This is a genomic window from Paraburkholderia sp. JHI2823, from assembly GCF_038900695.1.
Lineage (GTDB): Bacteria > Pseudomonadota > Gammaproteobacteria > Burkholderiales > Burkholderiaceae > Paraburkholderia > Paraburkholderia mimosarum.
In genome coordinates this window covers 57,672-115,342 of record NZ_JAYMRY010000011.1, presented here as the reverse complement: position 1 = coordinate 115,342, position 57,671 = coordinate 57,672, and the positions used below count along the sequence as shown (strand labels likewise).

47 protein-coding genes and 4 pseudogenes (1 of these 51 only partly in view) are annotated in these 57,671 nt (G+C 63.1%); 31 read left to right on the top strand and 20 right to left on the bottom strand.

Annotation, left to right across the window (positions count from 1 at the left end; genetic code table 11):
• Positions 1-261: 261 nt before the first annotated feature.
• From VSR34_RS15010 to VSR34_RS14990, 5 genes are all read right to left on the bottom strand, one after another.
• Positions 262-537, bottom strand: a complete 276-nt coding sequence (locus VSR34_RS15010) for a hypothetical protein (RefSeq protein WP_342962792.1) — start codon at positions 535-537, stop codon at positions 262-264.
• A gap of 1,044 nt (positions 538-1,581) precedes the next feature.
• Entirely contained in the window at positions 1,582-1,719 is a 138-nt protein-coding gene (locus tag VSR34_RS15005; protein WP_342962791.1) for a hypothetical protein, read from the bottom strand.
• A 448-nt stretch (positions 1,720-2,167) separates the two neighbouring features.
• Entirely contained in the window at positions 2,168-2,584 is a 417-nt protein-coding gene (locus VSR34_RS15000) for a hypothetical protein (protein WP_154671247.1), read from the bottom strand.
• A gap of 191 nt (positions 2,585-2,775) precedes the next feature.
• Complete coding sequence (locus VSR34_RS14995) at positions 2,776-3,777, bottom strand: chemotaxis protein CheB (protein WP_028230984.1); 1,002 nt, start codon at positions 3,775-3,777, stop codon at positions 2,776-2,778.
• Positions 3,778-3,897: 120 nt separating this feature from the next.
• On the bottom strand, positions 3,898-8,049 hold the full coding sequence (locus VSR34_RS14990) for a CheR family methyltransferase (RefSeq protein ID WP_342962790.1): 4,152 nt from the start codon (positions 8,047-8,049) through the stop codon (positions 3,898-3,900).
• Here VSR34_RS14990 and VSR34_RS14985 point away from each other — a divergent pair.
• The 3 genes and pseudogenes from VSR34_RS14985 (at position 8,048) to VSR34_RS14975 (ending at position 11,585) form a co-directional block, all read left to right on the top strand.
• Positions 8,048-8,296 (top strand): hypothetical protein, encoded by a 249-nt coding sequence (locus tag VSR34_RS14985; RefSeq protein WP_154671246.1) that lies wholly within the window; start codon positions 8,048-8,050, stop codon positions 8,294-8,296. The two genes, VSR34_RS14990 and VSR34_RS14985, sit on opposite strands and share 2 nt — an antisense overlap.
• 918 nt (positions 8,297-9,214) lie before the next feature.
• Positions 9,215-10,354 (top strand): annotated as a pseudogene (locus tag VSR34_RS14980) (2-isopropylmalate synthase); the annotation flags it as partial.
• A gap of 136 nt (positions 10,355-10,490) precedes the next feature.
• The gene (locus tag VSR34_RS14975; protein WP_028213742.1) at positions 10,491-11,585 is read left to right on the top strand and encodes a branched-chain amino acid aminotransferase; all 1,095 of its coding nucleotides are present in this window, start codon (positions 10,491-10,493) and stop codon (positions 11,583-11,585) included.
• A 124-nt stretch (positions 11,586-11,709) separates the two neighbouring features.
• Here VSR34_RS14975 and VSR34_RS14970 read toward each other — a convergent pair whose 3' ends face one another.
• Genes VSR34_RS14970 through VSR34_RS14960 form a run of 3 tightly spaced genes read right to left on the bottom strand, consistent with a single transcriptional unit; the run spans position 11,710 to position 15,128 of the window.
• Entirely contained in the window at positions 11,710-12,750 is a 1,041-nt protein-coding gene (locus VSR34_RS14970; protein ID WP_342962789.1) for an XdhC family protein, read from the bottom strand.
• A complete protein-coding gene (locus VSR34_RS14965; RefSeq protein WP_028213740.1) occupies positions 12,751-14,190 on the bottom strand; it encodes an aldehyde dehydrogenase family protein in 1,440 nt (479 codons plus the stop codon).
• The gene (locus VSR34_RS14960) at positions 14,187-15,128 is read right to left on the bottom strand and encodes a LysR family transcriptional regulator (RefSeq protein ID WP_028213739.1); all 942 of its coding nucleotides are present in this window, start codon (positions 15,126-15,128) and stop codon (positions 14,187-14,189) included. Before VSR34_RS14960 ends, VSR34_RS14965 begins: the two co-directional genes overlap by 4 nt.
• A gap of 279 nt (positions 15,129-15,407) precedes the next feature.
• Between VSR34_RS14960 and VSR34_RS14955 the strand changes: the two genes are divergently transcribed.
• The 10 genes from VSR34_RS14955 to VSR34_RS14910 all read left to right on the top strand — a co-directional run bounded on the left by VSR34_RS14955 (position 15,408) and on the right by VSR34_RS14910 (position 28,261).
• A complete protein-coding gene (locus tag VSR34_RS14955; RefSeq protein WP_342962788.1) occupies positions 15,408-16,901 on the top strand; it encodes a UbiD family decarboxylase in 1,494 nt (497 codons plus the stop codon).
• Positions 16,894-17,514 (top strand): UbiX family flavin prenyltransferase, encoded by a 621-nt coding sequence (locus VSR34_RS14950; RefSeq protein WP_028213737.1) that lies wholly within the window; start codon positions 16,894-16,896, stop codon positions 17,512-17,514. Before VSR34_RS14955 ends, VSR34_RS14950 begins: the two co-directional genes overlap by 8 nt.
• Complete coding sequence (locus tag VSR34_RS14945; RefSeq protein ID WP_342962787.1) at positions 17,511-20,552, top strand: molybdopterin cofactor-binding domain-containing protein; 3,042 nt, start codon at positions 17,511-17,513, stop codon at positions 20,550-20,552. Before VSR34_RS14950 ends, VSR34_RS14945 begins: the two co-directional genes overlap by 4 nt.
• The gene (locus VSR34_RS14940) at positions 20,549-21,370 is read left to right on the top strand and encodes an FAD binding domain-containing protein (RefSeq protein WP_028213735.1); all 822 of its coding nucleotides are present in this window, start codon (positions 20,549-20,551) and stop codon (positions 21,368-21,370) included. Before VSR34_RS14945 ends, VSR34_RS14940 begins: the two co-directional genes overlap by 4 nt.
• On the top strand, positions 21,367-21,903 hold the full coding sequence (locus VSR34_RS14935) for a (2Fe-2S)-binding protein (protein WP_028213734.1): 537 nt from the start codon (positions 21,367-21,369) through the stop codon (positions 21,901-21,903). Before VSR34_RS14940 ends, VSR34_RS14935 begins: the two co-directional genes overlap by 4 nt.
• Positions 21,896-23,470, top strand: coding sequence for an AMP-binding protein (locus VSR34_RS14930; RefSeq protein WP_028230978.1), 1,575 nt, complete (start codon positions 21,896-21,898; stop codon positions 23,468-23,470). The genes VSR34_RS14935 and VSR34_RS14930 overlap by 8 nt, the downstream gene beginning before the upstream one ends.
• Before the next feature lie 6 nt (positions 23,471-23,476).
• The gene (locus tag VSR34_RS14925) at positions 23,477-24,283 is read left to right on the top strand and encodes an enoyl-CoA hydratase-related protein (RefSeq protein ID WP_028230977.1); all 807 of its coding nucleotides are present in this window, start codon (positions 23,477-23,479) and stop codon (positions 24,281-24,283) included.
• Positions 24,284-24,330: 47 nt separating this feature from the next.
• Positions 24,331-26,052, top strand: coding sequence for a GMC family oxidoreductase N-terminal domain-containing protein (locus VSR34_RS14920; protein WP_028213731.1), 1,722 nt, complete (start codon positions 24,331-24,333; stop codon positions 26,050-26,052).
• 68 nt (positions 26,053-26,120) lie between these two features.
• Positions 26,121-27,497, top strand: a complete 1,377-nt coding sequence (locus VSR34_RS14915; protein ID WP_342962786.1) for an MFS transporter — start codon at positions 26,121-26,123, stop codon at positions 27,495-27,497.
• Positions 27,498-27,559: 62 nt separating this feature from the next.
• Positions 27,560-28,261: a sterol desaturase family protein gene (locus VSR34_RS14910; RefSeq protein WP_028213729.1), complete on the top strand. Its 702-nt coding sequence runs from the start codon at positions 27,560-27,562 to the stop codon at positions 28,259-28,261.
• On the opposite strand, the gene VSR34_RS14905 is transcribed toward VSR34_RS14910, so the two are convergent.
• Together VSR34_RS14905 and VSR34_RS14900 are read right to left on the bottom strand one after the other, a co-directional pair.
• Positions 28,258-29,178 (bottom strand): LysR family transcriptional regulator, encoded by a 921-nt coding sequence (locus tag VSR34_RS14905; protein ID WP_028213728.1) that lies wholly within the window; start codon positions 29,176-29,178, stop codon positions 28,258-28,260. The genes VSR34_RS14910 and VSR34_RS14905 overlap by 4 nt on opposite strands.
• Before the next feature lie 63 nt (positions 29,179-29,241).
• The gene (locus tag VSR34_RS14900) at positions 29,242-29,682 is read right to left on the bottom strand and encodes a DUF488 domain-containing protein (RefSeq protein WP_028213727.1); all 441 of its coding nucleotides are present in this window, start codon (positions 29,680-29,682) and stop codon (positions 29,242-29,244) included.
• 489 nt (positions 29,683-30,171) lie between these two features.
• Here VSR34_RS14900 and VSR34_RS14895 point away from each other — a divergent pair, with 489 nt between their 5' ends.
• Positions 30,172-30,759, top strand: a complete 588-nt coding sequence (locus VSR34_RS14895) for a winged helix DNA-binding protein (RefSeq protein WP_028213726.1) — start codon at positions 30,172-30,174, stop codon at positions 30,757-30,759.
• A gap of 49 nt (positions 30,760-30,808) precedes the next feature.
• Here VSR34_RS14895 and VSR34_RS14890 read toward each other — a convergent pair whose 3' ends face one another.
• From VSR34_RS14890 to VSR34_RS14875, 4 genes are read right to left on the bottom strand one after another with little or no spacing between them, the layout of a single operon-like run.
• Complete coding sequence (locus VSR34_RS14890; protein ID WP_342962785.1) at positions 30,809-32,206, bottom strand: amidase; 1,398 nt, start codon at positions 32,204-32,206, stop codon at positions 30,809-30,811.
• A 21-nt stretch (positions 32,207-32,227) separates the two neighbouring features.
• A complete protein-coding gene (locus tag VSR34_RS14885) occupies positions 32,228-33,553 on the bottom strand; it encodes a hypothetical protein (RefSeq protein WP_028230974.1) in 1,326 nt (441 codons plus the stop codon).
• Positions 33,554-33,580: 27 nt separating this feature from the next.
• Entirely contained in the window at positions 33,581-34,603 is a 1,023-nt protein-coding gene (locus tag VSR34_RS14880; protein WP_342962784.1) for a ring-hydroxylating dioxygenase ferredoxin reductase family protein, read from the bottom strand.
• 30 nt (positions 34,604-34,633) lie between these two features.
• Positions 34,634-35,983, bottom strand: a complete 1,350-nt coding sequence (locus VSR34_RS14875; RefSeq protein ID WP_342962783.1) for a Rieske 2Fe-2S domain-containing protein — start codon at positions 35,981-35,983, stop codon at positions 34,634-34,636.
• A 373-nt stretch (positions 35,984-36,356) separates the two neighbouring features.
• On the opposite strand from VSR34_RS14875, the gene VSR34_RS14870 reads away from it, so the two are divergent.
• The 4 genes from VSR34_RS14870 to VSR34_RS14855 all read left to right on the top strand — a co-directional run bounded on the left by VSR34_RS14870 (position 36,357) and on the right by VSR34_RS14855 (position 39,802).
• A complete protein-coding gene (locus VSR34_RS14870) occupies positions 36,357-37,472 on the top strand; it encodes a zinc-binding dehydrogenase (protein ID WP_342962782.1) in 1,116 nt (371 codons plus the stop codon).
• A gap of 29 nt (positions 37,473-37,501) precedes the next feature.
• Positions 37,502-38,038 (top strand): cupin domain-containing protein, encoded by a 537-nt coding sequence (locus VSR34_RS14865; protein ID WP_342962781.1) that lies wholly within the window; start codon positions 37,502-37,504, stop codon positions 38,036-38,038.
• 34 nt (positions 38,039-38,072) lie between these two features.
• Positions 38,073-38,582: a hemerythrin domain-containing protein gene (locus VSR34_RS14860; RefSeq protein WP_342962780.1), complete on the top strand. Its 510-nt coding sequence runs from the start codon at positions 38,073-38,075 to the stop codon at positions 38,580-38,582.
• Positions 38,583-38,713: 131 nt separating this feature from the next.
• Positions 38,714-39,802, top strand: a complete 1,089-nt coding sequence (locus VSR34_RS14855) for a porin (protein ID WP_341809839.1) — start codon at positions 38,714-38,716, stop codon at positions 39,800-39,802.
• Between the two features lie 426 nt (positions 39,803-40,228).
• Here VSR34_RS14855 and VSR34_RS14850 read toward each other — a convergent pair whose 3' ends face one another.
• A complete protein-coding gene (locus tag VSR34_RS14850) occupies positions 40,229-40,471 on the bottom strand; it encodes a hypothetical protein (protein ID WP_028213717.1) in 243 nt (80 codons plus the stop codon).
• Between the two features lie 265 nt (positions 40,472-40,736).
• Here VSR34_RS14850 and VSR34_RS14845 point away from each other — a divergent pair, with 265 nt between their 5' ends.
• The 4 genes and pseudogenes from VSR34_RS14845 (at position 40,737) to VSR34_RS14830 (ending at position 43,919) form a co-directional block, all read left to right on the top strand.
• The gene (locus VSR34_RS14845) at positions 40,737-41,375 is read left to right on the top strand and encodes a diguanylate cyclase (protein WP_342962779.1); all 639 of its coding nucleotides are present in this window, start codon (positions 40,737-40,739) and stop codon (positions 41,373-41,375) included.
• 169 nt (positions 41,376-41,544) lie between these two features.
• On the top strand, positions 41,545-41,862 hold the full coding sequence (locus tag VSR34_RS14840; RefSeq protein WP_342962840.1) for a co-chaperone GroES: 318 nt from the start codon (positions 41,545-41,547) through the stop codon (positions 41,860-41,862).
• Positions 41,863-41,939: 77 nt separating this feature from the next.
• Positions 41,940-43,562: a chaperonin GroEL gene (gene groL / locus VSR34_RS14835; RefSeq protein ID WP_342962778.1), complete on the top strand. Its 1,623-nt coding sequence runs from the start codon at positions 41,940-41,942 to the stop codon at positions 43,560-43,562.
• A 107-nt stretch (positions 43,563-43,669) separates the two neighbouring features.
• Positions 43,670-43,919, top strand: a pseudogene (locus tag VSR34_RS14830) (hypothetical protein).
• 428 nt (positions 43,920-44,347) lie between these two features.
• Here the strand turns inward: VSR34_RS14830 and VSR34_RS14825 are convergent.
• Complete coding sequence (locus tag VSR34_RS14825) at positions 44,348-44,929, bottom strand: Hsp20/alpha crystallin family protein (protein ID WP_028213713.1); 582 nt, start codon at positions 44,927-44,929, stop codon at positions 44,348-44,350.
• A gap of 181 nt (positions 44,930-45,110) precedes the next feature.
• A pseudogene (locus VSR34_RS14820) lies at positions 45,111-45,483 on the bottom strand (Hsp20/alpha crystallin family protein).
• A gap of 253 nt (positions 45,484-45,736) precedes the next feature.
• Here VSR34_RS14820 and VSR34_RS14815 point away from each other — a divergent pair.
• The 3 genes and pseudogenes from VSR34_RS14815 to VSR34_RS14805 all read left to right on the top strand — a co-directional run bounded on the left by VSR34_RS14815 (position 45,737) and on the right by VSR34_RS14805 (position 48,581).
• A complete protein-coding gene (locus VSR34_RS14815) occupies positions 45,737-46,084 on the top strand; it encodes a hypothetical protein (RefSeq protein ID WP_155836922.1) in 348 nt (115 codons plus the stop codon).
• Between the two features lie 273 nt (positions 46,085-46,357).
• Positions 46,358-46,759, top strand: a pseudogene (locus VSR34_RS14810) (Hsp70 family protein); the annotation flags it as partial.
• Between the two features lie 778 nt (positions 46,760-47,537).
• Positions 47,538-48,581: a methyltransferase gene (locus VSR34_RS14805; protein WP_342962839.1), complete on the top strand. Its 1,044-nt coding sequence runs from the start codon at positions 47,538-47,540 to the stop codon at positions 48,579-48,581.
• A gap of 152 nt (positions 48,582-48,733) precedes the next feature.
• Here VSR34_RS14805 and VSR34_RS14800 read toward each other — a convergent pair whose 3' ends face one another.
• On the bottom strand, positions 48,734-49,159 hold the full coding sequence (locus VSR34_RS14800) for a heme-binding protein (protein WP_028232621.1): 426 nt from the start codon (positions 49,157-49,159) through the stop codon (positions 48,734-48,736).
• A 24-nt stretch (positions 49,160-49,183) separates the two neighbouring features.
• Positions 49,184-50,197 (bottom strand): zinc-binding alcohol dehydrogenase family protein, encoded by a 1,014-nt coding sequence (locus VSR34_RS14795; RefSeq protein ID WP_028232622.1) that lies wholly within the window; start codon positions 50,195-50,197, stop codon positions 49,184-49,186.
• 96 nt (positions 50,198-50,293) lie between these two features.
• Here VSR34_RS14795 and VSR34_RS14790 point away from each other — a divergent pair, with 96 nt between their 5' ends.
• The 6 genes from VSR34_RS14790 to VSR34_RS14765 all read left to right on the top strand — a co-directional run bounded on the left by VSR34_RS14790 (position 50,294) and on the right by VSR34_RS14765 (position 56,443).
• The gene (locus VSR34_RS14790; RefSeq protein WP_028232623.1) at positions 50,294-51,232 is read left to right on the top strand and encodes a LysR family transcriptional regulator; all 939 of its coding nucleotides are present in this window, start codon (positions 50,294-50,296) and stop codon (positions 51,230-51,232) included.
• Positions 51,233-51,368: 136 nt separating this feature from the next.
• Positions 51,369-52,382, top strand: coding sequence for a hypothetical protein (locus VSR34_RS14785; protein WP_342962777.1), 1,014 nt, complete (start codon positions 51,369-51,371; stop codon positions 52,380-52,382).
• Between the two features lie 162 nt (positions 52,383-52,544).
• Positions 52,545-54,305 carry an MASE1 domain-containing protein gene (locus tag VSR34_RS14780; protein ID WP_342962776.1) on the top strand — a complete coding sequence of 587 codons (1,761 nt, stop codon included), beginning with the start codon at positions 52,545-52,547 and terminating at the stop codon, positions 54,303-54,305.
• Positions 54,306-54,333: 28 nt separating this feature from the next.
• Positions 54,334-54,951 carry a response regulator transcription factor gene (locus VSR34_RS14775; RefSeq protein WP_238328002.1) on the top strand — a complete coding sequence of 206 codons (618 nt, stop codon included), beginning with the start codon at positions 54,334-54,336 and terminating at the stop codon, positions 54,949-54,951.
• Positions 54,952-55,141: 190 nt separating this feature from the next.
• Positions 55,142-55,837, top strand: a complete 696-nt coding sequence (locus VSR34_RS14770; RefSeq protein WP_028213700.1) for a CBS domain-containing protein — start codon at positions 55,142-55,144, stop codon at positions 55,835-55,837.
• Between the two features lie 300 nt (positions 55,838-56,137).
• Positions 56,138-56,443 carry a DUF4148 domain-containing protein gene (locus VSR34_RS14765; RefSeq protein WP_342962775.1) on the top strand — a complete coding sequence of 102 codons (306 nt, stop codon included), beginning with the start codon at positions 56,138-56,140 and terminating at the stop codon, positions 56,441-56,443.
• A gap of 321 nt (positions 56,444-56,764) precedes the next feature.
• Here the strand turns inward: VSR34_RS14765 and VSR34_RS14760 are convergent, their stop codons facing one another.
• A protein-coding gene (locus tag VSR34_RS14760; protein WP_342962774.1) for an ABC transporter substrate-binding protein crosses the window boundary here: on the bottom strand, positions 56,765-57,671 show its 3' portion. Its footprint extends 728 nt past the window's final position; 907 of the gene's 1,635 nt are visible here — the last part of the coding sequence; its start codon lies beyond the right edge, outside the window — the gene reads right to left on this strand; the stop codon is at positions 56,765-56,767.

The window sequence follows — 57,671 nt, the reverse complement described above, 5'->3', positions numbered from 1 at the left end:
AAATACTGGCTCCCCGCTGCCGAAACACAGGGGCACATCAGCAGCAAACCGCCCGGCAACGGCGCAACCGTTGCGAACCGGAGCGCATTACGCGTACCCAGGTCGCGCAGTCGCGGGCGCCCCAGGGCAGCATGGCAATGGGATCACTTACTCAGCCGGTGCGCTGGAAGCCGAACGCGAAGGCCATCTCGCCCGAGGTATTCCTAAGCGTTGGGGACGCTGGATCTTTGCGCTTCCCGCTTTCCTGAACCTTCTCGCCTCTCACACAAATGCGGCCCGCAGAGGCGACGGGAGCGCCGCTTCGTGAACGCCGATGCCACTCCCGGCGTCGTTGCGGCTTTCCGGGCGGCAGGGCATCCGTTGTACATCGACGATTTTGGCAGCGGTTACTCGCGTCTCGCTTAACAGCGCACGCTTGAGATCGACCTGCCGAAAATCGTCAAGTCCATCGTCGATACAATTGCGCAGGAGCACACGACGGCGGCGCTCGGCTGTTGTCCTCAATGCGCGACTTTCGTACAGGCCGCTCTCCGCCATGGATGGCTATACTTCCTTCGTTCCGGTGGCCACCCGCTCCGGGACAGCTTCAAAAGGCGACTCGCGGCGTCGTTCCGGTTCGGAGGACGCCGTTTTTTTAAGCAATGACGCGGCACGGACAGCGACGCAACCGACCTGAAGATGCTCGTCGGACAAGAAACTGGTCGTATCGATAAATTCGAAATCCTAACGTATAGTGCTGCAGTTCTGGCGGCGCGCGATGTCGGCGGCAGCAAGCACGTTGATGCCGAGGCTGCGCAGCCGTCCGGCTGCCAGGCACGGCAGGCGCGATGATGCCGAAGCCATCTGTCGTTGCGCGATGGGTGCCCGCATTCGCTGCCGAATGACCGCATCGCCGCCGATCGTCGCGAGGGATCGAGTGTCCTCTAGTGGGCCCGACCATCGAGCCTGATGATCGCCTCGGGTGCTGCCTCTCACGCAGAAGGCGTAAATTGACCGAAGTCACCACCGGCAATGCAGCGCGATGAGTTCGAGAGTCCGAACCGCGATATTAAAAGCGCAACGAAGCGCTGCTTCAACGCTATCGCGAACGCAGCGTCCGATGCGTCTGGCGCCGTCTTTTGTCTTCCCGACTGAAAGGCGGACCTCGTATTCCGCGTTTGCCGGCGAGGTGCCATGGCGCTCAATCGATAACCAGAGATCCGGGACATACGGGGCGTATATTTGCAGGCGCAAGAGCTGCAACGCAGCCTCGCTCTCCAATGATGCCGCTCGGGGTAACCCGACATAGGTTATCTGCATACCAATGCCCATAACGGCCCCACTTGCCAATGCGGAAACAGAACCAGCGCGAGTCCGGCGTCATAAGTGCAATGGTCGCGCCTCGCCGTACAAATCCGTTGATGTTGATCAGTTTTATTGTTATCGGCGACGGGCTATGGCGCAGGGCGGGTGCGCGTTTCCGGCCAGGCTCGAGGCAATCTCGCGTGATAGTCAAGGACAACGACTTCAAGGTACACGGGCAGTCACGCGAGCAGCGGCTGGAGATATCGAGCCGCCGCGTTCGTCACTCAGCAATCAACGTCAGTCGACGCCGACAGTGCCTTCCACGCTACCGTTTTCTGCACCACGCAAGCGTTTTTCGCGGCGATGGCAGCCGGGGTGTTCGGTGCCAGGCGGAACGCCCAACGGTGTTTTCGGCGCGTCGACGAGCTTGATCATTGCGGCCGCAAGCTTCGTTGGGTTGGCTGTTTGTGGTCTGCTGCTGTCCTCAATGCGCGAGTTTCGTACAAGCCGCTCCGCGGCAAGGATGGCGGAGGTCCACCCCCCCGGATGGCTGCAAGTAGCGACTCGCCGCGTCGTTCCGGTTCGGAGGACGCCGTTTTTTTGACGGAATACATACCGGGTGACCCGTTGGGCGACGCATACGGAAGCTAAACCACGCGCAGGATTCTGTGCGCCGGGCCCAACGACGGCCCAACCTGTCCGGTCGAAAACGACTCCCTCCGCAAAGCGCTTTGTACCTGACGCCTGTGGCGGCATGGCCCGCAGCGTATTCCGTCCTTCGCTCTAGAGGCGAGCAGGCCGGATCTCGGTTGCACCCGAAGCCATCGATGCGTTCGAGGCGCATCGAAGAGGACTTGCGACCGGCGAGGAAAGGGTAGCGAGGTCAGCGCGGACGGCTTGGGCTCCCGACGCCTTTTTCCAGCGCGGCATGAGACCGTACACGGACCCCGCCGTAGCGCGGCGCGAGAACGTGTCCCTCGAATGCAACTGGTGAAGCGTCAAGTGTTGGCGGATCCGACCTGGGATATGAACCGGTGCTCGTACCTGTTCGTTCGGGAAGCGGATCCGCGCGTGGCGGTGACCCGGAAGATGGTTCGCGCCGCACGCCGTTCAGCTTGAGAAAACATTCTTCACGGCGTGCCTGCAGCAGGGCCAGCTCCCCGAGCAGATCGGCGCGGGCTTCCTGCCGCCACGGCGTCACCGGCTCATCTGTTTGGCAATCGAGTTGCGTCAGCCGCGCCAGGCGGTACTTGATCTCTGCGTCGAGGTTAAGCAGTGCGACGAGCAGGTCATGAGCCATTCGTATTAGTCTCCATCGCGCTCCAGTTGATTGTGCGTTGCACAATATCAGGGCGGCACGCTGAAAGTCCCTTGGGGAATGCCCCAAGTTACTCGACACTGCCCGGGACGCCCGCGTTGCAGGCAGATACCGGGGCGGCGCCCAGCGTTCGACCGGTCCACGCCCTCAATACCGCCCCGAACGGCGAACCGTCATTGGGCCAGCGCCTCATCGCTCCCGCTTCGGAACGCGCTTCTTAGCGCCTCGAGAAGCCTCGCGCTTTCGTCGATTCGCGCCTGCTCGATTTCGACTTCTTTTCGATCGCCGACACGTTCGGCCCATTTCTGCCGCTCGCGCGCAAATATGATCCGCTCGTTGACTGCGCGGATCGCTGACCATATGGCTTCTTCCTCGACCTTCTCCCGGCCATCCTGGAGGGAGAGTGCATTAAAGGCGTGGCCCGTGTGGCAGCGATAGCGCAGGACCCGGTCGTCACGCATGCGCCAGAGGGTGCCACCGCATTCAGGACAGGTGATCGGTGAACGTTCCCCGACCCTGTCGAGGTCCTCCGGTTCGACGACGTCCATCCCGTCCAGGCTGGCCTCCGGATCCGGTTTTTCGGTGGGCATGAGGTTCACCTCCCTGCGCGGTGCACCGTGCACGGCTGCCAGGATGTGGTCCGCGAGCCGTTCGCCACTCGCGATCGCGTCAGCACCTGCAGCCGCGAGCGCTGAGCAGGGCATGGACGGGGCCTCGCAGTCGGCCGGGTCCTGGACGATACAGTAGCCGCCATGCGCGCGTACGATTGCGAGTCCTGCGGCGCCGTCGTCGAGATCTCCACTGAGTACGGCGGCGACGACGTGTTCGCCGTAACTGGCCGCGGCGGACCTGAACAGGGGATCGGCGGCGGGGCGTGCGAAGTTTTCGGCGGCTCCGTCATCCAGATGAAGCCGATGCCGCGATAGCCGCAGGTGACGATCCGGCGGTGCGACGTAAATCCTGCCGCTCGCGACGCGCTCCCCGTCAACAGGGTGGCTTGCCGGCAGGGGGCCCCACCTTGATATCAGCTCGGGCAGGGCGCTCTCGTGCCGGCCGACGTGCAATACGATGCACACGGCCGCCGGCAGGTCAGGCGGTAGTCGGGCAGCGAGTGTGCGCAGTACGCCGAAAGCGCCGCGCGAACCGCCGATGACGACAATGTGGCGTGATTCCATGGTTCTCCGCGTTCATGGCGCTTGCGCAAACACTGTTCCCGCTTCTCCGCAGTCTGGATGAGTGCGGCGAATCTGCTGCTGCGACGAGATGCTTCGTCGCAGCAGCAGGCTCAGACCGCACTACCGGCTGTTCAGCGTCGGCAGGAAGTTTCTCAGGATCTGCGTCAGTGCCTGAAAGTCGATCGGCTTGCTGATCTGCGCGTCGAATCCGGCCTCGAGAATACGGCGTCGCCCGGCTTCCTGGTCACTGGCCGTCACCGCCACGGTGCGGGCGCTCTCGAGTAACGGCCTGGCCTTCACGCGAGCGATGAATTCCTGTGCGTTGGCAGCCGAGTCCTGGACCTCACAGATCACGACATCGACCGGTTGGCTCTCCATCGCCCTGATCGCGTGGTCCATGTCGTTGGCGGTGATGATGGTCGCGCCCTCCAGTTCGAGCAGCTTGCCAAGGGATGCAGTGGTCTCCGGGTCGTCGAGCGCAAGCATGGCCCGCACGCCTGCAAGCGATCCCGAAAGCGGCGTGTCCTGTCCAGCTTCTGGCGTGCTGTCCAGCGCCGGAAGCCATACGGTCAGCGTGGTTCCGCGGCCTGGCCCGTCGGACTGAGCGGCGACGCGACCACCGTGCATGTCGACGAGCTGCCTCACGACGGCGAGGCCGATTCCAAGGCCGCTCCTGGTCCGGCTGCGCGCTCCCTGACGATACATCTCGAAGATGTGGGGCAGTTCCGACGCCGCGATGCCTTCGCCGTTGTCAATCACATCGACGCGCACCATGTTCGCCTCGTGAGTCAGGCGCACTTCGATTGCGCCACCGTCGCGGGTGAACTTGATTGCATTCGACACGAGGTTCCACAGGATCTGTTCGCAACGGGCGCGGTCGGCGCTCACCATGGCGGGCTGCTCCGTGCCGGTGACGGACAGACTGATGTGGCGTGCGGCGGTATCGGGCTCGCAGGCCTGGGTGATGTCGCGCACCGTCGCGGCGAAATCGACCGGCTCCAGTTCGAGCGCGAGCTTGCCGGTGCGAACGCGCGACAGGTCAAGGAGATCGTCGATGATCTGCGCCTGGCTGCGAACCGCGCGCTTGATCGCGTCGGCAGTCACGCGCACTACCGCGATATCGCGCGTCTGGGGCAGTCGCGGCAGTGTTTCGGCCTTCATGCCGATGAGGTTCAGCGGGTTTTTGAGCTCGTGAGAGAGCACCGCGATGAACTCGTCTTTCAACTGGCTCGTGTCCGACACGCGCTGCCGCTCCTCCTGTTCGTGCATCAGCGCATCGTCCTTGGCGTCCTCGCGCTGCTTGCGCTGCGTGAGGTCACGCAGGATCTTGGCAAAGCCCGTGAACGACGCATCGGAGATCGGCGTGACGACACCGCTGCACCACACGCGGCGGTGGTCCCGGGTTACGTACCAGCGCTCGTCGTCGGCGCGCCCTTCGGTCGCGGCTGTCTCCCGTTCGCGCACGGGCGCCTGTGTCTCACGGTCCTGCGGTTCGTAGATGAGCGAGATGTCCTTGCCCCTGACCTCGGCTTCGGCATAGCCGAAGATCCGCTCGGCGCCCGTGTTCCAACTGACGATGCGGCCGGCGGGATCGTGAACGATGATGGCGTAATCGTTGGTCGACTGGGCCACAAGCCTCAGCCGCTGTTCGCCGATTCTGGCCTGCTCTTCCGCCTCGTGGCGCGCAGTGATGTCGATCAACGTGAGGACTGCGCCATCGATGCGGTCGTCGGCCGTGCGGTAAGGCAACAGCCGCATCAGATACCACCGTCCGTCCTGGCTTTGCACTTCCCGCTCGATGAGCTTGAGCGTTTCGAATGCTTCCTTGACGTCCTCCGCAAGCGACGGGTGCTTCAGGGAATGCGTGATGTCGAACAGCGAGCGCCCGATGTCCGAGTCGATCAGCTTGAAGATGCGCGTCGCGCTCGGGGTGAACCGCTTGACCTGGATTTTCTTGTCGACGAAGACGGTTGCGATCTCGGTCGAGACGATGATGTTCTGGAGGTCGTCGTTCGCTTTCGCGGTTTCCTCGACACGCGAGTGCAACTCCGAGTTCAGCGTCGTCAGCTCCTCGTTGACCGACTGCAATTCTTCCTTGCTGCTCTCCAGCTCTTCCGTGGCCGACCGAAGTTCCTCGTTGATTGCCTGCAATTCCTCGTTCGAGGCCTTCAGCTCTTCGACGGACGTCTCGTACTGCTCGATCGTGGTGGCCAGCTGTTCGCGGCTGTGTTGCAACTCCTGTTCGAGCTGCACCAGCACCGGGTCCTGGCCCTTGTGCTCGGCTTCGCCTTCCTCGGACATGCGCTCCTGCACCTCGTCGAACAGCACGAGGAAGAAGTCGGCGTTGACGCCCGGGTCGTGAAAGGGGCGCACAGTCATGTTGATCCACGACGTGCGGCCGTCGCGGACCATCTTCACGCGCCGGGCCTCGACGCTCGCGCCGGTTTGCAGTGCGCGAAACAGCGTCGTGCGAAGATCCAGCCGCAATTCGGGTACGACGACGGCCATGATATTGGTCGAAGGCTCGCCCCCGGCATGATGCAGGAATCTGCCTGCGTTATCGGACAGATGCACGATCGCCGAGTCACGGTCCACGATGACGCTCGGCGGCGCGTATTCTTCGAGGACGCGCTGGTGCAGCGCCGAAAATGAGAAGTTGCGCCGGTCGGGCGGCAGCGGCGGTCTCGCGCTTGCGACCACCGACTGCGCGTCCTCGGTGGCCACACCCGGCTGCGCCAGCGAAGGGAAGGAAACTGCCTGCCTCGCGCGGTTGAGGATCTTTCTCGCCCTGTAGATGCGATGCTTTTTGTCGACGACCGTGAAGAGGTCGTCGGCTGCATCGGCAGACTCGGCCGATCCGAGGAAGAGATATCCGCCAGGGCGCAGCGCAAAGTGGAACAGCTCCAGAACCTGCCGTTGAACGGCGCGATCCAGATAGATGAGGACGTTCCTGCAGGAGATGAAATCGAGATGCGAAAACGGCGGGTCTTTCAGCAGGCTGTGTGCCGCAAAGAGAATGCGCTCACGTACCGGCTTGACGATCACATAGCGGCCTGCCTCGTGAATGAAGTAGCGGCGCAGCAGATCGGCGGGCACGTCCGCGGCAATGGACTCCGGGTAGGACCCGGTGCGCGCACGCGCGATTGCCGTCTCATCGATATCTGTGGCAAAGACCTGCAGCGCGGATGCCGAGCCAGCTGCCTCACGCGCCTGGGCCATGAGCACGGCAATGGAGTAGGCTTCCTCGCCCGTCGAACAGCCGGCAATCCATACGCGAATCTGCGCATCGCTGGGGGCGGCGCGGAACAGCTCGGGAGTGACCGTCTCGCGCAGGAAGTCAAACGCCTCGCGGTCGCGGAAGAACTGCGTAACGCCGATCAGCATGTCCGCAAGCAGCGCGGTCGTTTCTTCGGGGTTGCTGCGCAGATAGTTGCGGTAGCGCTCGAGATCGGGAAGACCGTTCACCTGCAGACGCCGCTCGATGCGGCGCAGCACCGTGGCGCGTTTGTAGTGACGGAAATCATGGCCTGTGCGTACGCGCAGATGCATCAGGATGTCCTGGAGTACGCGCTCGGCATCGCCTCGCGGCATGCCTTCGTCTTCCTCCGGCTCGGCCGTTTCCAGTTCGGGCACGTGGATTCGCCGGGCATTGTCCCGCAGCTCCAGCAGCTTCTGGGGCATTTCGGCAGCCGGCAGGATGATATCGATCTGTCCCGTGGTAATGGCATGCTTCGGCATCTCGGGATATTCGGCATCGTTCGGCTCCTGCGCCATCGTTACGCCGCCTTTCTCCTTGATATGGCTGAGGCCCGCCGCCCCATCCGAGCCCGTCCCGGACAGCACGATACCCATGGCGTTCACGCCCTGGGCGTCGGCGAGGGTACGGAAGAACTCGTCGATGGTCAGAATCCTGCGGTCCGGCTCATCGCGATCGGTCACGTGCAGGTAGCCGTCGGACAGGCGAAGCTGCTTGCCCGGCGCGATGACATACACGTGATTGCTTTCGATCCGCGTAGCGCTCGTGACCTGAGCGACCGGCATGGCGGTGGCCCGCTGCAGGATCGCGTCGGCGTGGCTTTCGTGTTCCGGCGACAGATGGATGATGACGACGAACGCCATCCCCATGGAGGCCGGCGCATGACTGAAAAAATTGATCAGCGCAGGAATGCCACCGGCCGATGTCCCGATGCCCACGACCGTGAGCAGGGGATGACCCGCCGCGGCGCGGACGTCATCGGCCCGGCCGATATCGCCTGGATTGGTGGTGGTCATGTCGAAGGTCCTCTATCTGGCCGTCATTGCCGGCCGGCATTGTTGTGTTGGGCGAAATCCGGTCGGGCAGATGACAGGTGTGTACGGGCACTCCTGCGCGTCGTCGCAGGATGCGATCCGCACCTTACTGCCGCTTGAACCTGCGGTCAACGTGCCGCCCACAACTCGCTGCCGTCAAGACGTGTTGGCCGCCTGGCCGGCGGGTCGGCGCGCCGACGCTCGCCTGCCAGGGCTCGCCGAAGTCTGACGCTGCACGATGGTCAGGGCGGCCGGCTATCGTCGCTAACGCTGCTTCGCCCTCGAATGCCGGGACGGCATGATCCGCTGATGGATGGCGGGGCCGGACCTCGCGGCGTCCAGGGGCCAGGCAAAATCGGCTCGGCTCATAACCGTCGCAGGCGCCGTGAACCTCGATCGTGTTGAATTCACTTGCGCGTGCAATACGTCAAGTTGACATGGCGAACGTCAGAGGCCAACGGTGGTGCTTCACGACTTGTTGTGGAGAAAGATGGGGGCCGCGTTTCGGCAGAGGCCGGGCTGGCGCTTTCCAGTTGCCTGTCAGGCAGGCAATGACGGGTCAGTTTGGCCATGCTGAATATTGATGCCGAGATCGGGGCACGCCTCGCCCGCCTTGCGCAGATGGAGCGCGGCGCAGAAGCTTGCCTTGCGCCTTGGCTTGACGAGGCGCGAAGCGCCCTGCGAACTGATCTGGCCATGTTGAGGGCACGCTGCGGCGTGCAATTTCTCAGGCTGAATGGCCTGGCACCCTGCGACCAGCCTGGTTAGGCACAGGCCCGGTTGCCCAGACGCAGTGCTCTTCTACCCAGCCCATCGCACGCGCACGAGCAAATGTCGGCGCTTCGTTTTCGTCGATGAGATTGTCATCGAGACACAGAGGGTGAATATCGTCTTCGAATGAGGAGGGGCACAATTTTGCTTCGTCCCGTCATCGGCGGGCTCGTACTGCAGGTCCCCGTCCGGCCCGCCCGTTGGCGCGCCAGCGGGCTTTCGAAGTCGCGGGTTGACCCCAGGTTCAGCTGAAATATCGTTGGCTATAATCGCGGACGGCCGGGTGCTGTGATCCAGCGTACCGGCAAGCGCAAGCGGGAAAGGCTACCCCCATTCCCCTGATCAATGCAGTTGCCGATCCCTACAGGAGACTGGCATGGCAGAACAACTCATCATTTTCGATACCACCTTGCGGGATGGAGAGCAGTCGCCGGGTGCGTCGATGACGAAAGAAGAAAAACTCCGGATCGCCAGGCAGCTGGAGCGTATGCGGGTCGACGTGATCGAAGCGGGCTTCGCGGCGAGCTCCGACGGCGATTTCCAGGCAGTGCGTGCAATCGCAAGCGAAGTGAAAGATAGCATTATCTGTTCTCTCGCACGCGCGAACGAGCGTGACATATCACGTGCGGCCGAAGCGCTGCAGCCAGCCAGTCGTTTTCGCATCCATACCTTTCTCGCGACGTCGCCGCTGCATATGGAGAAAAAGCTCCGCATGTCGCCCGACCAGGTGTACGAGCAGGCGCGTCGCGCAGTGCGTGAGGCGCGTCGTTTCACCGATGACGTCGAGTTCTCGCCAGAGGACGCTAGTCGCTCAGACATGGACTTTCTCTGCCGGGTGCTGGAAGGCGTCATTGCCGAAGGCGCGACCACGATCAACGTACCCGATACCGTTGGCTATGCCATGCCAGAAGGTTATGCAGCATTGATCCGCGAACTACGTGAGCGCATTCCGAATTCAGACCGGGCGGTTTTTTCGGTGCACTGTCACGATGATCTTGGCCTCGCCGTGGCGAACTCGTTAGCCGCGGTCAAATCCGGCGGCGCAAGGCAGATCGAGTGCACGATCAACGGACTTGGCGAACGGGCAGGGAATACGGCGCTCGAGGAAGTCGTCATGGCGGTCAAGACCCGGAGAGATCATTTCGACCTCGACGTGCGCGTCGATACGAGCCAGATTGTCGCGGCTTCGCAGTTGGTCTCGGAGATTACCGGGTTCGCAGTGCAGCCCAACAAGGCGGTAGTTGGCGCTAATGCGTTCGCTCATGCGTCCGGCATCCACCAGGACGGTGTGCTCAAAGCGCGCGATACGTACGAAATCATGCGGGCGGAAGACGTAGGCTGGAGTGCAAACAGGATCGTGCTTGGGAAGCTCTCCGGTCGAACTGCCTTCAAACAGCGCCTGCGTGAGCTCGGCGTTATGATGAACAGCGACGCTGAATTGAATGCAGCGTTCGCGCGCTTCAAGGCTCTCGCTGATCGTGAGGCCATCGTTTCCGATGTCGCGCTGGTCGCCCTGGCACGGCAGGGCGAGGGCGTGAATTCCGGCAGCATGCATCCATAACGGTTAGCGAAAAAAGGCTTTCACACCACAGACCGCCGGACTGCAGGAATATCCTGCGGCCGCGTTATTTTCGTCATTGCTCGAAGAAACCATGAATACTGAAACAACTGTCCAGTTTGTTATTTCGCCCAGCACGACACCGACCCCGCACGATGAGATCGCCGCGAGCATCGCCAACCCGGTATTTGGTCGCGTGTTCACCGATCACATGGCGACCGTTCGATGGACCAATGCGCTTGGCTGGCACGACGCGAAAGTTGAGCCGCGCCGGCCGTTTCAGATCGACCCCGCCTGCGCTGTGCTGCACTACGCGCAGGAGATTTTCGAAGGCATGAAAGCCTATCGCGGCGACGACGGCTCGATCTCGCTTTTCAGGCCTCACGAGAATGCCAGGCGGTTTCGCGCGTCGGCAGCGCGCATGTCGATGGCGGAACTCCCCGAAACACTCTTTGTCGGCGCAGTGGAGGCACTCGTGAAGATCGACCGGGACTGGGTTCCTGGCGGCGATGGCAGTTTGTACCTTCGGCCTTTCATGTTTGCAACGGAGAATTTCCTCGGGGTGCGCGCCGCCAACGAGTATCTGTTCTGTGTTATCGCTTCGCCCGTTGGGCCGTATTTCAAGGCGGGCAAGACGGCGGTCACTGTTTGGGTCTCCGACCAATACACCCGTGCGGCGCCAGGTGGAACGGGCGCGGCCAAGTGCGGCGGAAATTATGCCGCCAGCCTGATTGCGCAAACCGAAGCGGCAGCGAAAGGCTGCGACCAGGTCGTGTTCCTCGACGCTGCGGAACACAAATGGGTCGAAGAACTGGGCGGCATGAACGTGTTCTTCGTGATGGACGACGGCTCCCTGCGTACACCTCCGCTATCGGGCACCATCCTGCCCGGTATTACGCGCGCTTCCATTATTGAACTGGCCAAACGGGAGGGCATCGCAGTCTCCGAAGAGCCTTATGCATTCGCATCGTGGCAAGCCGATGCGATCAGCGGTCGAGTCAAGGAGGCCTTTGCCTGTGGTACGGCAGCGGTTGTGACGGCCATCGGAGAGGTTCGTCACGCGGCGGGCGAATTCAAGATCGGCGATGGCGGCGAAGGCCCTGTCACGCAACGAATTCGCACTACGCTCACCGGTATTCAGCGCGGGAAAATTTCTGACGCATTCGGCTGGACCCATAAGGTGTCTTGAGCGATTTTCCTGGAACCGGTGCTTAGGCATGCGAGCCAAGGGCTTTGTGGCCCCGAGGTATCCTGTGATGATTGCAGTAATTTTCATGAAATTACTGCAATCGCGCCTTACGTTTCTGCTCCGCTTACAAGGCGCCACAGCTCACCGCGTTGCCCGCCATCTCGCGGGCCGCTTTCGCGCCTTCGACCCCTAGCAGTTGTGGCAACGGCACGCCATTTTTCGCGGCCGTCAATTCGGCAAGTATCGACAGGGCGATCTCCGGCGGCGTCCGGCTGCCGATGTAGATGCCCACCGGTCCGTGCAGGCGTGCGAGTTCTGCATCGTCGAGATCGAACTCCTTCAAGCGCTTTCGCCGCGCCGCGTTATTGCGACGCGAACCGAGCGCACCCACATAGAACGCAGGCGTTTTCAGCGCTTCCATCAGCGCGAGATCGTCGAGCTTCGGATCGTGCGTCAGCGCAATCACCGCACAGCGTTCGTCGAGCTTCATGTCCATCACGGTGTCGTCGGGCATGGCGCGAACGATGCTCGTGCCCGGCACGTTCCACTCGTCCGTATATTCCTCGCGCGGATCGCACACCGTGACCTGATAATCCAGCCCAACCGCGATGCTGCACAGATAGCGCGACAACTGTCCCGCGCCGATGACCAGCATCCGGTAACGGGGCCCATGGATGGTCAGCAGCGTCGTCCCGTCGAAGAGGACGCCGTCCGTCGCCTGCGCGGGTTCGAGGCGCGCAGCGCCCGTCGCCATGTCGAGCGTGCGCGCGACGAGCCTGCCTGCTTCCACCGCTGCGCACAGCGCGGCGATACCGCTCGCAGGCGTCAACGGCTCCAGCACGAGCTGAATGGTGCCGCCACATGGCAGGCCGAAGCGATGCGCCTCTTGCGCGCTGACGCCGTACTTCAACGCCTGCGGCCTTTCCGGTTCGATGCCTCGCCGCCGCACGCGATCGATCAGATCGTCTTCGATGCATCCGCCCGAGACCGACCCGACCACATGCCCATCGGCGCGCACGGCAAGCATCGCGCCTGCGGGACGCGGCGACGATCCCCACGTCTTCACCACCGTCACCAGCAGCACGCGATGCCCGTCTGCCAACCATCGCGCGCTGCTTTTCAGGACTTCGAGATCCACGCTGTCATCGACTCGCCTCCCTGCCATTCACCGCAACGGCGCAATACGTTCCGCAACGCCGGCCGGCATGCAGATGTGCTTCAACTCGGTGAAGTCCGCAAGCGCATCGTAGCCGTGCAGCCGACCCAGTCCGCTTTGGCGATAGCCGCCCGTTTCGGCTTCGGCGAAAAGCTTGTTGTGGTCATTGATCCACACAGTGCCGTTGCGCAGCGCACGCGCTACGCGCAACGCGCGCGCTCCGTCGTGCGTCCATACGCTTGCCGAGAGACCGAAGACGGTGTCGTTGGCTTTGTCGATCGCTTCCATTTCGTTCTCGAAGACTTCCAGCGTGACGAACGGGCCAAAGATCTCGTCCTGACAGAAGAACGCCTTGGGATCGCCATGTTCGACGAGCGTAGGCGACAGAAACGCATGCCCCGAGCAAGTGCCTCGCAGCAGCACGCGCTCGGCCATCCCGCACGCGCGCTCGATCGTCCGTTGCACCGCATCGCGCGTAGTGCCGTCGATGAGCGCGCCGATATCCGTTGCTGGATCGATGCCCGGTCCGACCCTCAGGGACGCAAGCGCCGACGCGAGGTGTTCGCGCATCTCCGCGGCGCGCGACGCATGAACCAGCACCCGGCGCGCCGCCGTGCATTGCTGCCCGGAGATGATCGTCGCGGCGCGCGCGAGACGCGGCGCTATCGCCGCAATATCGGCATCGTCGAAGACGATGCAGCATGACTTGCCGCCAAGTTCGAGCGACAGCTTCTTCATGCTGTCGGCAGCGGCCGCCATGATCTTCTTGCCTGTTGCCGTCGACCCCGTGAAGCTCACCACATCGACGTCGTGAGAATCCACGAGCCGCTGGCCGGCCGCGTGTCCCCGTTCGTTGACGAGGTTCACTGCGCCCTCAGGCAACGCCGTGCATTCGAAGCAGCGCAACATCGCGGCCGTGAGCAGTGACGTCTGCGCCGCCGGTTTGACGATCGCCGTGCAGCCGGCCGCCAGTGCGGGCGCGAGCGAGCGCACGAGCAGCACGGCCGGTGCATTCCACGGCACGATGATTGCCGCAACGCCGGCCGCTTCGCGCAGCATCGTCGATATCGTGCCCGGTTCCGGTTCGAGCACGTGCCCGGCAATATGCCGCGCGAGCCCCGCGTAATAGCGTACTTCCGATATCGCACCCGCAATCTCGCCGCGCGATTGCGCGATCGCCTTGCCGTTCTCGCGCGTGAGCAGGGTTGCGAGCGTGTCGCGTTCGGCTTCGAGCGCCGACGCCCAGCCAAGCAGCACGTCCTGGCGCAAACGCGCGTCCTGCGCCCATGTCGTGCGATCGAACGCGTGGCGCGCGGCGGCGATGGCGGCATCGGCTTCGCCCGATCCGCCGTCGGCGAACTGGCCGATGGCTTCGCCCGTCGCGGGATCGATGCTGTCGATGTTGGGTGTGCCGGTCCATTCGCCGGCAATCCAGTGTCGTGCGTTCATGCTGAACGTTCCTTGATGGTGTGTGAGGGCTCGCCGCCCGACATGTTCGACGCGCGGTGCAACTCGTCGCCGATGACCTCGATCAGTGCTTCCGCCGCCGCGCTCAACGGGCGGCGCGGATGGTTCACGCAGACAATGTGCCGCACGATGCGAGGCGCCAGAATCGGGCGCGCGCGCAACGTGCCGTGCCGCGCCGCCCGCTCAACGACGATGCGCGGCAGGATCGTCGCGAACCGCGTGTGCTCGACGAGCTTCAGAATCGTCGAAAGCACGTCGATTTCGAAGCGCGGCGCGAGCAACACGTCCTCGTGTTGCGCGGCGCTGTCGAGCACGCCGCGCAGGCCGTGGCGCTTCGTCGGCAGCACCAGTTCGAGTTCGGGCAATTGCGCGAGTTCGATTGCGTGCGGCAGGTCGGGGCCGTGCGCAGCGCTGGTGGCAAGCACCATCTCTTCGTCGAGCAGCGCTCGCGAGTCGAGCGAAAGGCGCGCGCGCGGCTTGTTGATGATGGCGGCATCGAGCTGGCCGCCCGCCACCCAGTCGATGAAGGTCGCGCTGTAGCCATCGGCGACGGTGACTTCGACATCGGGGTAACGCGCGTGAAAGCGCGACAGCGAATCCGCGAGCACGCTTTCGGTCACCGATGCGATCAGCCCGATGCCGACATGCCCCGTCACCACTTCGTCGCGCTGTACAAGTTGCTGCCGCGCGTGGGAAAGGTCGCGCATGATCGGTAAAAACAGGCGGTACATCAGCCGTCCCGCGGCGGTCGGCGCCATGCCGTTTGCGCCGCGCTCGAACAGCTGCTGATGCAGTTCGTCTTCGAGCTTCGCGATCTGCATGCTCAAGGCCGGTTGCACGATGTTCAGCCGCTTCGCGGCGCGCGTGACCGAGCCGTCCTCGAACAGCGCGATGAAGTACTGAATTTGCTTGAGGTCCATGTTTCCCTCGGGGCATCAGCGACGCTAATGGGGTGCAGTGACATTATCACCCTGCGTTCGTCGACGGTGCAGGGCGCCTTATCGTCGTGCGCCCTTCCGTGCGGGCGTGCGCGAGGGTCTATTGATACGTAACTGTAAGAGCGCTGTCATCCGGGCTAACACCCATATAAGAACGAATGATGCGGCGCATCAGCAAACAGTATTAGAAGTTATAGCGTGATCTCGCTACGCTTCATCCCATGCGCTTGCCATGGCAGGCGCGCACCGATGGAGACAATGATGAACACACGCGATGCCGAAACGCACGGCATTCCCTCATTCGCCTGGGCACGGGATCACGCCGACACCGGCTCGCTGTCGCTGCGCGACTGGCTCGCGTATCTCGCGAAAACCGGCCGTGTCGCGACGATCGACAAGCCCGTCGCGCTCGAGCACGAACTCGCCGCCATTGCGAAACGGCTCGACGGCGAACGAGCTGCTTTTTTCACGCAGCCGCACGGACATGCGATGCCCGTCGTGAGCGGCTTCATGTCGAAGCGCGCGTGGATCGCGGAAGCGATGGGCGTCGATGAATCCGCGTTGCTCGCGCGTTTTTCCGCTGCGGCCGCTGCGCCGCTCGCATCGAAGCTGATTCAACGTGAGGACGCGTTGTGTCAGCAAGTGGTGCATACGAGCGGCGTCGATCTTCACGCGCTGCTGCCCATTCCCACGCACAGCGAACACGACAATGGCCCGTACATCACCGCCGGTCTCGTGATCGCGCGCAATCCGCGCACCGGTGTGCAGAACGTTTCGATCAACCGCATTCAGGTTCACGGCCCCGATCGCATGGCGATCCTGCTGCTGCCGCGTCATCTCTACGCATTCCAGCGCGACGCGGAAGCCGCGGGCGATGCGCTCGACGTCGCCATCGTGATTGGCGTCGATCCGCTGACGATGCTCGCGTCGCAAGCGATCACGCCGATCGATCACGACGAACTCGAAATCGCGGGCGCGCTGCACGGTGCGCCGCTGCCTGTCGTGCGATGCATGACGAACGGCGTACACGTGCCGGCGTTCGCGGAGATCGTCATCGAAGGGCGCATTCTGCCGAACGTGCGCGAGCCGGAAGGTCCGTTCGGCGAATTTCCGAAGTACTACAGCGCGAAGGAAGCACGCGAAGTCATCGAAGTGACGGCCGTCACGCATCGGCGCGATCCGATCTTTCATACGATCGTGCCCGCCGAAATGGAGCATCTGCTGCTCGGCGCGATTCCGCGCGAAGCCACGTTGCTCGCGCATCTTCAGCGCAGCCATCCCGCCGTGAAGGACGTGCATCTGTCGGTGGGCGGCGTGTGCCGCTATCACCTGTGGGTGCAATTCGACAAGAAGCGCGAAGGCGAAGCGAAGAACGTCATCCTGTGCGCGTTCGGCGCGCATTACGACATCAAGCAGGTCGTCGTCGTCGATACCGATGTGAACGTGCACGATCCCGCCGAAATCGAATGGGCGATCGCGACGCGCTTCCAGGCAGACCGCGATCTCGTCGTGATAGCAGGCGCGCAAGGTTCGCCGCTCGATCCATCGACGACGGTCGGTCAGCCCGACGATGCGCCGTCGCATCTGCAAGGCGTGAGCGCGAAGATGGGCCTCGATGCGACGCGCCCCGTCGTCTATCCCGCGCATGTGTTTACGCGCGTGCAGATACCGGGGCAAGACACGGTCGACCTGCAAGCACTCGTCGCCGCTGACAACAGCGCATTCGACGCCTGGTTGGCGCGCGATCATGGCTGAGCGAAAGAAGCGCATCGTCGTCGGCATTTCGGGCGCAAGCGGCGCGGTGATCGGCGTGCGTTTGCTCGCCGCGTTGCACCGGCTCGGCACGCACGAGACGCATCTCATCGTGTCGTCATCGGGCGCGGTGACGGCCGCACAGGAACTCGGCCTCGCGCGTGGTCATCTCGAAGCCGTTGCCGATGTCGTGCACAACGTGCGCGATATCGGCGCGGCCGTGGCGAGCGGATCGTTTGTGACCGAAGGCATGGTGATCGCGCCATGTTCGATGAAAACGCTCGCGGGCGTCGCGAACGGCTTCGCGGACAACCTGCTTGCGCGTGCCGCCGATGTGATGCTCAAGGAGCGCCGCCGCCTCGTGCTGGTCGCGCGCGAAACGCCGCTCAATCTCGCGCATCTGCGCAACATGACGCTCGCCACGGAAATGGGCGCGATCGTGATGCCGCCGGTGCCCGCGTTCTACGCGCATCCGCAGACTATCGACGACGTGGTCGACCACACGGTCGGGCGCATTCTCGATCTGTTCGGCATCGAGCATGGCGAGATTGCCCGCCGCTGGAGCGGTCTCGCCGATGAATTCGGCGGCCGCGCCGCACGAGGAGTCACGTCATGAATCAGCGCGAAACCGCATTTGCCGAGATGGACGCGCGCGTCGCCGGCAGCCAGGCGCGCGAAGCGACCGCACCGCAGCGTCACATCGGACGCTCGATGGAGCGCCTCGAAGACCCGGCGATCCTGACGGGCCGTGGCCGCTACGGCGACGACATCGCTGTCAAGCCGGGCACGCTGCACGCCGCGATTCTGCGTTCGCCGCACGCGCACGCGGAAATCCTGTCTATCGATACGCAAGCTGCATCGAAACTCGCGGGCGTGCGCGCCGTGCTCACGCGCGACGATTTGCGTCCGTGGTCGCGACCGTTCGTCGTCGGCGTGAAATCGCCGATGGAACAGTGGGCGCTCGCGATGGACCGCGTGCGCTACGTGGGCGAGCCGGTCGCGGTCGTGATGGCCGAATCGCGTGCGCTCGCGGAAGACGCGCTCGATCTGATCAAGGTCGACTACGCGATGCTCGATCCCGTGACGTCGATTGAACAAGCCGCGAAGGACGACGCGCCGGTGCTGCACGAACGCGTCGGCAGCAACGTCATCAGCGACCGGCATTTCCGCTACGGCGAGCCGGAAGCGGCCTTCGGGCGCGCGCCGCATCGCGTGAAGCTGGTCGCGCATTATCCGCGCAACACGTGCGCGCCGATCGAGTGCGGCGTGGTCATCGCCGAGTATCTCTCTGGCGATGAAGGCTACGACGTCACGTCGAATTTCATGGGGCCGTTCTCGCTGCACGCCGTCATGGCAATGGCGTTGAACGTGCCCGCCAATCGCCTGCGTCACAAGGCTCCGCGCGATTCCGGCGGCAGCTTCGGCGTGAAGCAGGCCGTGTTTCCGTATGTCGTGCTGATGTGCCTCGCGTCGCGCAAGGCGGGCGCGCCGGTGAAGTGGGTCGAAGACCGGCTCGAACACTTGAGCGCGGCGACCTCGGCGACGGCCCGTGTTTCGACGATAGAAGCGGCCGTCGAGGCGGATGGCCGCATCGTCGCGCTGTCTTACGATCAGTTGGAAGACGTCGGCGGCTACGTGCGCGCGCCCGAGCCCGCGACGTTCTACCGGATGCACGGCTGCCTGACGGGCGCGTACGCGATCCCGAATCTGCTCGTGCGCAATCGCGTCGTGCTGACGAACAAGACGCCGACGGGGCTCGTGCGCGGTTTCGGCGGGCCGCAGGTGTACTTCGCGCTGGAGCGGCTGATCCAGCGCATCGCTATCGAACTGAAGCTCGATGTGCTCGACGTGTATCGCCGCAACTTCGTTCCCGCCGATGCATTTCCGTATCGCGCGGCGGCGGGCGCGCTGCTCGATTCGGGCAATTATCAGGAAGCGCTGCGCCGTTCGCTCGACGAAGGCGGATACCGGGAACTCGTTGCGCGCCGCGACGCCGCGCGCAACGAAGGGCGGCTGTATGGCATCGGCTTCGCGGCGATCGTCGAGCCGTCGGTATCGAACATGGGCTACATCACGACCGTGATGCCCGCCGACGCACGCAGGAAAGCCGGGCCGAAGAACGGCGCGATCGCGAGCGCGACCGTCAGCGTCGATCTGCTCGGTGGCGTGGTCGTGACGATTGCTTCGACGCCCGCGGGCCAGGGCCACATGACGGTGTGCGCGCAAGTCGTCGCCGATGTGCTCGGGCTCGATCCGAAGGACATCGTCGTCAATGTCGAATTCGATACGCACAAGGACGCCTGGTCGGTCGCGGCCGGCAATTATTCGAGCCGCTTCGCGGGCGCGGTGGCGGGCACGGTGCATCTCGCCGCGACGCGCGTGCGCGACAAGCTCGCGCGCGTGCTCGCGAAGCAGTTCAACTGCGCGCCCGGCGATGTGCGCTTCGAAGGCGCGCGCGTCTTTGCGCACGACGCCGAAGACCGCGCGCTGCCGTTCGCGCGCGCCGCGAGCAATGCGCCGCACTGGGCGCCCGCGCTCTTGCCCGAGGGCGAAGAGCCGGGCCTGCGCGAAACCGTGTTCTGGTCGCCGCCGCACATGGATGCGCCCGACGAACAGGACCGCATCAATACATCGGCGGCGTATGGCTTCGCGTTCGACATGTGCGGCGTCGAGGTGGATCGCGTGACGGGACGCGTGCGCATCGACCGATATGTGACCGTGCACGACGCCGGCACCATCCTCAATCCCGCACTCGCCGATGGCCAGATTCGCGGCGCGTTCGCGCAAGGCGTCGGCGCGGCGCTTATGGAAGAGTTCCGCTACGGCGCGGACGGCAGCTTCCAGTCCGGCACGCTCGCCGACTATCTGATGCCGACGACCTGCGAAGTGCCCGATCCGCTGATCGTGCATCTGGAGACGCCTTCCCCTTTCACGCCGCTTGGCGCGAAGGGGCTCGGCGAAGGCAACAACATGAGCACGCCGCCGTGCATCGCGAATGCGGTGGCGGACGCGCTCGGCGTCGAAGACATTCGCCTGCCGCTCACGCCGCCCAGCGTGATGGCGATGATCGGCATGGACGATCCCGAACCGTCGCGGCCGGAATATCGCGCAGCGCCCGCCACGAAGCCCGCGACGCCAGGCGGCGGACGCGCATTGACGGCGCAGGGCGCCGTCGATCTGCCCGCGGCACCCGAAGCTGTGTTCGCCGTGCTGCTCGATCCGAAGGCACTCGCGAACGTCATTCCCGGCTGTCACGCGCTCGAAGAGACGGCGCCGAACCAGTATCGCGCGGACGTGACCGTCGGCGTCGGCATGATCAAGGCGCGGTTCGAGGCGCGTATCGGCTTGTCGGAGATCGATGCGCCGCGCCGCCTGCGACTCGCTGGCGCGGGCATCTCGCCGCTCGGCAGCGCGCGCGGCAGCGGTCTCGTCGAACTGACGCCGCAAGGCACCGGCACGCGGCTCACGTACGACTATGAAGCGCAGGTGTCAGGCAAGGTCGCGGCGGTCGGCGGCCGCATGCTCGAAGGCGCGGCGAAGGTCGTGCTCAAGCAGTTGTTCGAATCGCTCGGACGGCAGGCGGCGGGTCAGCCCGTGCAAGCGCACGGATCGTGGATCGCAAGACTCCTCGCACGTTTCAGGAGACACGCATGAAGCCCGCACCGTTCGATTACCTGCGCGCGATGAGCGCGCAAGACGCGCTCGACGCGCTCGCGCAATACGGCGAAGACGCCCGCGTGCTGGCGGGCGGCCAGTCGTTGATGGCCGTGCTCAATATGCGGCTCGCGCAGCCGAAGGTGCTCGTCGATATCTCGCGCACCGTCGAACTCGATGCCGTGCGCGTGGACAAGCAGGCGGGGCATCTCGTCGTGAACGCCGCGGCGACGCAAGGCAGCGTCGAATGGCGCAGCACGCTCACCGACGAAGCGCCGCTGCTCGCGATGGCCTTCCCGCATATCTCGCACTTTCAGATTCGCAATCGCGGAACCGTGTGCGGATCGATCGCGCACGCGGACCCGAGCGCGGAGTTGCCGCTCGTGCTTTCGGCGCTCGGCGGCGATGTGATGCTGCGCTCGCGAAAGAGGCGCCGCACGCTCGCCGCGCGGGACTTCTTTCAGGGAATGCTGATGACCGCGCGCGAGCCCGACGAACTCGTCGAAGCGGTGCGCTTCCCGCTGCGCAAGGCAGGCGAGCGCTACGCGTTCGCGGAATTTTCGGCGCGACACGGCGATTTCGCGATCGTCGCGTGCGCGGCCGTGGTCACCGACGAGTCGATCCGTATTGCAGTCGGCGGCGTCGCGGACCGGCCTGTGACGGAGCAATGGCCGCGGCTGCAGGGCGACGACCTGCGCGGCGCACTGAACGATTTGAGCTGGAAACTGAACGCGCAGGACGACGCGCACATCAGCGCGAAATATCGCCGGAATCTGGTCCGGCAACTCGGATGGCGCGTGATCGAGGAGGCAAAGTGAGCAAGATGTCGGACACCATCATGCGGCACGGCAAAGCGCAGCGCATCGCGCTGACGCTGAACGGCCGCGAACGAAGCGGCCATTGCGAGCCGCGCGAACTGCTGTCGGACTTCATCCGGCACGAGCTCGGCGCGACGGGCACGCACGTCGGCTGCGAACACGGCGTGTGCGGCGCCTGTACCGTGCAGGTCGATGGCGTCGCGGCGCGCTCGTGCCTGATGCTCGCGGTGCAGGCCGATGGGCGGCATATCGATACCGTCGAAGGCCTCGCGCCCGATCAGACGCTCGGCGACCTGCAGCAGGCGTTCCAGCGGCATCACGCGCTGCAATGCGGCTTCTGCACGGCGGGCATTCTGATGTCATGCGCGGATTATCTGCGGCGCGTGCCGGATCCGTCCGAAGAGCAAGTGCGCGAGATGCTCTCGGGTCATATCTGCCGCTGTACGGGCTACACGCCGATCGTAGCCGCCGTGCTCGACGTGGCGGCGCGCCGCCGGGCCGAGGCAAGCACGGAAGAGGTCGAACATGCTTGATCTTGGCCGCACATTTCTGCAAAGCGTCGAGCGCAGTCCGAACGCGCTCGCGCTCGTCGATGGCGATGTCCAACTGACGTACGCGCAGTGGCATCGCATGATCCTGAATGTCGCCGATGGCCTGCGCGAGCTCGGCCTGCAACGCGGCGACCGGCTGCTCGTCGTGCTGCAAAACCGCTGGGAAATGGCGACGCTGCATTGGGCCGGACAGTTTGCGGGCATCGTGATCGTGCCGCTCAACTGGCGCGCGAAGCCGGATGAAGTCGACTACTGCGTGACCGACGCGGGGGCGAAGGCGATCGTCTACGAACCCGTCAGTGCCGATTCGGTCGCGCAGAGCGCCGCCGCCCAACAAGTGCCGCGCGTCGGACTCGACGACGCGCCCGGCCGCACCGCCACCTTCGATGCGCTCATCGTCGAACGAACGCGCAGCGGCGACGTGACCGACACGACGCACGCCACCGCCGACGACATCTCGCTGATCCTTTACACGTCAGGCACGACGGGCAAAGGCAAGGGCGTGCCGCGCCGGCATCGGCATGAACGCGCGGGGGCGCTCGCGCACGTCGCGCAGAACCTGTACAGGCGCGGCGAACGCACGCTCGGCGTGATGCCGCTTTATCACACGATGGGCGTGCGCTCGCTGCTCGCGATGGCGCTCGTCGATGGCCTTTTCGTCTGCGTGCCGCGCTGGAACGCGAAGCTCGCGCTCGAATGCATCTCGAAGCACGCGCTCACCTGCCTCTATCTCGTGCCGACGCTCTATCACGATCTGCTCGCCGACAGCGCGTTCGCGGATACGGATACGTCGTCGGTCAGAAAGCTCGGCTTCGCGGGCGCACCGATGAACGACGGCTTGCTCAAGCGCCTCTCGGCCGCGTTCGAGCCGGAGCTCTTCGTCAATCACTACGGCTCGTCCGAGGTCTACACGTTCAGCATCGACCAGGACGCGACAAAGAAGCCCGGCAGCGCGGGCCGCGCGGGCATCAATACGCGGCTGCGCGTCGTCAAGCTCGATGCGCTCTCGCCCGCTGAGAACGCCGAGGTCGGCGAAGAAGGGCAGATCATCGTGGACCTGCTCGGCGACGAAGCGTTCGAAGGCTACTGGAACCGTCCGGACGCCAACGCGAAGTCGCTGCGCGACGGCTGGTACTTCACCGGCGACACCGGCTACTTCGATGCCGACGGCGATCTCTACGTGACCGGCCGCGTCGACGACATGATCATCAGCGGCGGAGAAAACATCTCGCCGGTGGATATCGAATCGGTGTTGTCGCTGCATCCCGCCGTCGATGAAGTCGCGGTCGCCGGTGTCAAGGACGAGCGCTGGGGCCAGCGCGTGGTCGCGTTCATCAAGCGCCGCGAGTACGTCGATTCCGCTGCACTCGATGCATGGTGCCGCCAGTCGGACCTCGTCAACTTCAAGCGCCCGCGCGACTACGTGTTCGTCGATGACATTCCGAAGTCGCCCGTCGGCAAGATTCTGCGCCGCAAGCTGCAAGCGGGCGAGTACACGCCCGATTCGAAAGCGCAGGCCGCGCAACCTGCAGAAACCACCAAGGAGTAACCCACAATGAGTGATCTCAACCATCGCGGCCAGACGCTGCTGCAAGACCTCGACGGCTTCTCGGCCGAAATCGACGCGCAGCGCGAGCGCGCGGACATCATCCTGCATCGCCCGCCGTTCAACGTCATTTCGATGCACGCACGCGACCAGTTGCGCGCCGTTTTCGAAGCCCTCGACGAGGACGACCGCGTGCGCGTGATCGTCGTGCGGGCGAAGGGCGAGCACTTCTCGAGCGGCGGCGACATCAAGGGCTTTCTGGAAGCATCGCCGGAACATGTGTCGAAGCTCGCCTGGAACATCGCGGCGCCCGCGCGCTGCTCCAAGCCGGTGATCGCGGCCAATCGCGGCTTCTGCTTCGGCGTGGGCTTCGAGTTGTCGCTGGCGTGCGATTTCCGCATCGTCACCGATACGACCTTCTATGCGTTGCCGGAGCAGAAGCTCGGCCAGATTCCCGGCTCGGGCGGCTCGGCGCGTTTGCAGTCGATGGTCGGCATCGGCCGCACGAAGGACATCGTGATGCGCTCGCGCCGCATTCCGGGCAAACAGGCGTACGAGTGGGGCATCGCCGTCGAATGCGTCGCGGACGCGGAACTCGAATCGGCGACGGACGCGCTCGTCGACGAACTGCGCGCGTTCTCTCCGCTCGCGCAGCGCACCGCGAAGAAGCTACTGAACGATTCGGAAGACGCGCCGCTCTCGATCGCGATCGAACTCGAAGGACATTGCTATAGCCGTCTGCGCGCGTCGGACGATTTCCGTGAAGGCGTCGAAGCGTTTCATGGCAAGCGCAAGCCGGTGTTTCGCGGCAACTGATATACCTGACACGCCGCACGGCGGACGAGAGAAGAGGAGACAACGCGATGGATCGCTTCGACTACGTGATCGTTGGCGGCGGCTCGGCGGGATGCGTGCTTGCGCATCGACTGTCGGCCCAGCCGTCGGTGCGCGTCGCGCTGATCGAGGCGGGCGCCGACACGCCGCCGGGCGCGGTGCCCGCGGCGATTCTCGACAGCTACCCGATGCCCGTCTTCTGCGGCGACACGTACATCTGGCCCGATCTGAAAGCGAAAGCCGCGCGGCAGGCCGCGCCGCGCGTCTACGAGCAGGGCCGCGTGATGGGCGGCGGCTCGAGCATCAACGTGCAGTCGGCCAATCGCGGCCTGCCGCGCGACTACGACGAATGGGCCGCTAACGGCGCCGAAGGCTGGTCGTGGCGCGACGTGCTGCCGTACTTTCGCAGGCTCGAACGCGACGTGGACTTTCCCGGCGGCGAATTGCACGGCAGCGACGGTCCCGTGCCGATCCGCCGCATCATGCCGGAGGACTGGCCGGCGTTCTGTCATGCATTCGCGAAGGGGTTGCGCGCGAACGGCCTCGCCGAACTTCAGGACCAGAACGGCGAATTCGGCGACGGATTCTTTCCGGGCGCGTTCTCGAACATCGACGACAAGCGCGTATCGACGGCCATCGCCTATCTCGACGAAGCCACGCGCAAGCGCCCGAATCTCAGCATCTATTCGAATCTGCGCGTCGAACGCATCGTGATGGAAGGCGCGACGGCGCTCGGTGTCGTCGCGATGGCGGCGAATGGCGAGCGCGTGCGTTTCTATGCAGGCGAAGTCGTGCTGAGCGCGGGCGCGTTGCAGTCGCCCGCGATGCTGATGCGCGCCGGTATCGGCGATGCGCGCGAACTCATCGGGATGGGTATCCCGTGTGCGGTGGATTTGCCGGGCGTCGGACGCAATCTGCAGGATCATCCGTCGCTCACGTTCTGTCATTTTCTCGAACCGCGCTTTCGCATGCCGCTAGCACGCCGCCGCGCGAGCATGATGGCCGCGCGCATGAGTTCGGGCGTCGCGGGCTGCGACGAGTCGGACCTGTATCTGTCGAGTGCGACGCGCGCCGCGTGGCATGCGCTCGGCAACCGGCTCGGCCTGTTTTTCCTGTGGTGCAACCGGCCGTATTCGCGTGGCCGCGTGCAACTGGCGTCGCCCGAGGCGGCCGTTGCGCCGCGCGTCGATCTGAATCTGCTCGACGACGAACGCGATCTGCAACGGCTCGCCGCCGGCGTGCGGATGCTGGCGCGCGTCGTCGATGCATCCGGTCTTGGCCGCGATTCGCGTGACTTCTTCCCGGCCGCATTCTCGCCGCGGGTGAAGGCGCTGAGCAAGGTCGGCGAAGGCAATGCGCTTCTGACTTCGATCCTCGGAGCGCTGCTCGACACACCGGCGCCGCTGCGGCGTTTGCTGATCGAACGCTTCTTCACGCGCGGCCTGAAGATGACTTCGCTGATCCACGACGACCGCGCGCTCGCCGATTTCATCCGCGCGAACGTGTTCGGCGTGTGGCATGCGAGCGGCACCTGCCGTATGGGTGGCGCGCAGGACTGCGACGCCGTCACCGACACGGAAGGCCGCGTGCGAGGCACACGAGGGCTGCGCGTCGTGGATGCATCGCTGATGCCGCGACTGCCATCGGCGAATACGAACATACCGACCATCATGATCGCCGAGAAAATCGCCGATGCGATGGTTGCCCAGCGACGGGCGAGCGTGGCATCGCCGTTCGCCGCCGCCCACTGACGATTTTTCAACCTCGAACAAGAGCACGCGTCCGACAAAGCGTGCCTGTGAGACACAAGGAGATGCAAATGTCTGTAGCAGCGCAAGACGGGGCCACCGTGCTTCCGGTTAGTCAGCGGCAGGTCATGGGCGCGGTGTTGGCGTCGTGCATGGGCTGGGCGCTCGATCTGTTCGACCTGTTCGTGTTGTTGTACGTCGCGCCGATCGTCGGGCGTCTGTTCTTCCCGTCCGAGCACGCGATGCTTTCGCTCGCTGCGGTCTACGCGTCCTTCGCGGTGACGCTGCTGATGCGGCCGCTCGGCTCCGCGCTCTTCGGCTCTTACGCGGACCGTCACGGCCGCAAGGGCGCGATGATCCTCGCGGTCGTCGGCGTCGGCGTGTCGACGGCGGCCTTCGGCGTGCTGCCGACGGTCGCCCAGGCGGGCATCGTCGCGCCGGTGTTGTTCTTGCTGCTGCGTCTCGTGCAGGGCGTGTTCGTCGGCGGCGTGGTCGCATCCACGCATACCATTGGCACCGAATCGGTCGCGCCGAAGTATCGCGGCGCGGTGTCGGGGCTGATCGGCGGCGGCGGCGCGGGACTCGGCGCGCTGCTCGCTTCAGTAACGTTCCTCGCGATGTCGGCGCTTTTCCCCGGCGATGCCTTTGACGTATGGGGCTGGCGCTGCATGTTCTTCACCGGCATCATCAGCTCGCTGCTTGGTCTCTTCGTGTTCAACAGCCTTGAAGAGTCGCCTCTGTGGAAGAAGCTCGCCGCCGAAAAGGCCGCGAGGGCCACCGCGCAGGTCAGGAGCGCGACCGTCGAAGTGGCGCGCTCGCCGATCCGCACGCTTTTCTCGCGTGAATATCGCAGCGTGCTGTTCGTCAATCTGCTGCTGACTATCGGCGGCGGCAGCGGCTACTACCTCACATCGGGCTATCTGCCGACCTTCCTCAAAGTCGTGAGTCATGCGCCGAACGGTGCCGCTGCCGCGATCCTGATGATCTGCAGCGTGGCCGTGGTGATCGCTTCGGTCGCGGCAGGGCACGTGAGTACGTTCATCGGACGCAAGGGCGCGTTCATCTTGATCGGCATTATCCGGCTCATCGCGTTGCCCGCGCTGTTTTTGCTGCTGCCTACCGCGGACAGCATCATGATGGTCGGCGTCTATGCAGTCCTTCTCAGCGCGCTCGGCAGCGCCGGCTATGCGCCGATCCTGATCTTCCTGAACGAACGCTTCCCGACCGCGATCCGCGCGACGGGCACGGGCCTTTCGTGGAATATCGGCTTCGCGATCGGCGGAATGATGCCGACGGCCGTGTCGCTGGTGGCGAAGGACGCGAGTCAGTTGCCGATGACGCTAGCCATCTTCGTCGGCGCGATCAGCGTGATCTTTCTCGTGGGCGCATTCGTCGTGCCCGAGACGCTCGGCAAGCTCGAAGACGGTTCCGCGCGCAGTCCTTCCTGAGTCATTGGGTATAACGGCGGACGCCAACGGGCGCACGCCTTTCACAACAGTCGGAGATATCGATGAAATACGAAGAAGACGTTCGTGCGCGTTCTTACAAGTTCCGTGACGAGTATGTCAATGCCACGCCATGGTGGTATCGCGGTGAAATGCACCTCGGCTTCACCTTGCTCTTCACCGGCGGCGTGATCGTGTATTGCCTGATGCAGCTTCATGCACCGACGCTCGCCGAATGGCTGGCGGTCATTCCGCTCTTTCTGTTCGGCAACTGGGCGGAATGGGCGGCGCACCGCTACGTGCTGCATCGTCCGACGAAGTATTTCAGCATGATCTACAAGCGCCATTGCGCCGTCCATCACCGGTTCTTCACGCATGTGACGCTTGAATACAAGGGCCACCGTCACTGGCGCGCGCTGCTGTTTCCGCCTTTTGCGCCGGTTGCGTTCGTGCTGGCGGCCGTGCCGTTCGCGCTCGTGATCGGGTTCGTATTCTCCCGCAACGCAGGCTATATCGCGCTGCTCACGATGGCGGCGTACTTTCTGATGTACGAGGGCCTGCATACGCTCTCACACGTCACCGACAGCCCGTTCCTCGACCGCGTTCCGCTCGTCAACACAGTGCGGCGCCTGCACGCCACACACCACGATCCCGAAGTGATGGCGACACAGAACTTCAACCTCACGTTCCCGATCTGCGACACGCTGTTCGGCACGCGCAGCGACGTTCCGGGTAGTGCGCGCGAACCGTTGGAACGCGGCCGCTAAGGCGCTTGTTTCCCCAAAACACCCGTCGTCACGCGCTTTATCTCATCAGTGATGATCGTGATGAGCGCCTGGGCGGCCGGCCCGATCGGCCGCTTCGGATGCGTGACCTGAATGATGTGGCGCACGATCGGCGGCGACGCGATCCTGCGTGCGCGCAAGCGCCCTTCGTCCACTTTCGCCTGCACGACGACGCGCGGCAGGATTGTCGCGACACTGCTCTGCTCAACGAACTGCACGATGGTGCTGAGCAGATCGATCTCGAACTTCGGCTGGATGACGACGTCAGCCGCCATCAGCGCGGCATCGAGCGCGCCTCGCAGGCCGTTGCGGCGCGTGGGCAGCACGAATTCGATGCCTGACTGCTGCGTGAGATCGATCTCGTCGGGCAGCTTTGGGCCTTGTACCACGCTCGTCACCAGCACCATTTCTTCGACGAGCAAAGGCTCTACGTGGAGCGTCAGCCGCCCGCGCGGCTTGTTGATGATGGCGGCATCGAGCCGGCCAGTTTCGACAGCGTCGATCAGTTGCGCGCTGAAGCCATCGGCGACGGAGACTTCGACTTGCGGGAAAAGCGCATCGAATCTGGCGAGCGATTCGGGCAATACGCTCTGCGCCTCCGACGACACCATCCCTAGCGACACGCGGCCCGTCACGATGACATCGCGACGACTCAGGTGCTCGCGTGCGTGGTCGATGTCGCGCATGATCGGCGTGTAAAGGCGGTACATCAACCGTGCGGCTTCGGTCGGCGCCATGCCGTGCGGCCCACGCTCGAAGAGCTTCTGCCGGATCTCCGTTTCGAGCTTGGCGATCTGCATGCTGAGCGCCGGTTGCGCGATGTTGAGCCGCCTGGCGGCGCGCGTGACGGTGCCTTCTTCGAAAAGCGCGATGAAGTAGTGGATCTGCTTCAGTTCCATGGGACAGGGCTCTATGAACCTGATTCGCACGCGAGCTGGACGATTACGCTAGCTGCGTGCGTACTAGAAAAGGTGCGTTACCTTCAGGTTGTCGTCCCACCAGAGGTTCAGATATTCAACGGCAATTCTGCGATGGCAGTGTTGCGGGCTGTCTTCGCTGCACAACAGGCACGCCCTGTCGAACAATGCAACATCGAGGTTACGCTCTACGCGGCGCTTCGCCAAAAGCTCGATGTATTCAGCGGCGTAGCTGTCCCAGTTCAGCTCCTTTCTCTGATATCGCTTGAGCATTTGCTTCTCAGGTGCCAGGTCGCGTAGCTCCAGATAAACCGCGCCAACAAGTTGCGATAAGAAATATTCAAGGTCCGGCTTCTTTGCGAACCCTGCGAGCTGCGATGTATTGTTCACTCGAACGTCGAGCAGCGCACGCACTTCCGCCTGACGCAATAGACCGAAGAACTTCTCGGCGGACTTGTTGGTGAATCCAATCGTTGCCACGTCCATTTCCGCATTCCTTGTTCACTGAGGGCCCGTCGCCCGGCGGCCGCGCGATGCGGAACCCGCGCCGGTCGCCGTTCGCCCGGGTAACGGGCGAAGGCCGTATCGTCGCTCGCGCAATTTGATGCACCGTTCCCGCGAGTCTAACTCTGCGTCGCCGCGGGGGGTTATTCCGCTGACGGTTGGTCGAGGTGCGCAGGGCAGGTACGGTCCCGTGGTCCAACGCTGGTGCACACGACAATCAAAGTCGAGGGGCTCGTCAACGGGCTTGCGCGCGTTGCGGCTCGGCCCGGAGCAACTGGATCTGCGCCGGCGTGTGGGCAATGCCGGAAAAGGCGGCCACCAGGGATTGCGCCAGGTTCACATTTCATTGTTAAACTGTCCATTGTTAATCAGTAGACAGTTGATCGAAGGTGCCGGGGTAGTTGCGATTGGGAAGCAGACAGTCGCATGCACGAGGCCGGGACCTCTACACCTCTTTTTTGCGAGTTCGGAATGGAAGCGAAGTTCTATCGCGGGTGGCATCTGGCCAAAACCGACATGGAGTACCAGGCGACGGAGTTCGAATGGTCGCTGATACGTTTTTATGAAGCGTTTTCGCGCTTCGTCCTGTCGACAGGCATGATTACCATTGCGGCGGATGTCGACATCAAATACCAGGAACACGTGATCCTGCACGTGATCCGCATGCAGGACCGCCCCAAAAACAGCGCGACGATTGCGCGATTGATGAACCGGGACGACATCCCCAATATCCAGTACAGCCTCAGAAAGCTCGAAGCGGCCGGTCTCATCGAAAAGCTGAAGGACAAGAACAGCAAGACCTACTCCTATGTGGCGAGCGAACTGGGCGTGAAGCTCACCGACGAGTACTACAAGGTCCGGCAGGAAATTCTCGTCAAGCGCCTCGAGGAAATCACCGACGTCGCGGACAAGTTCGAAAAGGGCGCACGTTTCATGTCGCTTCTCACGGGCATCTATGAAGAGGCGGCGCGCGATTCCGCGACCATTACGCCACAGATCCTCGAGGCTGCGCCCACACCCAAGCCGGCCCGCAAGACGCGCAAGACGTCCGGGGGCTGAGGCCTGGTCTTGCCGGGCAGCAGTCCCCCGGTCATAGCCAGCACGGGAGTCAGTCCAGCGGACGTGCGCGGTGCCAGTCAGTGGCGCGCTGCCAGGCCATGCCGGCCCGGCACAGCGTCGCTTCCGCGCCGTGGGCGGCCACGAACTGGAAGCCGATCGGCAGTCCGTCAGGCGTGAATCCGCACGGCAGCGCCATGCCCGGATGTCCCGTCGAATTGAACGGCGCCGTGAACTGGATCAGCCGCGCATTGAGGTCGGGATCCTGCGCGAGCGCGCCCAACTGCTCGTGCGTGGGCGCCGCGAATGGCTGCACCGGCGCGACCAGCAGATCGATATCCCTCATCACCTGGTTGACCCTGCCGCGTAGCGCGGCACGATTGAGCAGCACCTGCTGATAGCGCAGCGCGCTGGTTTCGTGTCCGATCTGGATCAGACGGGCCAGGGCCGGACCGTATTCGGCGGCGAGGCGCGGCCAGGTGTCGGCGTGCGCGAGCGCGACCTGCACGCCGCAGTCTTCCTGCCATTCGTCGACCACGGTTCGAACCGCAGGGAAACGCACCTCGCGAATCTCGGCGCCAAGTTCCCGGAGCACCTCGAGCACGCGTTCGAGCGCCTCGACGATTACGGCATCGGTGCCCTCGGTGTTCCAGGCGGGATCGATGCCGATACGCAGGCCGCGCAGATCCCCGGCGTCCTCTGGCAGCGCCAGGCGTTCCTCCGGCAGCGAAGTCGGGTCGAGCGGATCGTGGCCGGCGATCACGCCAAGCATGAGCGCGGCGTCGGCCGCATTGCGCGCCATCGGGCCAACGTGATCGAGGCTCGCGCCCAGCTCGAAGGTGCCGTGCCGGCTCACGCGGCCCCAGGTCGGCTTGATGCCGGTCAGGCCGTTTGCCGCCGACGGGAAGCGGATCGAGCCGCCAGTATCAGTGCCGAGCGCGCCGTAGCAAAGGCCGGCGGCTGTAGCCACGCCCGAGCCGCTCGACGAGGCGCCGGCCCAGTGGTTCCCGTGCCACGGGTTGACCGGTTCGGCGATGGTCGGATGATGTGTGGCGAATGCGCCTTCGGTCATCTGTAGCTTGCCGAGCATGATCGCGCCGGCTTCGCGCAGACGTTTGACCACGGTTGCATCCTCGCACGGCACGAAGCCTTTGTGGATCGTGGTGCCTGCCGCAGTGGGTACGGCGGCAGTCCAGAACAGATCCTTGATGCCGAGCGGCACGCCATGCAGCGGGCCGAGCGCTTCGCCCGCGAGCACCTTGCGTTCGGCTTGGCTGGCGTCGGCGAGCGCCTGCTCGTGCATCACGAGCGCATAGCTGTGCAGCGTTGGCTCGAGCCGTTCGATGCGCTCGAGCATGGCGCGCGTGACTTCGACGGGTGAGATGTCGCGAGCGCGGATCATCTGTGCGAGCGTGCGGATATCCAGGTAATGCAATTCGGAATTTGACATGATCAGGTCCGGACGAAGGGTTTAAAGACCGAGTTCCGCGCGCGGCCGCGTAAGCGTATCGATCAGCGCGTACAGGATCTTGTGGGCGCACGGCATGAGATCGGGGATATAGGTGGCGCCCATGCCGCCGAGCCCCTCGGCGAGCGGTTCGGGCGAGCCTTCGGCGGGCCACGGCCAGCCGATCCGGGCGGTCGGGATCCCGAAGCGCCGCAGCGCGGCCCCGTCGGTCTGCCCGCCAAGATAGTCGGGCGTCGGATGCGGGCGCTGTTCGATATGCTCCCAGCCGCGGCGCGCGGACTGGATGATCCAGTTGTCGGGCTCGGTCGTGCCGCCCGGCACCGAACCGTACATTTCCCAGTCCAGATCGAAATCGGGGTGGCGTGCCTGCAGCCCGGTCATGAATGCCGCGAACTGTGCCTTGATCTCGCCTGGGCTCGTTCGTGGATTGATACGCACATCGAAGAAAATTTCCGTGACCGCCGACGGGAACGCCGGACGTTCGGGCCAGCCGCCCTGGACGCCTGCAATCCAGCCGTGCGGCTTGACCACACCGGAGGTATTGCGCTCGGCATACTCGATCAGCCATTGCTCGAGTTCGAGAATCACCCGCGCGGCGGGCACGACCGAGCTGCGGAAGCCAGGCGTCCCGCGCGGCACGCCCGCATAGCCGAGCGTGCCCTTGACCTTGACCTTGAACCAGCCCATGCCCGGCTCTTCGTGATAGACCCAGTTCCACGGCTTCATCACGATCGCGAAGTCGGGCGCCACGCCGCGGCTCAGCAGATGGGTGACGCCGGCCGACATGCCGGCCTGGTCGCGTGCGGCGACGTCGACAGGCATGCCGCCATCGGCCATCGCGACGATCAGGTCCCCCGTCAGTGGCACATCGGCTTCGATCAGCGCGGTCGCCACCTCGGTCAGGGTGGCGATCATGCCTTTCGGATTGGAGGCACCGAGCCCGAACACCCAGTCGCCCTCCATGCGCGCCTGCGGTTTCAGATCGACGTGCTCGGGCGGTCCGACCCATGGGTTGTCGGTTGCATCGCCTTCGAGGTGCGTGTCGATCGGCGCGTACAGCATCACGGAGGCGCCGCCGCCGCTGCCGCGCTTCTCGCCCACCACATTGCCGGTCCGTTCGTTCATGCGGCGGTAGCTGGCGTTCATGCCGATGTTGCCGAGATGGCGCGCCATGAACTCGCTGGCCTCGCGGGCCGCGCCGGTAGGGCTGTGGATGTCCGTCAAATCGAACAGCAGCCGTTGCAGGCGGCCCGGATCGAGCCGGGCGCAGGCGCGTTCGTACCAGACCTGCTGTTCAGGAGAGAAGGGCAACGGTTTCGTTGTCAGCACGACTTACCTCTGCATTCACAAGTGCGATCAGTTCGATGGAGAAAACTGCTCGGCGTAGATGTTTTCCGGGCGCAAGCCGAGTTCGGTCAGCCTGAGCGTGGCGGCTTCGATCATGCGCGGCGGCCCGCACAGATAGGCGACGGTGTCGGGGTGCGTGACGTCGTCGGCGCTCAGCGCATCGACCGGATTGCCTCGCAGGAAATCGCCGGTGGGGTTGTGGTCGACCGAAATGCGCGCGTCCAGCTGCGGCAGCCAGTGCTTGCGCAGATCGATGTCGTCGAGGCAGAACAGCTGCTCGGGAGTCGCGCATCCGAAGCTCAGCAGTACCGATGGTTTGCGTCCCGACTTGCGGCGGATCGTGTCGATCATCGACATGATGGGCGCGAGACCCGTACCGCCCGCCACCATGATGTGCGGCGCCGGGACTTTCTCGCGCAGATAGAAGTTGCCGAATGGGCCTTCGATCTCGATCACGTCGTCGGGCTGCGCCCGATTCTCGAGCCATGACGACATCACGCCGTCCTCGAGCAGGCGCACCAGTAGTTCGATTTTCGGCAGGTCGGCCGCAGTGCTCGACGGCGAGTAGCTGCGCGTCACATCCGTGCCCGGAACGCGAACCTGGATGAACTGGCCGGGGCGGAAATCGAGCCACGAGCCTTCGGCCAGTTCGAGCGAGACGCGCACCGCGTTCGGGGCGATTTTCTCGATGCTGTCGACGAAAGCATGTGCCTTGACGGCCTTTGTCGACCCCACAGCGCTCTCGTAGTTCAGCGAGAACGTGCAATCGGTTTCGGGCTCGGTTACGCACAGCAGACGCTCGCCGGCATCGAACTCGCTCTTGAGCAGAGTCGAGCTCGCGCCGGCGCGCAGGCCGGCCTGGCCTTCCACCAGATGCGCCATACAGCTCGAGCAGGAGCCAGAGCGGCACTGGTGGAGGACCGGGGCGCCCGCGGCGAGAGCGGCATCAAGCACGCTCTCGCCAGGCTGCACGGCAACCGATGTCTCCTGTCCGTCGCGGAATTTCAGAGTGACATGTTTAACGGATGACATACGGGTACCTTGATACGGAAGAATTACGGATTACTTATCGTCTTCTTCGATCTTCTCGACGAAGTAGGCGGGTGCCTTGCCCTCGGCAGTGCGCTTCATGCGGATCGCGCCCGCCTTGATCGCGCCATCCACGCCGCGTCCCGGTTTGGCGATGCCGCGGTTCCAGCGCGATGCGATCTTGCGCCACGTAATCGGCGAGACGTCGGTCGCCACCAGCTGTTCGTCATCCCAGCCGGTGCCGTCGGCATAGAAGTCGTGCATGGCTTCGCGCGCGTAGAGGTCGCAGTCGTTGAAGCCGTGCAGGCACAGCGGCTTGAAGAAGTACTCGTAGCGATAGTTGAAGTCCTTGCGCTCCTTTTCGGTCGGGCACACGCGCGCCAGGATTTCCCAGTACTCGTAGGTGTCGTCGGTGATCGGCACGTACCACTCGAACTGCACGACATGCTCTTCCGGCCAGTTCTCGACCATCAGCACGCCGGGCAGGAATACCGAGGTGCGGTACGGCCGCGCGACCGGGTTGCTGATTTCGAGACCGACCGTCTCGTTCTTGAGGATCGGCGCCCACTTCTCGGTGAACAGCCACTGCACCAGGCCTTTCGGACCATTCTCGTCTTCCACCGCTGCGATGCAGTCATCGGCAGCGGGCACGATGCCGAGCGGCAGCACCCAGTCCTTGGCGTGGATGATGGCGTTGTCCTTGTGGACCAGGATGTGGGCGTTGTCAAAGCCGTTCTCGCAGGCGATACGCCAGTTTGCGAAACCGGTGCGGTGCATGCCGCGCGCGACCACGTCCTTGTCGAGCAGGCTCGGTGCCGATGGCCACAGTGGATGCGGGAAGCGTTCGTCGTTCTCCGGGAAGCGGATCGGCAGGTCTGCCGAGAGCGGCGGCACGTCTTCGAGCGGGAAGTCGTCTTCGCGCACGAACACGAAAATCATGCCGGCCACTTCCTCGACCGGATAGGTCGTAACGCCGGTGGTGCCGATCAGCTTGTCGTCCGGGTTGCCGGCGATGGTGGCGAGCTTGCCATCCGCCAGATTGAACGTGAAGCCGTGATACCAGCAGCTGATGGTGTCCTTTGTCAGACACATCGGCTTGGCCGACATGCGCACGCCGCGATGCACGCACTGATCCTTGAGCGCGTAGACCTTTCCGTCGACGCGGCGCAGCACGATCGGAATGCCACAGATCTGGATGCCCTCTATGGCATCTTCTGCCAGCTCATTGCTGAACAGGGCCGGGTACCAATGATTCACGAAGCCCCACGCGGCGTCCTTGTAGGGCTGGTACTGGCTTTGAACCTTGGCGTCGTTGACGCGGGCATCGCTGATGTCGTTCAGACGCGCGCCGCTGCGACGGCGGACGATGGGCGTATCGCTCATTACTGGTATCTCCGGGTTGTTATGGGCTAGCTGTCGCATAGCGACGGAAGCTTGCGTTGCACAGACGGACACGGATATGGACGGACCCGTGTTCGATGCTGTGCGTGAAGGCTACGGAAATATAAATTGACAGTCAATTTAAATTCAATCAATGTTCAATCGTCTATCCGTGATCGATGGCTTGATCGTCGTCATGGAAATTGACGTGAATCCTTGCTAGGTGGCGCTGCCAGCGGACGGATGGCTTGCTTGTAGTCCTCGCTCGTGCAGGCCGAATCGGGGTTAATCCCGAGTGGAAGAGGAGGCTTTAGACGGTTCGGAGCCCTGCTGCGGCGCTAAGGATTTACCCCAATAAACAAAAGGAGACATCTCAATGAGCACGGCCAATACCATGCGCGCGATGCGCGTTCACGACGCGGGTGGGCGTTTCGTTCTCGACACGATTCCGAAGCCCGATTTGTTGCGGCCGACCGATGTGCTGGTCAGCGTGAAGGCGTCCGGCGTCGTGCCGAACCTGCGCAACGTGATGAGCAACTACGGCGATCGCGCCTACCTCACCGTGCCCGATTTGCCCGCGATCTACGGCCTCGATGCGGCCGGCGTGGTCGCTGAGGTTGGCAGTGCAGTGACAGGTCTGAGCCGCGGCGATCGTGTCTATATCAATCCGGGCCGCTCGTGCGGCTCGTGCCATGCATGTCGTATCGGCGAGCCGATCAACTGCGAGGCGTTCACGTTCCAGGGTTACTTCGGCTTCGGTCCGAAGTCGAAGAACATCTACCGGCAGTACCCGTATGGCGGCTTCTGCGAGTTTGCGACGGCGCCGGCCGATGGCCTCGTCAAGCTGCCAGATGCCGTGAGCTTCGAAACGGCAGCGCGTTTCGGTTATCTCGGTACCGCTTATTCCGGTCTGCGCAAGGCGGGTGTTGGCGCAGGGCGAACGGTGCTGATCGTTGGCGCGACCGGCACGCTGGGCCTGGGTGCAGTGCAGATCGCGCGTGCCATGGGCGCCATCAAGATTCTGTGCGTGGCGCGTAACGAGGCGGTGCTGGCAAAGGTCAAGGCACTCGATCCGCAGCGAATCAGTACGTTTTCGTACGGAACTGGCTCACTGGCCGATTGGGCTCGCCAGGAAACCGGCGGGACCGGAGTCGATGCCGTCGTTGACGCGATTGGTCCCGGCTCACCGCACCAGGTCACGCTCGATGCGATGGCGTCGCTGCGGCGCGGCGGCAAGCTGGTCGAGATCGGTTCGATGACCGATCCGCTGCCGATCGTCATGCACGAAATGATGTGTTCGCAGATCAGCATCATCGGCTCTGTATGGTTCTCTGTCGCCGAAGGTCAGGACCTCGCGAATATGGCCGCGGCCGGCACGCTCGATCTCGATGTCTTCGATCACCACCGCTATCAGCTGGATCAGGCTAACGAAGCATTGTCGGACGCCGAGAAGCGTGCGAGCGGCTTCGTCAATGTTGTCATTGTTCAGTAAGGTATCCAAAGTAAATCGAGGAGAGCGACATGGTGAGACGTATCGTGACCGGCGAGCAGGACGGCAAGTCGGTATTCGTGGCCGATGGCGAGGTGGAAACCCGGCATGCCTATGCGGCGGTACCGGGCTTCGAGACCACGCAGGTTTGGGCGACGTTCGAGGGGGCTGCCACATTGCCGCACCCGGGCGGCGACCCGGTGGTCAGCCTGGACTCGACGATTCCTGACCCGCATGGCACGCGCTTCATGATCGTGCAGTTTCCGCCCGACAGCGTGATGGCCTCGCCGGATTTTGATCCGGCCGCGGCGGGTGCTGAGTACGCGGCGAACCTGCCGGGTCTGGCCGAATGCTTCGAGCCGAACGGCTCGGGTTTCCATCGTACCGAATCGGTGGACTACGACATCATCCTGGCCGGCGAACTGACGCTCGAACTCGATGATGGTCAGGTTCGCCACTTGAAGGCCGGCGATGTCGTGATCCAGAACGGCACCCGTCACGCCTGGCGCAACAGCAGCGCGCAACCAGCCGTGATGGCGGCGATCCTGATCGGTGCCGACCGGAAGTAATGCTCAGAGGGGAAACCAGGTGGAAACGCATACGATGAGTCAGCAAGCTGGACACCACGGGCAGCACCGGCCGCGTGTCGCGCCGCACACTGAAACGCTCGAATGGAGCAGTGCGATGCTGCTGGGCCATGCGCCGATCGACGAGGCTCACGAGGAGTTCGTCGACGTTGTCATGGCGCTGCGCGAGTGCACACAGCACACCGCGCTTGCCTGCCTGCAGGCAGTGGAGACGCATCTGCTGTCCCACTTCGCCGTCGAGCTCGAGTGGATGACGAAAACCGGCTTCCCGGCCAGGGAGTGTCATCTCGATGAACATCAGAAAGTGCTCGACGCCGTTCAGCAGGTGAACGCACTGGCGGCGGTCGGGGAAGCGGGGTTGTCGGACGTCAGGAGGCTTGCGCAGGCATTGATCGACTGGTTTCCAGGTCATGCGGATTATATGGACTCCGCATTGTCTGCCTGGGTCAACAAGAAGCTGCATGGCGGTGCGCCTGTAGTGGTGCGCCGCGATCTGAAGATCGAGACACCGGCTGTGGTGCTTTGATGGGATGCGCAGGAAAAAGGGCGGGTCGCGTGACAAGGCGCCGTCACGACGACGTCGGTTTTCGCCCTGTATAAGTCGGGGACATCAGAGACCCCGATTCGAAAAAAGCAATTATTTGGAGACGCGGTAAATTGGCTAAAGAAAACTTCGTGAAATCTGCGCTGGCCGCTTCGGTCATGTTGTTTGCGGTCGGCGCGCAGGCCCAAAGCAGCGTGACGCTGTACGGTATCGTGGACGGTGGACTTCTCTATCTCAGCAAGACCCGCAATGCCAGCGGTGGCAATGGCGGTAAATTCTTCGGTTTCACCGATAGTGGCCAGATGCCATCATTGTTTGGCCTGCGTGGCGACGAAGATCTGGGCGGGGGTCTTCACGCCGAGTTCAAGCTCGAAAGCGGCATCAATATCGCCAACGGTGGCCTCAACGATTCGAACGGCAACTTTTTCGGCCGTCAAGCATGGGTTGGCTTGAGCGGTAACTTCGGTACCGCGCGCGCGGGTCTGCAATATTCGCCGTTTTTCAATACCGTTTACGCGCTCGATCCGCGCAACATGTCGCAACTCGGCAGTTCGCTTGTGCCGTTCATCGACACTACGGTCGTGACGGCCATCTTCAGCGCCAACGCGCTGACCTACACGAGCCCCGTGCTGGGCGGACTGCAAGCCAGCGTGATGTATGCGCCAGGCGGCGTGGCGGGTAGCTTCAAGACCGGTCGCTCGTACTCGGCCAATCTCTCGTACAACTGGGAGGGGCTTGGTCTCTATGCCGCCTACTATAACGGCATCGAGGGACCTCCCACCGCACCGCTGCCCGATCGGCTTGGAATGATAGGCCGTGTTATCGGCGCCACCTATAAATTCGGCGCGCTGACGACCAAGGCCTCGTTTACCGACTTCAAGATGGCGGGAAGCGGCATCGACTACGATATCTGGAACGGCGGCTTCGCCTGGCAGGCCACGCCAGCACTCAATCTCGATGCCGGCGTCTGGTACACGGTCAACCGCAAAGATACCGACAGCAAATCGCTCGTTGGCGCGCTGGGGGCGACTTATAGTCTGTCGAAACGCACCGGGGTGTACACGCAGGTCGGCGTGGTCAACAACAAGGGCAACCAGAATTTCGGCCTCCAGATTGGCAATGGCGGCAATACGCCTAGCTCGCTGTACGCGCCTTCTGGTACGACCGTTGGCGTCGATATCGGTATCCATCACGTGTTCTGATCGGTTCGGCCCTGCAACGTACGGAACATGGCCGCGATGGGCTGTGCGACCGCGCTGGGACTTGCAGCGGAAGGGGCTGCAGTAGTCCTGGCGGCCGTACCGAGGACAAGCTCGCCGCAGTGAGGGAGGTCACTGCGGCGGGCGGGGTGGCGGAGATCAAGGTTACGGATGCGGCACGGCGCGCCTCGTCTGGCAATGTTTCGTCAATGGGTTTCACCGAGTGGTTGCCGACTACTTGGACTGGCCTGTGGTTCTCAATGGACAACCGCATTCCCGGAGTGATATTCTCCTCGATGATAAGGAAACCTGAACATCATCGTGATGGTGGAAAGCGAATGAATTCCGGAAGCACACAACCGGAATCCGATCGACCCACGAATCCGCCGGTGTTTACCTCGCATTCTGACGGCAGTTGCTGATTGGAGCCTAGGTCCGTCGGACATATCGGTCCGAAACCACTGAGCGTTCCTGAATCCATGCGACGGCAAGTTCCAGCGCTTCGTCGCGTGCCTCCTGCGCGTTGGCGAAATCTCCGTCGACACCAAGCGTGCGTATTTCGCCCGCCCGGTCGGTGACGATGGCCGCAGCTGTGTAACGGCCACGCTCGGTGGCGGTGACTACCGGCCGGAGCTCGCAGCCGTGATATTCGACGACTTTATCCGTTTGCATATCACACCTCCGGTTGAGAGGCGTGTCCGAAACATGTCCGGACACGCGGAATTCGGGTCCAGTCCGTTCTGTGTAGCACCCGTCGTTCCTCGACCTGTCGTTGCGATTGCGCAGCGATTCAGCGTCCATGTTCCGGCACCAGATGTCCGTCGCCTGGCCGGAATCGAAGCACGCAGCGCTTATCGCGACTGCCTGAGCGATGCATAAAATAGCGCAAGGAACGGAAATTTCAAGAGGCCCTGCAGCATATCTACCGGGAGGCTTCATGGATCTTTTCGACAGGCTTCAGGAGCAGATCGACATAGTGCGCCTGCCGCTCTTTGCCGTTACGGTCACGGCGGCGGCGCGAGTGAATACGCCGCTCATCGCCATACTTCACTGGCATGGATTCCGGCGCGCGACGCCGCTCGTCCTGCCCGGCATTGAGATCCCGCCACGACCGGTTCCAGGATCGGCCCTCCAGCTCGACGCCCCGTGGTACAGCTTCGAGACAGTGGACGCCATGCTGCTTGATGCTGCCTGGCAAACCGGCGCGTGGGAAGTCGAGCGCGTCGAGCAGCGCGGCTGCAACATGATCGGCGCAAGCGCTGCCGAGGCGCTCGCCTGCCGGCAGGCGTTCGGCGACTACGGACTGCACGGGACCCCCGACGCACAGCTTCTCCATGACGATTCGGATCGCGGCGAACTGATGCAGCTTGCCGCGCGCAGCGGCTATCTGCGCTGGCTGTTCCGCCCCGTCAAGGGCGGCCTATGGTTCTCGCTCAACGAACCGGACGACACGCTTGAGGCCGACGGCGGACGACGGCCACCGTGTCCGGTACCACCTGTGCCCCGCCGGGCTGGCGGGCGTGGACGCACGGTTTATCGCCTCGGCGCCGTTCACCGCATCCTCCTGTCGCGCTGAAACAATTTGTTACAGAGAGCTGTTTTCGCGCCCCTTGAAGGGCGCGATGGGCGCCTCTATTTCGCTTTCCGCCAGACATTGGCTCGGCTGCCCGGCGACCTCCCACGTGTGCCGGTACCCGCAGCCGGATTCCCTTATTGGTGATCCTTTAATCGCTCAGGAGATGGAAATGCATATTCGTCCCCTCTACGACCGGGTTATCGTCAAGCGAATCGAAATGCAGCGGACGACGGCCTCGGGCATCGTGATTCCCGATTCAGCGGCAGAAAAGCCGGAACAGGGCGAAGTCGTTGCCGTCGGCAGCGGCCGGCTCCTCCAGGATGGAACGCTGCGCGCGCTCCAGCTGAAAGTCGGTGACCAGGTGCTCTTCGGCAAGTACGCCGGCCAGACCGTCAAGGTCGATGGCGAGGAACTGCTCGTCATGCGCGAGGAAGACGTCATGGGCGTCATCGAGCCGGACGCAGGTGCCGCGCGCAAGGCCGCCTGAAATCGCACGACGGTCGCGGACACACGACCGGTCGTTCGCGACGCGTTGAGTCAATCGACTTTACCCGGAGCAACAACATGAGTGCAAAAGACGTCAAATTCCACGACAGCGCACGCGCCCGCATCGTCAAGGGCGTGAACGTCCTCGCCGATGCCGTGAAGGTCACGCTCGGACCCAAAGGCCGCAATGTGCTGATCGAGCGCAGCTTCGGCGCACCCACCATCACGAAGGACGGCGTGTCGGTCGCGAAAGAAATCGAGCTGAAGGACCGCTTCGAGAACATGGGCGCGCAGATCGTCAAGCAGGTCGCCTCGAAGACCGCCGACGTGGCGGGCGACGGCACGACCACCGCCACCGTGCTCGCCCAGGCGATCGTGCAGGAAGGCATGAAGCACGTCGCAGCCGGCATGAACCCGATGGATCTGAAGCGCGGTATCGACAAGGCTGTCGCTGCCGTGCTCGACGAGCTGCGCAAGCTGTCGAAGCCGATTTCCACGAGCAGGGAGATCGCGCAGGTCGGTTCGATCTCGGCGAACTCCGATGAAGCAATCGGCAAAATCATCGCCGACGCAATGGAAAAGGTCGGCAAGGAAGGCGTGATCACGGTCGAAGACGGCAAGTCGCTCGAGAATGAACTTGAAGTGGTGGAGGGCATGCAGTTCGACCGCGGCTACGTGAGCCCCTACTTCATCAACGATCCCGACAAGCAGGCCGCGTATCTCGACGACGCATTGATCCTGCTGCACGATAAAAAGATCTCGAATATCCGGGATCTGCTGCCGGTGCTCGAAGCGAGCTCCAAGGCAGGCAAGCCCCTGCTGATCGTCGCAGAAGACATCGATGGTGAAGCCCTGGCCACACTTGTGGTCAACGCAGTGCGCAGCATCCTCAAGGTGGCGGCCGTCAAGGCGCCCGGTTTTGGCGACCGCCGCAAGGCCATGCTCGAAGACATCGCCATCCTCACTGGCGCGAGCGTCATCTCCGAAGAGACCGGCAAGCAACTGCAGAAGGCAACGCTCGAAGATCTAGGGCGCGCGAAGCGAGTGGAAGTGCGCAAGGACGACACCATCATCATCGACGGCGCAGGCGACGAGAAGCGCATCGAAGCGCGCGTGAAGTCGATTCGTGTGCAGATCGAGGAAGCGACGAGCGACTACGATCGCGAGAAGCTGCAGGAGCGTGTGGCAAAGCTCGCCGGCGGCGTGGCCGTGATCAAGGTCGGGGCGGCCACCGAGGTCGAGATGAAGGAGAAGAAGGACCGCGTCGACGACGCGCTGCACGCCACGCGTGCGGCGGTCGAGGAAGGCATTGTGCCGGGCGGTGGCGTCGCGCTCGTGCGCGCGCGTTCGGCCGTGATGCCCCTGAAAGGCCTCAACAGTGATCAGGACGCAGGTATTCAGATCGTGCTGCGCGCGCTCGAAGCGCCAATGCGCGTGATCGTCTCGAACGCTGGCGATGAGCCTTCAGTGGTCATCGCGAAGGTGCTCGAAGGCGACGGCAACTTCGGCTACAACGCGGCCACCGGCGAATACGGCGATCTTGTCGAGGCGGGCGTGGTCGATCCTACCAAGGTCACGCGCACGGCACTGCAGAACGCCGCGTCGATTGCGGGGCTGATCCTGACGACGGATGCAACAGTGGCCGAAGTGCCCAAGGACGACAAACCGGCGCCATCCGCCGCACCGGAGCTCGAGTACTGACCCTGAGTGAGTCCAGCCTGCGCCGGTCAACAGTCGCGACCGGCGCAATGCGTTCGGCGCCGCACGCTGTCTCCGTCATGCGGCGCCGCTTTTTACCGGAGACCGTCATGAAACTCGAACTTCGCATTGACTCAAGACCGCTCGACGTCGAGATCGATGATGTCGTGGCGGGACTGCTGGCCGTGCGGCTTGAGCTGCCAGCAGGTGCAGACAAAGGACGCCCTCGCTCGCTATCTGAGCGAGAAGGGCGCGCCCTGGACGCTCGACGAGGAGCACATGCGCCGGCGCATCCTTCGTCGGCTGATTCTGGATATTGCCGACCCGGCACTCGTTATCCGCCATCTCATGGCTGAATAGAACCGCCTCGGCCAGGCGTTGGGGGGCTTGGTGACATAGCGTGCATCACGAGCGCCTTGCTGCCGCCGCAGAATCAGACATCATGCGCTGTCATCCCCGTTCTGCCGCCTGCTCTTCGGTGAAGCTGCCCGCTGGCGCGCATTCAATACACCTTTTCCGGGCAACAAGGACGCGAGCGGGCCACCTCGGCGAGCTGACCGCCATTCAAGGCCTTGTCGAACCGAACGTGTCCCATGCCGCCTGCGTCTGGCCGATACCCGCGGACGCAGGCGCGAGCCACGTTTGCCAGGTGGCGTGGGCTTTCCGGTTTCGTGCGACGCACGGGACTCGAACCCGTGACCAACGCATTGAAAGCCCACTGCTCAATCAGCGGAGTAACGGCCAAGTTCTCATTTGCGCGCGCCGTCATAGCGCTTTGCATGTTCGCCCTAGCCGATATCGATCGTGCGGCTGGCAGATCGCGTCGGCTCCGCTTTTGGCACGGTCAGCGTGAGCACACCGTTGTCGAACTTTGCCAGTGCGTGATCGGGGTCGGCATATTCAGGCATCGGGATCGTGCGCACGAAGCGACCATGGGCACGTTCCAGCCGGTAGCAGCCGTTTTCCTCACTGCGCACATCCTGCTTTTTCTCACCACGCAGCACGATCGCGCCGTCCTCGACGCTCACCTTCACGTCTTCGCGCTGCATCCCGGGCAGTTCTGCGGTCACGCGCAGCACCGGCCCCTCATCGACGACGTCGATGCGCGGCTGGAAGCGCGATGAACTGAAGTCGCCGAACCATCGTTCGAGCGCGCTACGGCCTGCAAACGGGTCGTGAAAAAACTCCTCCACTGCGCGCCATGGTTCTCGAGAGAACAATCGGGCAAAGTCGGGCAGGGAGGCCCGCCATTGTTCGTTGTCGCTCTCCGGCGGCCTTTCCGTGCCGTTCTCGGTGCTGTCCGCATCGGACTTGCGGGCGGCCCCGCGAAGGAACTTGAAGGGATTCCACTTTTTCGGATCGGGGTTCATCGTTTCCTCCTCTCGAATCTGGCAGGAAAATCGTATTCCGGCTATTGCACCGGCACCATTTCCACGTCGACGCTTTCGGACTGGGCCTCGGGAGCGGTCTCTGCTCCATCTTGCGCTTCTTCGGCCGCGCACGTTCCCATTCCAGTCCACGGCGCAAGAGAGTCGACGGCGGGTGTAATCGTCATCCGCTGGCGATCGACGAACAACCATTCTTGTCGCGCGCCTGAACAGCTCCATGACCGCCGGAACGCGCCCGCGAAGACTTCCTGCGAATAAGCTCGTGTGTCGTCGCTGGTATCGGGCAGTGCCGGCTTGCGCTGACCGTTGATGGTCAGCAGCCCCTTGTCGATCGACACGTCGAGTTCCTCCGCATTGATGCCCGGTACAAAGGCGACGATCTCGATTGAGTTGTTGGTGGCGCCTATATTGACGGGCGGGAACGCGCGTGACCGGCTCGCCAGGAGACTGGAGGGGAAATTACCGAAGAGATTCGAGATCTGCCGCTGCAGCCGGTCGAATTCACTGAAGAGGTCGGTTCCGAAGAGATCGCTCATGAGGCTGTTCTCCCCAAGTGATGCAGGGAGGCGAACGGCCCTACGCGCACCAGTTCGCCTGCCATCTGGCAAAACAAATCGAAGCCGGCAGCGCACTGGACGACGGCACCCGCGCGTCTGCCTGAGCGAATCCTAAGATAGCGGCTCTGGCGAGGATTTCAAGAGGCCAGGCTGGAACTGGCAAGGATTTTTCAAGTGCGCAACGCTGCATACTGGCTCGCCCGGCCGGGTTACCGGGATTCATCGCATCATCTTGAAAATTTTCATCAGTGAAACTAACTTGTATTCAGCTCAGGCAGTGTGCCCGGTGATGGACCGGTTGCATGCTGCGTGTTTCGATTTGTTTGCCTCGCAGCGTGGCAGGCGAACTGGAGCGCGCAAGCCCGTTCTCTTCCTTGCTGCGTCGAAGGAGAAGACGATGAGCTGCCTTCATCGCCGCTTGGCTTCAACTACGTTGTCCGAGAGCTTCCACCGCACGACCGTCGTCCTGACCGGCGTCTTGCTGCCGCTCGCGCGGCACGCCCGGCGCAAGCTGCGCGACCGCATCGCCGCCGTGCGGCAGATATCTCACCAGATCGCGTCGCACTTGCGCCCCCGGTAACAGCGCGGCTGCCCCGCGGGCAACGTTCCGGCTCGCGCATGGCGACGCGTTTCTCAGGTGTGGTCGACCCGGCGAAAGTCGGGCGCACGGCGCCGCAGAATGCCGCCTCGGCAGGGCTGACCTCGCCGCCGTGGCCGGCGAATTGCCACGGGACGAGACCACGTTTTCCATGCCACCGCCGGCAACGGACCAGCGATGCACGCGTGCACGGTGGCAAAGCGTGCACGAGTGCCCTGGCAACGAACTGAACCGTTGAGCATCGGGAAAGACATCATGGGCAAGATCATCGGCATCGACCTCGACACCACGGCGTCGTGCGTTGCGCTGCTGGAAGCCAACCAGTTCAATGTCATTGAAAACCCGGATGGCGCCCGTACGACGCCATTGGTCGCTGCATCTCTCGACGAGGATCAGATACTGGTCGGCGCACCCACAAGGCGTCACGCAATCAGCCAACGCAGGGATACGCTCTACGCGTTCGAGCGCGACAACCGGGGCGCTTGCATCGGAGCGCACGACGAAAAGATCGCGTCGCCGCAAGTCTTTGCGGAAGTGCTGCGCAAGACGAAAAAGACTGCCGAAGACTCCGTTGACGAGCCGGTTACCGAGGCGGTGATCGCGGTTCCCGCATACTTCGACGAGAGCCGGCGCCACGCTAACAGGGACGCCGGAAAGGAAACAGTGAGGCGCACCGGACGTCGAGAGGCTCGCCCCACGAAAAGACGATTGAGTGTCCTGGTCCCGTTAATTGTGATCGCCGGGCTATGGTCGGAGAACGCTATGTCAGCCAGCCCGCCGCTGCCGACATTGCCGCTACAACACGACATCTGGATCACGGGGACTGTCCAGCGCGGCAGCGGAGAGTATGCGCCGGGTGAATATACGACAATCACGCTGGATCGGCCCTCCACGTCCCCCTGCAACGACAAGGTGGTGTCCGACATCCTTCTTGGCCAGGGAGGCGAGCCAGCTCCGATGCTCCTGCTGCCGTACGTGAATCAGCGGGTTGCCGTCAGGGGACGCGTAACGTGCCCAGACTCGGGCATTCAATTTACGCCGCAGCCGGACGTCGTTTTTCCGGTTTGGTAAAGGCAAGGAAAGCAGATGCTGGACGCCGCCGTGGGCCAGTTAAATCGCCAACTGCAGAGCAGTCCGCCGAAGCGGAGCAACCTCAGTGCGCGATTGAGAGAGTCCGGAACGGCGGGCGGTGCGAGTTGCGATCAAATCAGGTGCGACGGGCATGTGATCATCTGATCCGCTTGTCGGTATTGGCATTGATGGCGCGACATGCGACGAGCATCCGGAGCGAGACGATCCCGTTACGGCGGACATGCCGAGCCGCTGAAGCCCGTCTGTACGGTAGCGAACGCTCGAAAACTTTCGTTTCGCCTACTATCCTGTCTGATGCTTCTTCACACGTCCCCCGGGAGCAATGATGGAAAGCACACCGAGCATGGTTCAACAGGAACATGGCGCTGACAACCCTCGTCAGCTGGAACTCTCCCCTGAACGGCTACTCCAGCTAGGCATGGGTTTCTGGGCGTCCAAAACCTTATTGTCCGCAGTCGAACTCGGTGTGTTCTCGTGCCTCGCGACCGGACCTCGCGACGCTGCCGAACTCACTGAGGCACTCGGACTGCATCCGAGATCGGCCCTTGATTTTCTTGACGCGCTGGTCGCATTGAATCTGCTGGAACGCGAAGACGGGAAATACCGCAATACGCCAGACGCCCAGCTTTTTCTGGACGTCGCCAAGCCTGGCTACGTAGGTGGAGTACTGGATATGGCCAACGCCCGGTTATATCCGTTTTGGGGCTCTCTGACGGAAGCACTTCGCACGGGGCGGCCCCAGAACGAGGTAAAACTGGGTGGCAACCCCTTCGACGCGATGTATCGCGACGAACACAAGCTACGGGGTTTCCTCCGGGCAATGAGCGGGGTCAGCCTGGGCGCGGCCAAGGCGATCGCACAACAATTTCCCTGGCAAAACTACAGCACATTCATTGACATCGGCGCCGCGCAGGGTGCCTTACCCGTGCAGGTCGCGCTCGCCCATCCCCACTTGCGCGGCGGCGGCTTTGATCTGCCCGTAGTGGGCCCTGTCTTTGAAGAGTACGTAGCGTCGCACGGCCTGCAGGAACGGTTGCATTTCTATCCGGGCGACTTCTTCAAGGATTCCTGTCCGGCGGCCGATGTGCTTGTGATGGGACACATCCTCCACGACTGGGATCTCGGGCAGAAGCTCGAGCTCCTCGCGAAGTGCTACGCGTCGCTACCTCCCGGAGGTTGCCTGATCGTCTACGACGCGGTAATCGACGATGACCGCAGACGCAATGCCTTTGGCCTGCTGATGAGCCTGAACATGCTTATCGAGACACCAGGCGGTTTCGACTATACCGGTGCGCAGTGTCGCGAATGGATGCAGGAAGTCGGCTTTACGCAGGTACGCGTCGAGCCGCTTACCGGCCCGGATTCAATGGTGATTGGAGTCAAGTAGAAACCGGTGACCCGAAGCAGTCGTTCGAACTGCCAGAGCCTCAGCGACAATGATCGGAGTGATCCGGCAGTCTGGACCGGTCTCTCACGAGCAACGGTTCCGCTCTTGTGGAGCGTCGATTGACGGCAAGCCGCTCGCGCAACGGCCCAGGCTTACTGGCCAAACCCTGCGTGGCGCAGCGCTTCCTCAGCGGCCTCGTGGTCTTGAGCCGATGTTCCGCCAGAAACACCGATGCCCCCGACCAGGCGCCCTTCGTGAAAGATCGGTACGCCACCGCCGACCGGCATCAGCCGCGGATGGTGCGCCAGCGGGGCAACGGCAGGATCGGCCATGTACTGATTCCATTGGTGCGTGGCCATGCCGAATGACGCGGCGGTCCATGCCTTGTCGATGGCGACGTCGACAGTCAGGAACGGGGCCGTATCGGCGCGCTCGAAAGCGCGCAGGTGACCGCCTGCATCGGTAATGGCAATTGTCGCCGCGAACCCGCGCGCGGCGCACGCGCGGCGCGCTTCGGCCATTAATGCTTGTGCGGCTTCCAGACTGATCGTTGTCGTGTTGATGATTGGCGATGTCATGTTGACGTCCGTTGTCAGAAGGGTTCAGGGGTTGGCGACGACGACCTTGCCGATCATGTCGCCGGCCTCGACCAGCGCATGCGCTTCGATGAGACCTGCGGCGTTGATGCCGGCGATGCGCCGGGTCATGGTGTGCTCGAGGCGGCCCTGGTCCACCAGCTGCGCCGCGCGGCGCAGCAAGGCGTGCTGCCGTGCGATCGTGTCGGTGGTGAACATCGCGCGGGTGAACATCAGCTCCCAGTGAATGGAGATGGATTTCCCCTTGAACGGACCGATGTCCAGACCCACCGGGTCGTCGATGAGGGCGAACTGGCCTTCCGGGCGCAGCACGGCGGCGATTTGCGGCACATAGGCAGCGCTGTTGTTGAGCCCGGCAACGTGAGTGACGTGCTCGATGCCGAGCGCGGCCAACTGGGGTGCCCAGGGCTGATGATGGTCGAGGACGTAGTGCGCGCCATGAGCCAGCACCCACTCGCGGGTTTCCGGTCGCGAGGCCGTGCCGATGACCGTCACGCCAGTCAATTCGCGCGCCAGCTGCGTCAGGATCGAGCCTACGCCGCCAGCCGCTCCGATCACGAGGAGCACGTTGTGTTCGGTCGGGTCCGCCGCCTGAACACGCAGACGGTCGAACAGCAGTTCCCACGCGGTGATCGTGGTCAGCGGCAATGAAGCGGCCTCTGCGAAATCCAGTGATGCCGGCATGGGACCGACGATGCGTTCGTCCACGGCGTGCAGTTCGCTGTTGCTGCCGGGCCGCGTGATGTCACCGGCGTACCAGACGCGGTCGCCTGCCTTGAAGCGCGTGACCAGCGGACCGGTCGCGCGGACGATTCCCGCCGCGTCCCAGCCGGCGATGCGCGCACCGCCTTCCGGAATATCTCCACCGCGCCGGATCTTGGTATCGACTGGATTGACCGACACCGCTTTCACTTCCACGAGCAGATCGTGCTCGCGCAGTTCGGGCGTGGGCAGCTCGATGTCCTGCAGCGCCTGCGGGTGGCTGATGGGATGGTTCTGATAGAAGCCGATGGCTTTCATACACGTGATCTCCTTGGGGTGTGAGACCATGCTATCTTTCGTCGATACGCGGATAAATACCCGCGAAGCCCAAACAGTTTCGGCATTTCAACGAAAATGATTCGACTCGATGACGTTCAGATCTTCGTGCACACGGTGGATTACGGCAGCTTCTCGGAGGCGGCGCGCCAGCTGAATATTGCGCCCGCACACGCGAGTGCATCCGTTCAGCGGCTCGAAAAAGCATTGGACACGCGCCTCTTTACGCGGTCTACGCGAAGCATGCAACTTTCGGAGGCCGGGGAGCGTTATCTGCCGCATGCGCGGGCCATGATTAGCGCGCTGGAGCAGGGCCAGCAGGCCCTGGCCAGCGGCCGGGAGGCGCTGTCCGGGCCGCTGCGGCTGTCCGCCCCGTCGGACTTTGGGCGAAACCTGCTGTTACCGTGGCTCGATGAATTCCAGCACCGGCACCCTGGTTTGTCGCTGCACGTGAAAATAAGCGACCGTGCGGCCGACCTCATCCGACAGCCGCTGGATGCAGTCGTGCGCTACGGCGCGCTGCCAGATTCGTCTCTTCTGGCCATGAAACTGGTCGACAACAATCGACGCGCATTGTGTGCCGCACCGTCATACCTCGAACGGCATGGCGCACCGACCAAAGTTGAGGATCTGCGGCGGCACAACTGCCTTCGGTACGTCTGGAGCGAGCAAGTCCATGAGCGCTGGCGGTTTACCCTGCGAGGCGGCGAGCGCACCGTGGCCGTGACCGGTAATCGCATCAGCGACGATGCCGATGCCGTTCGTCGCTGGGCCGTAGCGGGGGAAGGCATTGTTTACAAGTCGCGACTGGACCTCATCGACGATCTGAAGGCAGGCCGGCTGGTGGAGTTATTTCCGCCGGAAGACTGCGAGCCTGCGCCGCTGCACTTGATTTGTGCCCACCGTGCGCAACTGTCGGGGGCGATTAACGCGTTGCATGGATTCTTGCGAGAGCGCTGCGCTGCATTGCTTGCCAGCCATCCATCGGGGGGCAATCAGGCCGTACGCGCGATTTGAATAGCCGCCTCCAGGGCGCAACGGACGTCTGAATGTCCGAACCTTCGTTGCCCGCGCATGACGCCTGTTGGGCCGGATACGGTCGTTGAGGAGAACAACATCCAGGTACACCTTTCGGCGCTGCATAAAGCATTAGGTGAGGACCGCGACTGCATCGTCACGGTGCCGGGCCGAGGCGGACAATCCCCGCACGCTGGTTCTCGACAACGCCGAGCATGTGATTCCTCACGTGGCCGCGATTGTCGAAACTCTGACAGTCGGCAACCCTGCGTTGCGCGTTCTGGTCACGAGCCGGGAGCCGCTGCGCATCACAAAGGAAACGACGATACGTATCGGACCTCTCGACGTGCCCGCGCATGACGCCACCGAACAGGAGATCCTTGCGCAGTCCGCCGTGCACCTTTTTCTCGGGCGCTTACGGGCGCTACTGGGAAAGGCGTGTTTCGACAGGACAGAAACGTTGATGGCCGGCGAAATATGCCGTCGGCTCGACGGCATACCGCTGGCAATCGAACTGGCGGCAACTCGCGTCTTGTCGTTCGGTATCGAAGGTGTGTGTCGGCGCCTTGACGACCGGATGTCGATCCTGACGGGTGGGTACCGCACCGCGTTGCCACGTCACAAGACACTGCGTGCAACGTTCGACTGGAGCTTCGCGCTGCTCGATCCAGGCGCGCAGGCGCTGTTCCGGCGACTCGCGATGTTCGGCGGCGGATTTACGCTCGAAGCAATGTGTGCCGTCGCCTGCGATTCAGGCTTGACTATCGGTGCTGCAATCGATGGGATTGGCGAACTCGTGGAAAAGTCGATGGTGAATGTCAGCTTTGACGGTCCCGTTGCAACATACTGGATGAGTGAATCGACGCGGGCGTATGCACTTGAGCAGCTACAAACCGAAAACGAAACGCAGGAAATTGCTTCCCGCATCGCGCGCTATTTCGCATCGCGTTTCGAAGCAGGGGTTAGAGGCACACGTGCAAACTCACCGCAACTGACAAAGGGGTCGTCTGATCTGCGGCAGGCGCTCGACGATGCACGTGCCGCGTCGGATTTGGCGTTTTCCGCGGGCGATGATCAGACTGCCGCCGTCGAGCTGACGTCGACGTTGACAGGCGTCTTGCTGGATTGCAGTCTGATCGACGGCTCGTAATCTTCGCCGCTTCGTCCGGGCGAGCGGACGAGGCGCTGGCGTACGTTGACAAAGGTATCAACCTGATTACACGGAGACGATGCATATAGCTGCGCTGTGTAGTGTTTGATTAACGCGCTGGCTGCCAGCACAATCGAAAAGTCAGGTGGGAACAAGCGCGAGGTGACTCACAAACTGACCGGCGCCCCCCACGTTCACACGCCGGAAGCACCCCGCGTGCTCGCGCTCCAGCTTCTGGATTTGAAGCGAACAATGGCCACCATTCGGGACAATTCCAGGTTCAGCCTCTTCCTGCACACCGGAATTGTTGCAGCGGCGTATTTCGCAGCTGCGAAGCTAGGACTTTCCTATGCAGTAGTGGGCGGCGCAATCTCTCTTGTTTGGCCCTCCAGCGGCATTGCTCTGGTTGCGCTGCTCGCTTTTGGCATCGAAGTTGCCCCGGGAATTGCAGTCGGCTCTTTCCTCGCCAATGTGTCGGCGGGCGTGCCGGCAACCGCGGCCGCGGTGATAGGCATCGGGTCCATGGTTGGACCGTTGACGGCAGCCCTGCTGCTGAACCGCGTGACGCGATTTCAGATTGCCCTTGAACGCATCAATGACGTGTTGGCGTTCATCGGGCTGGCTGCGGTGATGAGTCCGGCACTCAGTGGGCTGGTCGGCACAACCGCACTGCTATACGGTGGCCTGGTGCCCGCGGCCGGGTACGCCGCAGCCCTTTTGAAATGGTGGCTCGGCGACATGATGGGGGTCCTCGTCGTGGCGCCGGCCCTCTTCAGCTTCCTCAGGTATTCGAACCCTATCCGCTCCGCGCAGCAGGCCGTGGAAGCGTGCGCACTGCTTGCTGCGACCGTCTGGGTGAGCTACCTGATCTTCGGTGCTCCGCAACTCGCCGGGCATGGCTACTATCCTGCAGCCCTGGCGATCTTTCCATTCGTCATCTGGGGGGCGCTGCGATTCGATCGCCTGGGTGCGAGCATCGTGACCCTCACGATCTCGGCCCTGGCCGTCTGGGGTACCAGGCACGGGACGGGGCCCTTTGCTGCCGAGGATCCTGTGGACAGCCTCGTGAGGTGGTGCACGTTCGCGAACGTCGTCGCGATTACGGGGCTGCTGCTCGCGGCGGCACGTGCTCAGGAACGGCGCGCCCATGATCTGCTGCGGGCAGCCCACATCGAACTGGAGCGACGCGTCGAGGAACGCACGGAAGATCTGGAGAGGGCAAACAACGAACTCAAGGAGGAGATGGTGCGGCGCCGTCGGCTGGAGGGGGAACTGATCCAGATCGGCGATCAGCAACAGCGGCTCATCGGGCAGGAGTTGCATGACGGGCTCGGGCAACACTTGACCAGTCTGGGCCTGTACTGTGCCGCCTTGAACCAGAAGCTGCAGACGCAGGGGCACCCAGCGGCCGCCGACGCCGCGATCCTGGTCGACCTGGTGAAGCAGGCGTCCTTGATGACCCGCAGGATTGCCCATGGTCTGGACCCGGTCGCGATGGAGTATGGCGGCCTTGCGGCCGCACTGCATGCGCTCGCGGAAACGGCTCGCGCACTCAACGGCGTGGATTGCAAGCTGGAGATCGCGCCAGATGTGGACTTGCTCGACCCGCTGCTGCAGGTCAACCTCTACCGTGCAGCACAGGAAGCCGTCAACAACGCTCTGAAATATTGTCACGGCCACCGTATCTGGATTGACCTCCAGCGCGCGGGCGGTCTGCAGACACTTTCCATCAGTGACGACGGGATAGGCATCGGCCCCGAAGAAATGGAACGTGCTGCGGGTCTTGGACTGCATAATCTTCGTCACCGGGCCAGCTTGCTGGGCGGCTCCTGCACCGTAACCCGCAACGGCCTGGGCGGCACGACCGTCGCCATCAGTTATCCGCTCCCCGAGGGTTGCGGCCATGTACAGAATGTGCGCTAGCCGAAGCCGTGCGACGCAAATCCTCATCGTGGATGATCACCCCATCATCCGGGACGGGATGACCCTGTTGCTCAACCTGCAAGAAGATCTGCACGTCTGCTGTTCAGCGGCCAGCGCCGAAGAGGCGCTCGCGGCGATGGACTGCCAGCCCGACCTGGCCATTGTGGACATTAGCCTGCAAACGGACTCCGGCCTCGAACTTGTCAAGACGCTGCGTCACCGCCATCCGGATTTGCGAATCCTTGTCCTCAGCATGCATGACGAAAGCCTCTTTGCCGAACGCGCCCTGCGGTCCGGGGCAAACGGGTACCTGATGAAACTTGAGGCCACGGAGCATGTCGTGAGCGCCATCCGCGAAGTGCTGGCGGGAAATATCTACATGAGTGCCGCCATGCATGAGAAGCTCGCACGCGCGTTTGCGGTTCCCAGCAAAAAGCCAGAAGGCCCCATTGCGAGCCTGTCGGAACGAGAATTCGAAGTCCTGCATCTGATCGGCCTCGGCTTCAGCACCCGCGACATCGCGCAGAAGCTGAGCCGCAGCGTGAAGACCATCGAAGCGCACCAGGCCAATATCAAAGAGAAGCTCAATATCCGTAGCGGCAAGGAGCTGACGCGCTTCGCCATTCAGTGGATCGAGAGCCAATAGGGCCGAGCCCGTCCACTGAATAAGGCAATCCCCTAGGCGCTTTTAGGACGGGCGCCTTATTCATCCGAGTGGGTGCCCCGCATACAGTCTAACTGCCCAGCGCCGGGCTTCTGCCGCCGGTGCATCTGCCCAAACCGAGCGACGGTGGCCAAGGAATGAAGATCCGCCGCGCCACGCCAAAGGAGCGATCATGCGCGCATTCGACGTCATGACTTCGTCAGTCGTCACCGCTAGTCCGGACATGACAATCCACGACGCTGCACAACTGTTTGTCGATAAACATATCGGCGGTATGCCGGTTGTCGATGCGAACGGACAGGTAGTGGGCATTGTCAGTCATCGCGACCTGCTGCATCGCGTAGAAAACGGCACAGGGCGCAGCAGGCGCCCGTGGTGGCTCGAAGCTCTTGCGTCGTCCCCTCGCGACCAGGCGGCGCGCTATGTGAAGGAGCACGGTCGTCTCGTGAGCGACGTCATGTCCGATCAGGTGATTTCGATTTCTGAAGACATGCCGCTCCAGCAGATTGCCGAACTCATGGAGCGTCGGCACCTCAAACGCGTGCCGGTGCTGAAGGACGGTAAGCTCATCGGAATCGTGTGCCGGGCAAACCTGATTCGCGCGCTCGCGAACGTCGAACCGCCCGTGGACGGGCACATGCATGACGATGCGAGCCTGCGCGACGCGATCGTTCGCGAAATGCACGGGCAGCGCTGGGGGTTGCCAAAACAGAGCGTGCTCGTCAAGGACGGCGTCGCGCATCTGTGGGGTGTGATCGAGTCCGACGAAGAAAAGCGCGCAATCCGCATCGCGGCAGAGGGTGTGCCTGGCGTCAAACGCGTAGAGAGCCACCTGCAGCGGTCTTCGGGTGTAATTCCGACGCTGTAACGGCGTTCCGCGGCTCACCGTTAGCATACGTTCAACCCGGTCCCATGCTCGAGGCAGAGCGCCCTGCCTCGAGCCGGGCCTCAGTCGATATGGGAGTAAATCAGCGAAGCGAAACGGCTCGCTTTCGCGCCGCTCGGACTCGTGTTACTGCGCGCTTCCCGTACTGTCCGGGTCAGTCGGATGTGCGGCTAGCGCTCTTGAAGGCTTCCTGCTTCAGACTGCATCGACGGGTCGTTGACGCCGGTTGCATCCAGGAAGGCCCGCCGCATCCCGGGTCGAAATCGTTGGAGGGACCTAATCATGAAACTCCTTGTGCAAACTGTCGTTGTGCTTACTGTCATTGCTGCTCCGGTTACCTCGTTCGCACAAGCGGACAGCGCCGTGACACGCGAACAGGTGCGCGCCGAGCTCGTACAACTCGAACAGGCTGGCTATCGCATCGGTGACGGCGACAATGCCAACTATCCAGCTGATATCCAGGCCGCCGAAGCGCGCGTGGCCGCGCAAAACGGCGGAAGCAGCTACGGCGGGATGGTCAGCGGCTCGTCTGCGTCTGGCGCACCCGCGCCTGTTACCGGCTTGCAGCCGGTTTACTTCGGTCAGTAAGCCATTGCGTTAACGAACCTCTTGCAGGGCGGCGGCTATCGGTAGCGCGGGCGGCGATTCTGGTGACGCGGCCAGGTGGCCAGGTACCGCAAACATCGGGGAGTCGAGCCGATCCACCTGGCGTCTTAGTCAGAGTTTACAGCCCGTGCCGCTGCAGTTCTGAGACGCTAGCCGCCCCTGACGCCAAACACGGCCGGCTAAGAGCCCTTCTTCCGAACGGAGAAGGGCGCTTGCAATGTCGGCTCGACGATCGACAATGTCCGTTGCGGGACGAGTATCCTCGGCGCGCGACGGACCGTTCGTTGCCGTGTGATCCGGGTGTCAATTCATTCCGACATTCCAGAACTGCGTTGGACCAAACGGATCGATCTTGAAGCCTGTGACGTTCTTGCGCATTGGCTGGTAGACGGTCGAATGCGCGATAGGCGTAAACGGCACTTGCTGCTTGAAGATCTCCTGCGCTTGCGTGTAGTAGTCGGTGCGGGATGACACGTCGGTCGTGGCACGGCCTTTCTGGATCAGAGCCTCGAACGGCTGGTAGCACCACTTGGAAAAGTTGCTGCCGTTAACTGAAGAACAGCCAAGAAGTACGCCAAGCCAGTTGTCCGGATCACCGTTGTCTCCGGTCCAGCCGATAAGTATCGCGTCGTGTTCGCCCGCATGCGCCCGCTTGATGTATTCGCCCCACTCATAGGTGACGATTCTGGCGTGTACGCCGATCTTTTCCCAATCTGCCTGGATCATCTCCGCCATCAGTCGCGCGTTCGGGTTGTACGGTCGTTGCACCGGCATCGCCCATAGGCTGATCTCAAAACCATTGGGAAATCCAGCCGTTGCGAGCATGTCCTTCGCTTTGCCCGGATCGTAAGGTGCATCCCTGAGCCCCTTGTCATAGGACCACTGAGTCGGCGGCATTGGGTTTGTGGCCAACTGTCCTGCTCCTTCATAAACCGTATCGATAATTGCTTTTTTGTTGATCGCCATATCGAGCGCTTGTCTTACCTCGACCCGATCGAGCGGCTTGTGCGTCGTGTTGTATCCAAGGAAACCGAGATTGAAGCCGACCTGGTGGGGCACCTTGAGCTGCGAATCGCTCTCCAGTGATGCGATTGCTTGTGGACGGGGATAACTGATGACCTGGCATTCATTCTCCTTCAACTTTTGCTCGCGCACAGCAGCGTCCGGTGTGATTGAAAAGATCAATTTGCTCACTCGCACAACGCCCGGC

Coding starts and splice junctions, on each gene's coding strand:
- VSR34_RS14870 (WP_342962782.1), top strand. CDS start 36,357: ATGAGCACGGCCAATACCATGCGCGCGATGCGCGTTCACGACGCGGGT.
- VSR34_RS14965 (WP_028213740.1), bottom strand. CDS start 14,190: ATGAACGCACGACACTGGATTGCCGGCGAATGGACCGGCACACCCAAC.
- VSR34_RS15005 (WP_342962791.1), bottom strand. CDS start 1,719: ATGATCAAGCTCGTCGACGCGCCGAAAACACCGTTGGGCGTTCCGCCT.
- VSR34_RS14950 (WP_028213737.1), top strand. CDS start 16,894: ATGGCTGAGCGAAAGAAGCGCATCGTCGTCGGCATTTCGGGCGCAAGC.
- VSR34_RS14975 (WP_028213742.1), top strand. CDS start 10,491: ATGAATACTGAAACAACTGTCCAGTTTGTTATTTCGCCCAGCACGACA.
- VSR34_RS14805 (WP_342962839.1), top strand. CDS start 47,538: ATGGTTCAACAGGAACATGGCGCTGACAACCCTCGTCAGCTGGAACTC.
- groL (WP_342962778.1), top strand. CDS start 41,940: ATGAGTGCAAAAGACGTCAAATTCCACGACAGCGCACGCGCCCGCATC.
- VSR34_RS14955 (WP_342962788.1), top strand. CDS start 15,408: ATGAACACACGCGATGCCGAAACGCACGGCATTCCCTCATTCGCCTGG.
- VSR34_RS14850 (WP_028213717.1), bottom strand. CDS start 40,471: ATGCAAACGGATAAAGTCGTCGAATATCACGGCTGCGAGCTCCGGCCG.
- VSR34_RS15010 (WP_342962792.1), bottom strand. CDS start 537: ATGGCGGAGAGCGGCCTGTACGAAAGTCGCGCATTGAGGACAACAGCC.
- VSR34_RS14770 (WP_028213700.1), top strand. CDS start 55,142: ATGCGCGCATTCGACGTCATGACTTCGTCAGTCGTCACCGCTAGTCCG.
- VSR34_RS14860 (WP_342962780.1), top strand. CDS start 38,073: ATGAGTCAGCAAGCTGGACACCACGGGCAGCACCGGCCGCGTGTCGCG.
- VSR34_RS14925 (WP_028230977.1), top strand. CDS start 23,477: ATGAGTGATCTCAACCATCGCGGCCAGACGCTGCTGCAAGACCTCGAC.
- VSR34_RS14995 (WP_028230984.1), bottom strand. CDS start 3,777: ATGGAATCACGCCACATTGTCGTCATCGGCGGTTCGCGCGGCGCTTTC.
- VSR34_RS14945 (WP_342962787.1), top strand. CDS start 17,511: ATGAATCAGCGCGAAACCGCATTTGCCGAGATGGACGCGCGCGTCGCC.
- VSR34_RS14960 (WP_028213739.1), bottom strand. CDS start 15,128: ATGGACCTCAAGCAAATTCAGTACTTCATCGCGCTGTTCGAGGACGGC.
- VSR34_RS14890 (WP_342962785.1), bottom strand. CDS start 32,206: ATGTCAAATTCCGAATTGCATTACCTGGATATCCGCACGCTCGCACAG.
- VSR34_RS15000 (WP_154671247.1), bottom strand. CDS start 2,584: ATGGCTCATGACCTGCTCGTCGCACTGCTTAACCTCGACGCAGAGATC.
- VSR34_RS14920 (WP_028213731.1), top strand. CDS start 24,331: ATGGATCGCTTCGACTACGTGATCGTTGGCGGCGGCTCGGCGGGATGC.
- VSR34_RS14865 (WP_342962781.1), top strand. CDS start 37,502: ATGGTGAGACGTATCGTGACCGGCGAGCAGGACGGCAAGTCGGTATTC.
- VSR34_RS14845 (WP_342962779.1), top strand. CDS start 40,737: ATGGATCTTTTCGACAGGCTTCAGGAGCAGATCGACATAGTGCGCCTG.
- VSR34_RS14840 (WP_342962840.1), top strand. CDS start 41,545: ATGCATATTCGTCCCCTCTACGACCGGGTTATCGTCAAGCGAATCGAA.
- VSR34_RS14800 (WP_028232621.1), bottom strand. CDS start 49,159: ATGACATCGCCAATCATCAACACGACAACGATCAGTCTGGAAGCCGCA.
- VSR34_RS14990 (WP_342962790.1), bottom strand. CDS start 8,049: ATGACCACCACCAATCCAGGCGATATCGGCCGGGCCGATGACGTCCGC.
- VSR34_RS14970 (WP_342962789.1), bottom strand. CDS start 12,750: ATGGCAGGGAGGCGAGTCGATGACAGCGTGGATCTCGAAGTCCTGAAA.
- VSR34_RS14875 (WP_342962783.1), bottom strand. CDS start 35,983: ATGAGCGATACGCCCATCGTCCGCCGTCGCAGCGGCGCGCGTCTGAAC.
- VSR34_RS14910 (WP_028213729.1), top strand. CDS start 27,560: ATGAAATACGAAGAAGACGTTCGTGCGCGTTCTTACAAGTTCCGTGAC.
- VSR34_RS14895 (WP_028213726.1), top strand. CDS start 30,172: ATGGAAGCGAAGTTCTATCGCGGGTGGCATCTGGCCAAAACCGACATG.
- VSR34_RS14795 (WP_028232622.1), bottom strand. CDS start 50,197: ATGAAAGCCATCGGCTTCTATCAGAACCATCCCATCAGCCACCCGCAG.
- VSR34_RS14790 (WP_028232623.1), top strand. CDS start 50,294: ATGATTCGACTCGATGACGTTCAGATCTTCGTGCACACGGTGGATTAC.
- VSR34_RS14765 (WP_342962775.1), top strand. CDS start 56,138: ATGAAACTCCTTGTGCAAACTGTCGTTGTGCTTACTGTCATTGCTGCT.
- VSR34_RS14930 (WP_028230978.1), top strand. CDS start 21,896: ATGCTTGATCTTGGCCGCACATTTCTGCAAAGCGTCGAGCGCAGTCCG.
- VSR34_RS14905 (WP_028213728.1), bottom strand. CDS start 29,178: ATGGAACTGAAGCAGATCCACTACTTCATCGCGCTTTTCGAAGAAGGC.
- VSR34_RS14915 (WP_342962786.1), top strand. CDS start 26,121: ATGTCTGTAGCAGCGCAAGACGGGGCCACCGTGCTTCCGGTTAGTCAG.
- VSR34_RS14985 (WP_154671246.1), top strand. CDS start 8,048: ATGTCGAAGGTCCTCTATCTGGCCGTCATTGCCGGCCGGCATTGTTGT.
- VSR34_RS14880 (WP_342962784.1), bottom strand. CDS start 34,603: ATGTCATCCGTTAAACATGTCACTCTGAAATTCCGCGACGGACAGGAG.
- VSR34_RS14900 (WP_028213727.1), bottom strand. CDS start 29,682: ATGGACGTGGCAACGATTGGATTCACCAACAAGTCCGCCGAGAAGTTC.
- VSR34_RS14940 (WP_028213735.1), top strand. CDS start 20,549: ATGAAGCCCGCACCGTTCGATTACCTGCGCGCGATGAGCGCGCAAGAC.
- VSR34_RS14825 (WP_028213713.1), bottom strand. CDS start 44,929: ATGAACCCCGATCCGAAAAAGTGGAATCCCTTCAAGTTCCTTCGCGGG.